Here is a 55,585-nt window from a genome sequence, read left to right as displayed (position 1 = left end):
GAACAGTTCGGTCGACAGATGGGAGCCCGAGCCGATGCCGGTGGAGCCGTAGTTCAGCTCACCGGGCTTGGACTTGGCGAGCGCGATCAGCTCCTGGATGTTCTTCACCGGCAGGTCCTTGCGCACGACGAAGACATGCTCGAAGGCGCCGGCGCCGGCCAGCGGTGCGAAGTCCTTCACCGCGTCGTAGCCCGGCTCCTTCAGCATGAACATGTTGTTGCCGTGTGTCTGGTTGTTGCCGAAGGTGATCGTCTGTCCGTCCGGCTTCGCTTTGGCGACGGCGCGCGTACCGATGGCGCCGGCGCCGCCCGAAATGTTCTCGACCACGACCTGCTGGCCGAGGGGGCCGGAAATGTCGGCGGCCACGATGCGCGCGATGACGTCGGTGGGGCCGCCGGCCGGATACGCCACGACCATCTTGATGGGGCCGGACGGTTGCCAGGCCGATTGTGCGTTCTGGGCGAAAGCGGTTTTCACGAAGGGCGCGGCCAGCAGGCCGGCGCTGAACAGACGGCGCTTGATCATGATGAGATTTGCTTCCTAGGCGTGTGAAATGACGATCTTGCCGAAATGCTTCTGGCTCTTGAGGTGCCGGTAGGCGGCCGGGGCTTCGGCGAACGGGAACACCTTGTCGATGACGGGCTTCAGGCCGTTCGCCTCGATGGCACGGTTCATCGCCTCGAACATCTGCGTGCTGCCGACGTAGAGGCCCTGGACCTTGAGGTTGCGGCGCAGGATCGGCATCGGATCGAGCGTCGCCATGCCCGACAGGAGGCCGATCACGGCGATCGAGCCGCCGAGCCGCGTCGCCATGAAGGAGCGCGGGAGGGTGCCGGCGCCGCCGACCTCGACCGTGATGTCCGCACCGCGGCCATTGGTGAGCTTCAGCGCTTCCTGGTCCCAGTCCGGTGTCGCCTTGTAGTCGATCACCGCCTCGGCTCCCATCTGCTTCAGGCGCTCGGCCTTGGCGGCGGAGCTCGAGGTGCCGATGACGCGCGCGCCGAACATCTTCGCGAACTGCAGCGCGAAGATGGAGACACCGCCCGTGCCCTGGATCTGCACGGTGTCGCCGGCCTTGAGGTGGCCGATCTCGACCAGAGCGTTCCAGGCCGTGACGGCGGCACAGGGGAGGGTGGCGCCCTCCTCGTAGCTGAGATGCGCCGGCAGCTTCACGACGCCTTCTTCTTCCAGCACCGCGAGTTCGGTCAGCATGCCGTCGATCGCGCCGCCCATGGCGGAGGGCATCGCGCTCTCGCTGATGGCGCCGCCGAACCAGCGCTGCATGAAGCAGCCCGCGACACGGTCGCCGACCTTCACGCGGCTGACCCCGGGACCGACCGCGACCACCTCGCCCGCACCGTCCGACAGCGGGATCAGGTCCGGCTTGGGGGCCGACCGTGCATACTGCGCCTCGATGGTGAGCAGGTCACGGTAGTTGAGAGACGTTGCCTTGACCCGCACGAGAACCTGCCGAGGCCCGGGTGTCGGTTCCGGCCGCTCGACCAGAGTGAGCGACTCGATGCCTTTGGGGGCGGGGATGACGTAGCATTTCATGGGTTGGCTCCTGTAAGCGCAGGCGCTTGAATGGCGCACACTACAACGCCCCGCACATTGTCATCCCGAGCGCAGCGAGAGACCTCTGGTTGGCGGCCGGAAAGGTCCCTCGCTGCGCTCGGGATGACAACGGTGGTGGTGCAGGCGGGGTGCGCCATCGTCACTTGGCGTCGCCCTTCAGTTCGACGATGGTCTTGGCCATGACGGCCTCCTGGTCCCAGGGGAAAAGGATCCAGGTATCCTGGCTGACTTCGGTGACGTAGCTGTCGACCACCGGCCGGCCGGCGGGCTTTGCATACACCGTGGCGAAATGGGCCTCCGGCAGCATCGCACGGACGGCGCGGGCAGTGACGCCTGTGTCAACCAGGTCGTCGATGATCAGCCAGCCCTTGCCCTTGTCCTGCTCGGCGGAGGTGCCCTTCAGCAGTTCCACCTTGGCGCCGCGCTCCATGCGGTCGTAGGTCGAGCAGCAGACGGTGTCGATCAGCCGGAGATTCAGCTCGCGCGCCACGATGGCCGCCGGGACCAGTCCGCCGCGGGTGATCGCGACCAGGCCCTTGAATGGCCCGAGGTCGGCCAGCCGCCAGGCGAGCGCCCGGGCGTCGCGATGCAATTCCGTCCATGAGACGGGGAACATCCTGTTGTAGCCAGCGCTTCCCGCCATGCGATTTCGTCCCTGGATCCTGTCCGGTTTGGCTTGCCCCTACGGGAGGGCTGCACTAACACCTTCGGCCGGAGCATAGAAGCGCGTGCTGCCCGAAAACAGGGCACGCTGGGAAAATGGTACGGGGACCGTTGCACAATGGGATTTGAGCTGACGCCCGCTTTCTGGAGCGGTCTGACCCAGATCATTCTGGTGAACATCATCCTGTCGGGCGACAACGCCCTCGTCATCGCGCTGGCATGCCGGAACCTGGAAAAGAAGCACCAGCGGCCCGCCATCATCATCGGCAGTGGCGGCGCCATCCTCCTGCGAATTCTGTTCGTCCTGATCGTCGACTACCTGTTGTCGATCCCGTTCCTGAAACTCTGCGGCGGCCTCCTGTTGTTGTGGATCGGCGTCAAGCTGGTGCAGGGAGAGGAAGAGGGCGAGGACGGCGTCAAGGCGGCCAGCTCGCTGATGTCGGCCATCCGCACCATCATCATTGCCGACGCCGTGATGAGCCTCGACAACGCGATCGCCATCGCCGCCGCCGCCAAGGGCGACACGACGCTGATGGTGCTGGGCCTCATCATCTCCATTCCGCTGATCGTATTCGGCGCCACGCTGATAATGGCGCTGCTCAACCGCTTCCCGGTCATCGTCATTGCCGGCGGTGCGCTGCTGGGCTGGATCGCGGGCGAGGTGCTGGCCACCGACCCGGGCTATGCCGCCAAGCTCAACGCCCTCACGCCGCACGCCAAGACGATCCTCGAGGTCGGCTGCGCGGTGCTGGTCGTCGCGGTCGGCTACTTCCTCCAGCAGCGGGCCAAGAAGAAGCACCAGGAGCACGATCCGGTGGATCTCGCGGCCGACAAGGGCAAGGAGTAGGGGAAATGCACAAGATCAATGCCATCCTCGTCGCCGTCGACGGTTCGGAGACCTCCGATCGCGCGGTCCAGCACGCGCTCGACATGGTCGCGACCGGCTGCGCGGCCGAGCTGCATCTGCTGAACGTGCAGCCGAGCGTCGGCGGCGCCGTGTCGACCTTCGTGTCGCGTGAACAGATCGATTCCTATCACCGGGAAGAGGGCGAGAAGGCCCTGGCCTCGGCGGTGGCGCTGGCCCAGAAGGCCTCGGTGGCGGCCAGGAAGCATGTCGGCGTCGGCCGCCAGGGCGAGATCGTCGCCGATTTCGTCCGGAAGCTGGGCGCGGGCCTGGTGGTCATGGGCACCCGCGGCCATACCGGTCTCACCGGCGTCCTGCTGGGCTCGGTTGCGCAGGACGTGATCGCGCACTCCAAGGTGCCCGTAACGCTGGTCAAGTAGCCATACCGCCCGGGACGGCGTAGAACGCGGGCCCTGCAGGAGGACCGCGTTTGGCCGAGGAGATGTGGCGACACGAGGCGCTGGCGCCTTATGCGACTCTGCCGTGGCAGAGCAAGGGGCGCTATCATCGCGAGGCCGAGTCGCCGAGCCGCAGCCCGTTCCAGCGCGACCGTGACCGCATCATCCATTCGACGGCCTTCCGGCGGCTGAAGCACAAGACGCAGGTCTTCGTGTTCCATGAAGGCGATCACTACCGCACGCGCCTCACCCATTCGCTGGAAGTCGCCCAGATCACGCGCACGATCTGCCGCGTGCTGCGCCTCGACGAGGATCTCGGCGAGGCCGTGGCGCTCGCACACGATCTCGGCCATACGCCGTTCGGCCATGCCGGCGAGGAGGCGCTGCACGGCGTCATGGCGCCCTATGCCGGCTTCGACCACAACGCCCAGACCCTGCGTATCCTCACCAAGCTCGAGGACCGCTATGCCGAGTTCAACGGCCTGAATCTCACCTGGGAGGCCCTCGAGGGCGCGGTGAAGCATAACGGCCCGCTGCTGAAGCCCGGGCGGGCGCTGGCGGATCTGCCGGCGGCCATCGTCGAATACTGCCAGGACCACGATCTCGAGCTCGACGGCCATGCCGGGCCGGAGGCGCAGGTCGCGGCGCTCAGCGACGACATCGCCTACAACAACCACGACATCGACGACGGCTTGCGCGCCGGACTGTTCGAGGTCGGGGACCTGCTCGACCTGCCGCTGGTCGGCGAGATGTTCTCGCTGGTGAGCGACACGTATCCCGGCATCGACCAGACCCGCCTGATCCACGAGGCGGTACGGCGTGTGATCAACGCCATGGTCGAGGACGTGGTGGCCGAGTCACGGCGCCGGCTCACGGAAGCCGCGCCGAAATCGGTGGCCGACATCCGCACCCTGGGACGGCCTGTTGTGGCCTTTTCGGAAAGGATGGCCGAGACCGAGAGGACCGTGAAGCGCTTCCTCTACACGCGCATGTACGAGCACTGGAAGCTCAACCGCTCGCATTCCAAGGCCCGCCGGGTCGTGGTCGACCTGTTCGACCTGCTGTTCGCCGAGCCCAACTGCCTGCCCTCGCCGTGGCGCGAGAAGGCCGAGCAGGCCGGAACCCACGCCCGCGCCCGCGTCGTGGCGGACTATATCGCCGGCATGACCGACCGCTTCGCCCTTGACGAGCACAGGCGGCTGTTCGACCTCTATTCCTGAGCCGGCTCCAGGCGCGCCCGGATGACAAAGGGCGCGGATTCGGCAATACCCGCCCCATGAATCCCTACCGTCATTTCATCGGCGAGATCGTCGCTTCGCTCCAGTCGATGCAGGCCGCGGGCGAACTGCCCGAAAAGCTCGATTTTTCCGCCATCACCGCCGAGCCGCCGCGCGATCCGGCGCATGGCGACATCGCGACCAATGCGGCGATGGTCCTGTCCAAGGCGGCGGGCAAGAAGCCGCGCGACATCGCCGAGCCGCTGCTCGCCCGCCTCAAGGCCAATCCCGACGTGGTCGACGGCGCGGTGGCGGGGCCGGGCTTCCTCAATCTCAAGATCGCCGACGGCTTCTGGCGTGCGCGCCTCGGCGACTGCCTGAAGGCCGGGGTCGCTTATGGCGATTCGACGATGGGTAAGGCCGAGAAGGTGAACGTCGAGTATGTCTCGGCCAACCCGACGGGCCCGCTGCACGTCGCGCATGCGCGCGGCGCCGTCGTGGGTGACGCGCTGGCCAACCTGCTGCACAAGGCGGGTTACGACGTCACCAAGGAATATTACATCAACGACGCGGGCGCTCAGGTCGACAAGCTCGGCCAGTCGACCTACCTGCGCTACCGCGAGGCACTCGGCGAGACGATCGACTCGATCCCCGAGGGACTCTATCCCGGCGAGTATCTGAAGGACGTCGGCGCCGCGATCGCCCGGCGCGACGGCGCGCGCTGGATCGGCAAACCGGAGGCCGACTGGCTGCCCGAGATGCGGGCCTTCGCCATCGCCACGCTGATGGCCGAGATCAAGGCCGACCTCGAGACGCTCGGCGTCCGTATCGACGTCTTCTCGTCGGAGCGCGCCCTTGTCGAGAGCGGGGCCGTCGACCGCGCCTTCGAGGAGCTGACGAAGCAGGGCCTCATCTACCAGGGCCGGCTCGAGCCGCCGAAGGGTCAGCTTCCGGACGACTGGGAAGACCGCGAGCAGACTTTGTTCCGGGCCACAAAGTTCGGCGACGAGGTCGACCGGCCGCTCAAGAAGTCGGACGGCAGCTGGACCTACTTCGCCAACGACATCGCCTATCATCACGACAAGTACCGGCGCGGCTTCGCCGACATGATCGACGTGTGGGGCGCCGACCATGGCGGCTACGTCAAGCGCATGAAGGCGGCGGTGAGCGCCATCACCGGCAAGCAGGGCGAGCTCGACGTGAAGCTCTGCCAGCTTGTGCGCGTCATGCGCAACGGCGAGCTGGTCCGCATGTCCAAGCGCGCCGGCACATTCGTGACCCTGCGCGATCTCCTCGACGAGGTCGGGCCCGATGTCGTGCGCTTCACCATGCTCACGCGCAAGAACGACGCGCCGTTCGACTTCGACCTCGTGAAGGCCACCGAACAGTCACGCGACAACCCCGTCTGGTATGTCCAGTATGGACATGCGCGGACGCGCTCCGTGATGCGCCAGGCCACGGCCGCGGGCATTGCGGTCGAGGGTCTCGCCGGCGCGCCGCTCGACCGCCTCTCCGACGCGGGCGAGCTCGCGCTGATCCGCATGATCGCCCAGTGGCCTCGCCAGGTCGAAGCGGCGGCGGTGGCGCACGAGCCCCATCGCATCGGCTTCTATCTGTACGACCTGGCGGCCGCCTTCCACTCGCACTGGAATCGGGGACGGGAGGAGCCGGGCCTGCGTTTCGTGATCGAAGGCGATTCCGATCTCACGCGGGCGCGACTGGCGTTGGTACAGGGAATCGGATTTGTGATAGGATCAGGTTTAAAGGTCTTCGGCGTAACACCCGTCGAGGAAATGAGATAAGAAATGCATGTTCGCCGGTCCCCCTCCGGCGACGGACCAACGATCTACCGGCCCAACGAGTCGGTAGCTGTGCGGCTCGATCCTCCGCCTCGGCCCGTCGCGCATGAACCCGATTCAATTCCGCCGCCGCCGCGGGACTCGCTGCTCATGCGGGTCAACAGACGTCGTGGCCAGATCCTCACGGTGATGGTCTCTGTCGCCGCCATCGCAAGTTTCGGTTCGGTGGTCTGGTGGGCGCACAACCAAGACGTCAAGGCGGGCGGCAAGGGACTGGAGCCCCTGGTCGTGCAGGCGCCGACCACCCCGGCCCGGATCAAGCCCGAGAATGCCGGCGGCCTGGTGGTGCCCAACCAGGACAAGGAAGTCTTCAACCGCATCGCTCCCGGCGCCGTCCCCGCCCAGCCCGAGAAGCTGCTGCCGGTCGCGGTGACGCCGAAGCTGCCGGCCAACGGCTTGCCGCTGCCGGCCTCGCTGCCCAAGGAAGCCGAAGTCGCCAAGACGCCGACGCCGCTGCAAACGGCGTCGACAACCGGCGGCCCGACGCCGGCGCCGGCCGTCAGTGAACCAAAGGTTCCGGCCAATCCGCCCAACATGCAGCCGGCGACCAACACGCCGACCACGACCGAGAGCGGGCCCAGTATCGCCAGCCTGATCGAGAACATGTCCGGTCCGACCGGCGGCTGGCGCATCCAGGTCGCTTCGGTGAAGAACGAGGACGTCGCCAAATCGACCTGGGCGCGGCTGCAGAGCGCGCACGGCGAGCAGCTGGCGAACCTGCGCATGCAGGCTGTCCGCGTCGATCTCGGAGAACGCGGCGTATGGTATCGCGTGCAGGCGGGCCCGCTCGACGAGAAGCAGGCCCATTCCGTCTGTGCTTCGCTGAAGGCCCGCAAGGCCGACTGCGTCTCGGTCCCGCCCGCCCGCTAGGGCCTTCCGATGTGGATCGAAACGTCGGAATTCGGAATCAATCTCTTCCCCATTCAGATGGGGAAGTGCCCCGTCAGACGGGGCGATGGGGGCATGCGCGTCCGTGCCAATTCTCTGACCCCTCCGTCGGCTTCACCGACACCTCCCCATTTGAATGGGGAGGGACGTGATTCTGCTTCACCCGGAGAGGCTCTAGGGAGGATTCCCGGATGAGCCGGCCGCGCGCCCTGATCCTGGGCTGCGCCGGAACCGAGCTGTCGGCGGAGGAGCGCGCCTTCTTTCGTGACGCCGATCCGCTGGGCTTCATCCTGTTCGCCCGCAATGTCGGCACGATCGAGGGCACGCGCCGGCTGGTCGACGATCTCCGATCCTGCGTCGCGCGCGGCGAGGCGCCGGTCCTGATCGACCAGGAAGGTGGCCGGGTCGCCCGGCTGCGTCCGCCGAACTGGCGCAAGGCGCCGCCGGCCCGGCTGCTGGGCGAACTCTATGCCCGCGATCCCGACGCCGGGCTCGAGGCGACCCGGCTCAATTCCCGGCTGCTCGCGGCGGACGTCGCGTCGATTGGCTGCGACGTGGACTGCCTGCCCGTGCTCGACATCGCATTTCCCGAGACCCACGCCGTGATCGGCGACCGCGCTTACGCCGACCGGCCCGAGCCGGTGGCAGCGCTGGGCCGGGCGGCGGCCGAGGGGTTGCTGGCCGAGGGCGTGATGCCGGTCATCAAGCATATCCCCGGGCACGGCCGCGCCACGGTGGACAGCCATGAGGCATTGCCCAGGGTCACGGCCACGCGCGACGAGCTGGAACGGACCGACTTCGTGCCGTTCAAGCTGCTCTCGGACCTGCCCTGGGCGATGACCGGCCACCTCCTGTTCGACGCCATCGATCCGACGGACTGCATCACGGTTTCGGCAGGTGCCGTGCAGGACGTGATCCGGACCCATATCGGCTTCGACGGGCTGCTGCTGTCGGACGATCTCTCGATGCAGGCGCTGGGCGGGTCGCTGGGCGAGCGGGCGGCGCGGGCGCTGGCCGCCGGCTGCGACATCGCCCTCCACTGCAACGGCCGGATGGCGGAAATGGTCGAGATCGCGGGCCGTACCGGTCCGATGACCGAGCGTGCCCATCGACGTTTTCAGGTCGGGCGCAGTTTCCTCGCCCGCCATCGCGATCCCGCCGGCGCCCGGGGACTCGCCGAGGCGGCCCGGCGGATTGCCGAACTCCTGCCGGAGTGGGGATAAGGCGGGGCCAAATCATGTGGCGGTAGGCGCTTCCGCTCACTAAACCGGAACTGCATGAACGAACCCGCAAGCCCGCCCCCCGAGGAGGCGCCGGTCGCCGATGGCGACGCCGCGCCGGCCGAGGCGACTCCGGCCACGGGCGCTGCTGCCGACGCCTTCGCCGCGACCGGACCTGACGTCATCGCGCCGGGCGAGGGTGAGCTGATCGTCAATCTCGAAGGCTTCGAGGGCCCGCTCGACCTGCTGCTGAGCCTGGCGCGGGACCAGAAGGTCGATCTGCGCAAGATCTCGATGGTGGCGCTGGTCGACCAGTACCTGGCCCACATCCACCAGGCCCGCCGCCTGCGGCTGGAACTGGCCGCGGACTATCTCGTGATGGCGGCCTGGCTCGCCTATCTGAAGTCGCGGCTGCTGCTGCCGGAGCCGCCGGCCGGCGAGGAACCGTCGGGCCAGGAGATGGCGGACGCGCTGCAGTGGCAGTTGCGCCGCCTCGAGGCGATGCAGGAGGCAGGTGCGCGGCTGATGGCGCGGCCGCAGCTCGGCCGGGACGTCTTCTCGCGCGGTCAACCCGAAGGCATCGTCGTCGTGCGCCGCGCCGTCTGGGACGTGAAGCTCTACGACCTTCTCAGCGCCTACGGCTCGCAGGTCCGGCCGAAGGATGCCGACACCTACCAGATCAAGCCGATGGAGTTCTTCTCGGTCGAGGAGGCTGCGGAGCGGCTGGGGCGCATGCTGGGCATCGCCATCGACTGGCAGTCACTCGAGGCTTTCCTGCCGGCCGGCCTCACGGATCCGGCCCGCCGCCGCTCGGCGATCGCCGCGACCTTCGTGGCCGGCCTGCAGCTCGCCAAGGACGGTCAGATCGAGCTGCGTCAGAGCGAGCGTTTCGGCCCCATCCATCTGCGTAAACGTACCGAGCAGCAGTGACGGTTCCCGCCATGTCAGACATCGAAAACCCCAACTCCGCCGTCGAGGAGCCCGACACGCTCGAGCCCGTCCGTGACCAGGCCGCCGACAAGGAGGAGGCCGCCGAGGAGAAAGCCGGACAGGAGAAGGCCGAAGAAGAAAAGGACGATGACGACGAGGAGTCGGACGACGACGAGTCCGGGTACGATGATGATTCGGACGACGATGACGACGACGATGATGCAGACGAGGTCGGCGGCGACGACACGCCAGCGAAGGCCGACGCCGTGGAAGAAGCGTCGGAGCCGGTCGAAACGTCTGCCGATGCCGTCATAGAGACTGTCGCCGCCGAGGCCGTCGTGGTCTCGGCCATTGCTGCGTCGGCCGCCGTCGCGCAGGCGACCGGCGAAAACGTCACCAACGTCGGTTCGCCGGATCATGCCCAGCATCTGCGCCTGCTCGAGGCGCTGATCTTCGCCGGCGCCCAGGCGCTGGACGAGAAGGAGCTGGTCGACCGCCTGCCCGACGATGCCGACGTGAAGCGCCTGCTGGCCGATCTGGCGGAACTCTATGCCGGCCGGGGCGTGAACCTCGTGCAGGTGGCGGGCGGCTATGCCTTCCGTACGGCGCCCGACCTCTCCGAGAAGCTCAAGATCGAGAAGCCAGTGACGCGCAAACTGTCGCGGGCCTCGGTCGAGACGCTGGCCATCATCGCCTATCATCAGCCGGTGACGCGCGCCGAAATCGAGCAGGTCCGTGGCGTGGGTTTGAGCAAGGGCACCCTCGACCTGCTGTTCGAGCAGAACTGGATCAAGCCGATGGGCCGCCGCCGGGCGCCCGGCAAGCCGGTGACCTGGGGCACGACGGATTTCTTCCTCGAACATTTCGGCCTGCCGAGCCTCGACGATCTGCCCGGCCATGAGGAATTGAAGGCCGCCGGGCTCTTGGATGCCCGCTCGCAGCCCCCCATATTCAGGCCTGACGAGCCCGATCTGCCGCTCGAACCGACGGAGGACGAGGCCGACGAGCCCCTCGCCGTCGAGGAAGGCCCCGCGGAAGCCGGGCGTTGACGCCCCAGAACCACCTTATTCGGCAGGTTGCCGGGGCTTCGGAACGGGTGCCATAATCGGCACACGTAATTCGACACGCCGATTGCAATCGATCTTGGGAGCATTGTGAAATGGGAAGCTTCAGCATTTGGCACTGGCTGATCGTGCTGGCCGTCGTGCTGCTGCTGTTCGGCGGTCGCGGCAAGGTCTCGCAGCTCATGGGCGACTTCGGCAAGGGCCTCTCGGCCTTCAAGAAGGGCGTCGGGGGCAGCCAGGAAGAGACACCGCCGCAGGCTCAGCCGGGTGCACAGCCGGGCGACAGCGCCAAGCCGATCTCGGCCCAGGCGACGACCACCCCGCCGGGCGGAACGGTCCACCACCAGGATAGCGCCGCCAAGGTCTAGAGCGGCGACGTGAGGGCCTGACCGGCCATGTTCGGCATCGATAGTCCTGAGCTACTGGTCATTGCGGTCGTGGCGCTCGTCGTCATCGGCCCCAAGGAACTGCCCGGCATGCTGCGCAGCTGGGGCAAGTGGATGGCCCAGATGCGTGGCATGGCCGCGGAATTCCGCGGCCATGTCGACGAGATGGTGCGCCAGGCCGACCTCGACGACGTGAAGAAGCAGCTCACTAACACGCCCGGCCTCGACCTGCAGGCGCTCGACCCAACGCGCGAGATCAAGAGCGCGATCCAGGAAGGCATGGCCGAGGGCGAGAAGGCCATGGCCGAGGCCAAGACCCAATTCGACAATCCTCTGGCCGACAATCCCCTGGTCGAGCCGGAATCGGCCCCCCAGATCGCCGCCGAACCGGCGCCGGATTTGGCCACGCCGGTCCTGGCTGCGACCGCTCCCGCGGAGCCGGCTGCCGTACCCGAGGCCGTGCCTGCAGTCGAAGAGAAGCCGGCCAAGGCCGTTGCGGCCGGCTGAGCGCCAACTTGCGCTTTGAATTGCGCGCCAAAGGGCGGCATAACGCGGCTCCCATGCTGCGACGTGATCCGTGACCCAGGCATACGACGGACCTGAAGACGACAAGCCGATGCCGCTGCTCGATCACCTGATCGAGCTGCGCAAGCGCCTGATCTATGCGCTGATCTGCTTCTTTGCCGTCTTCTTCGTCACTTTCTACTTCGCCAAGCCGATCTTCTCGTTCCTGATCCAGCCGGCGCTGGCCGACGGCTACAAGGTCATCGTCCTCGACATCTTCGAGTTCTTCTTCGTCACGGTGAAGCTGTCGGCCTTCGTGGCGCTGATCGTGGGCTTCCCGCTGATCGCGGTGCAGATCTGGCTGTTCGTCGCGCCGGGCCTCTATCGCCACGAGAAGCGCGCCTTCGTGCCGTTCCTGGTGGCCACGCCGTTCATGTTCTATGCCGGCTGCGCGCTGATGTATTACATCGTGCTGCCGTACGTGATCAATTTCATGCTGACGCAGTACGCGCCGCCCGACATCGAGAAGACGCTGAGATCGTCGGACTATCTCGAACGCATCCTGCAGCTCGTCTTCGCCTTCGGTTTCGCCTTCGAGGTCCCGGTCCTGCTGACCCTGCTGATCCAGGTCGGTATCGCCACCACCGAGGGGCTGAAGTCCAAGCGCCGCTATGCCATCGTGGTGGCCTTCGTCATCGCCGCCGTGCTGGCGCCGCCCGACGTGGTCAGCCAGATCGCGCTGGCGGTGCCGCTGATGGCCTTCTACGAGATCAGCATCCTGATCGGCGGCGTGATCGAGCGGAAGCGCGCGCGCGAGGACAAGGCGGCCGAGGAGGCCGAAAAGAAGGCCGAGGAAGCCGGCAAGAGCGGCGAGGCGTCCGGCAGCTAGCCATGCACGACATACGTTTCATCCGAGAGAACCCCGAGGCGTTCGACGCCGGCCTGAAGAAGCGCGGTCTGGCGCCGCTTTCGGCCGAGATCCTGGAGATCGACAGGCGGCGCCGCGCCGCGATCTCGGACAGCGAGGCCATCCAGGCGAAGCGCAAGGCGCTCAGCCAGCAGATCGGCATGGCCAAGCGCAAGGGCGAGAACGCCGACGCGCTGATGGCCGAGGTCGCCTCCCTCGAACAGAGCCTGAAGGAAGGCGAGAACGAGGCCAGCCGTCTCGACGAGGAGCTGCGGATCCGGCTTGAGGTCGTGCCCAACCTGCCGTTCGAGGACGTGCCCGAGGGGGCCGACGAGACCGGCAATGTCGAGATTCGCCGCGTCGGCAACCAGCGCAATTTCAGCTTCCCGCCGAAGGATCACGTGGCGCTGGGCGAGGCGACCGGCAACATGGATTTTGCCGCCGCCGTGAAGATCTCCGGCTCACGCTTCGTATTCCTGAAGTCGCATCTGGCGCGGCTGGAACGGGCGCTGGCGCAGTTCATGCTCGACCTGCATACGGTCGAGGGCGGCTACACAGAGGTCAATCCGCCGTTGCTGGTGAAGGACACTGCCGTCTATGGCGTCGGCCAGCTTCCGAAGTTCGCCGAGGATATGTTCCACACCGACAACGGCTTCTGGCTGATCCCCACCGCCGAGGTCTCGCTCACCAACCTGGTGAACGACATGGTGCTGGAGGAGAAGGAGCTGCCGCTGCGCTTCACCGCCTTCACGCCCTGCTTCCGTTCCGAGGCGGGATCGGCCGGCAAGGACACGCGCGGCATCATCCGCCAGCACCAGTTCCCCAAGGTCGAGCTGGTGAGCATCACCACGCCCGAGCAGTCGGCCGCCGAGCACGAGCGCATGACGGAGTGCGCGGAGCAGGTGCTGAAGCGCCTCGGCCTCGCCTATCGCACCGTGGTGCTGTGTGGTGGCGACATGGGCTTCGGGTCGCGCAAGACCTACGACATCGAGGTCTGGCTGCCCGGCCAGGATGCCTATCGCGAGATTTCAAGCTGCTCGAACATGGGCGACTTCCAGGCCCGGCGCATGAACGCGCGCTATCGGCCGAAGGAAGGGAAGGGCACGCGCTTCCTGTGCACGCTGAACGGATCGGCTCTCGCCGTCGGCCGCACCCTGGTCGCGGTGCTGGAGAACTACCAGAACGAGGACGGCTCGGTGACGGTGCCTGACGCGTTGCGTCCCTACATGGGCGGGCTCGAACTCGTTCCTGCGCCCGCCCGGAAATGAAGGTCGCCAACCTCTCCAGGGCGCGCATCCTCGTCACCAACGACGACGGAATCCATGCGCCGGGCCTCGAGGCGCTGGTCGAGATCGCGACGCAGCTTTCGAGCGACGTCTGGATCGTGGCGCCCGAGGTCAACCAGAGCGGCGCCGGCCATTCCCTTTCGCTGTCGCGGCCGATCCGCGCGCGCGAGGTGAGCGAGGGCAAGGTTGCGGTCGACGGCACGCCGACCGACTGCGTGCTGTTCGCCGTCAAGCACCTGATGAAGGACCGCAAGCCCGACCTCGTCCTGTCGGGCGTCAATCGCGGCACCAACATCGCCGACGACGTGACCTATTCCGGCACCATCGCGGCGGCCATGGAAGGCTGCCTGCTGGGTATCCCGTCGATCGCCTTCAGCCAGGCCCACATGTACGACCATCCGGTGAAATGGGGCACCGCGACAGCCCACGGCGCCGCCGTGGCACGCCGCGTGCTGGCACTCGACTGGCCGCGCAACGTGCTGGTCAATATCAATTTTCCCGATGTCGTCGCGGGCTCGGTCCGCGGCGTGCGGGTGACCCATACCGGCACGCGCGGCTTCGGCGGCCATATCGTCGAGCGCAAGGATCCGCGCGGCGGCACCTATTACTGGATCGGCTACGCTCCGCAGGAGAGCGAGATCGACGAGGCGAGCGACATCGCCGCCGTGCGGTCGGGCCACATCTCGGTGACCCCGCTGCACCTCGACCTGACCCACGAGAGCATGCGCCGCAAGCTCGTCGCTGAGTTCGAGGCGCAGCCCGTCGACCTCGACTAGAGGACGGCCCCGTGAACGTTCCCGCCATGCAGCGCCTGATCGCCGAGCTGCGCAACTCGGGCATCACGGACGAGAACGTGCTGGCGGCGATCGCCTCGGTCGACCGCGAGCGCTTCGTGACGCAGACCTTCGCCGAGCGGGCCTGGGAGAACACGGCGCTGCCCATCGCCTTCGGCCAGACGATCAGCCAGCCGCTGGTGGTCGCCGCCATGACCGAGGCGCTGCGGGTCGGCCCGCGCATGAAGGTGCTCGAGATCGGTACCGGTTCGGGCTACCAGGCGGCCGTGCTGGCCAAGCTCGCGCGCCGCGTCTACTCGGTCGAGCGCTTCAAGCCGCTCTCCAAGGCCGCCGAGCGGCTGCTGCTGGATCTCGGAATCTACAACGTCGTGGTCGACATCAACGACGGCAGCAAGGGCTGGCCGGGCCAGGCGCCGTTCGACCGCATCATCGTCACCGCCGCCGCCGAGGAACGTCCGCAGGCGCTGATCGACCAGCTCGCCGTCGGCGGTATCCTGATCGTTCCCGTGGGCCGCGACCCCACCTCCCAGGTCGTCGAGCGCATCGTGAAGAGCGAAAGCGGCCTGCAGCGTGACACGCTGATGCCGGTGCGCTTCGTGCCGCTGGTCGCGGGTCCGTTGCCGGTCCTGGGGCAGGGCTGAAAGCGGTCCTGTCTGCCTACCGGTCGAACGGCACGGTGAGGGCTCGGGGCGGCGATTGCGGGCCGACGAGGCCGGACACCGCGAGCAGCGCCAGAAGGTAGGGCAGCATGATCAGCAGCGCCGCAGGCAGGAAGTCGACGCCGAGCGCCGGCAGCTGGAACTGCAGCGACGAGGCGACCCCGAACACCAGGCAGGCGACGACCGTGCCGCCGACTCTCCAGCGCCCGAAGATCACCGCCGCGAGGGCGAGATAGCCGGCACCCGAGGTCATGTTCTCGGTGAAGGTGTGGATGTCCGCCAGCGAATAGACGGCGCCGCCGAGGCCCGCGGCCAGGCCGGTAACCATCACGGCGAGCCATCGGACGCCGATCACCGAGGCGCCACTCTTGTCGACGGCACGGGGTTCGTTGCCCGCTGCACGCAATGCCAGGCCCGCGGTCGTGCGATAAAGCAGGGTGGCGATCAGCAGCGCCACGACAGGGGCTGCATAGACGAATCCGGATTGCATGAAGAGCGCAGGTCCCATGACCGGCAGGTCGGCGAGGCCTGGTATCACCACCTTGCCGAAGCCAGGAATCGTGAAACCTGCGTTGCGACCGAAGATCGTGCGCGAGGCGATCGTTGTGAGCCCCAGGACCGCGATGTTCAGCCCGATGCCGGAGACGATCTGGTTGGCGCGCAGCAAAATGCTGAACACACCCTGGAGAGCGGCCACCGCGGCGGAGAAGAGGAGAGCCGTCACGAGCCCGAGGACGGGCGATCCGGTGAGATAGCAGCCCAGAGCGCCACCGAAGGCGCCAGCCAGCATCATGCCTTCGAGACTGAGATTGAGCAGGCCGGCCTTCTCGCTCACGAGTTCGCCCAGTGCCGCCAGCATCAAGGGGGCGGCGAGGCGGATCGCCGATGCGGCCAGTACGATCAGGAGAGCGTCGTTCATGCCGGCCGCCTTGCCTGCCGCAGGCGCAGGAATTCTGCCGCCGCGACGGCCAAGATCACCAGTCCCTGCATGGTGAGCACGACGGCGGAGGGAACTCCCGCCGCGATTTCCATGCCGATGCCGCCGGAGCGCAGGAAGCCGAACAGCAGGGCGAAGAGGAGAACCGCCGGGGCCGAACCGCGCGCCAACAGGCCGACCACGAGCCCGTCGAAGCCGTAGCCCGAGGTGAAGCCGGCCTTAAGGTTGTACTGCTCGCCCTGAATCATGAAGGCGCCGGCGAGGCCACCCAGGGCGCCGCTTGCCAGCATCACGCCGATCGTCAGGCCGCCGATCGAGAGGCCGGACCTGCGGGCGGCCGCGGCGTTGAGGCCGATCGCCTGCAGCCGCATGCCCCAGACCGTGTGCGCCATCACGATGTAGACGACGACGGCGAGCGCTAGCACGGCCAGCACGCCCTGATGCATGGGGGCGGACAGCATGCCGAGGATTGCGGAGGAAGGAATGTCCTCTGATTCCGGCAGGGACGTGGAGCTGGTGCGCGGCTGCCGGAGCAACGCGTCGCTGTGCACCGACCAGTAGACCAGCCACCATGCGACGAAGCTCAACAGCAGAGTGCTGATCACTTCGTTGGTGCCGCGCTTCACCTTCAGCCATCCGGCAAGTGCCGCCCACAGTCCGCCCGCCAGTCCCCCGGCCAGCGCTGGCAACACGATGCCCAGTCCAAGCGGCAGCGTGCCGGCATCGGTCCTGAGCGCAACGGCGGTGGCGATCAGGCCGCCCATCGCCATCTGGCCTTCGCCGCCGATGTTGGTGAGATTAGCGCGGAACGCCAGAATGAAGCCCAGCCCGACCAGCGCGAGAACCGCGGCGCGATTGACGGATGCGCCGATCGCGTAGGGTGTTCCGACCGCCCCTTGCGCGAAGGCGGACAGCGCGGCGGGCAGCGACGGTGCGAGCGCCGACATCAGGAGCAGACCGGCCGTCAGCGCCAGGACGACGGCGCCCGCGGAAGATGCTGCGAAGCGATGCAGGATATCGCCCATGGTCGTCATGCATGGCCCGACATGAGGGCGCCGAGAGCCTGCCGGTCATAGGTCCCGGCGGCCTGCTCGCCGATGATGCGACCGCGATACATCACCACGATGCGGTCGCAGATCGACAGGAGATCGTCTAGTTCGCTGGATATCAGCAGCACGCCCGCACCGTCGCGCGTGACCGATTGGATATGGCTGTAGGTGGCGCGCGTGGCACCGATGTCCAGGCCGCGTGTCGGTTGGGCCGCCACCAGCAGGCGGCGCGTATTCAGCGTGATCTCGCGCGCCAGCACGACCTTCTGCTGGTTGCCACCGGACAGGCTCGCGAACGGCGAGGCCGGCCCCTGGCAGCGGATGTCGAAGCGTTCGATCAGGGTCTGGGTGGCGCGGCGCATCGCCTTGCGATCGACGAACGGTCCCTGCCGGAAGGGATCGAGCGCACCGAGAAAGACGTTTTCGTCGATCGCCATGCCGAGGATGCCACCAAGCGCATGGCGGTCTTCCGGGATGATGCCGACGCCGGCCGCCGAGACGGCGCCGGGTGACGCTCCGGTGAGTTCGATATCCCCGCTGAAATAGCGGCCGGCGGCGAGGGGCAGCAGGCCTGCCAGGGCAAGGCCGAGTTCGGTCTGGCCGTTGCCCTCAACCCCGGCGACGCCGACGATTTCGCCGGCGGCGACCAGCAGGGTGAGGTTTTCGACCTTCTTCGTGCCAAGCCCGTCGACGATCTCCACGCCGTCCAGCATCAGCGCGGCTGCCGGCACCGGCATGCCCTTCTGGCCGAACACGATCCGGCGACCGAAAGGCGTTCCTGCCGCATCGAGGTCGGCGACCTGCTCGCCGACGATTGCCGTGGCCAGCGCCTGGCGGCTGACTTGGTGGCCGCTGGACTGCAGCGTCACGCGGCCGCGCCGGAGCACGGTGATGCGGTCGGCGACGCGTGCGATCTCCGCGAGCTTGTGCGTCACCAGCAGGATCGCCTTGCCGGTCGCGGCCATGCGTTCGATCAGGTCGAGCAGGGAATCGATCTCGCTGGGCGGCAGCACGGCGGTGGGCTCGTCGAGCACCACGATCTGCGGGTCGCGTGCCAGGCATTTCAGGATCTCGACCTTTTGCCGCTGGCCGACCGACAGTGTCGCGATCGGTGCATCGAAGGGCACGGTGATTCCGAACCGCTCGGCCGTCGCCGCGAGCCGGGTATGCTCGCGCCTGCGGTCGAACCGGCGCCACCCCGCGCCCAGACAGAGATTCTCCAGGACCGTGAGCTCCGGCACCAGGCTGAAATGCTGGTGCACCATGGCGATGCCGGCGGCCAGCGCATCGGCCGGGCCGCGCGGCCGGTAGGGTGCCTCGCCAAGCGCGAGACTGCCGCTGTCCGGCGTGTGCAAACCGAAGATCAGATTGCAGAGCGTCGACTTTCCCGCGCCGTTCTCGCCCAGCAGGCAATGGATCTCTCCCGGCCGCAGTGCGAGGTCGACATCGGCCAGTGCCTGGAGCGATCCGAAGCGCTTGCCGACGCCTGTCGCCGTCAGGGCTGGCGAGGGCACGGGCGACGTCGCGGTCGACACCATGCGCTCCCCATCCTGCTTCAGGACGGCGACTTCAGCCATCGAGAGTAACGATCTTGCCGTCGATGATCGCCTTCTTGATTTCGTCGACCTTGGCCTTGATCGCAGCGTCGGGTGTGCCGCACAGCACCATGTCGCTCGCCTCGGGACCGGCCTTCAGGCCGAACGAGGCGGGGCCCGGCTTCCAAGTGCCCTCGACGAACGACTTGACGGCATAGTCGACAAGATATCCGACGCCCGTGCGCGAATAGGCGATGTAAAGCGGGTCGGAGCCACAGGCGGGCAGCGGTCCGCCGATCATCTTGGTGCCCTTTTCGCGGGCGGCCTGTTCGATGCCGGGCAGTCCCTTGTTCATCACATGGACATGCACGTCGGCGCCCTGGGCGATGGTGGCGAGGGTCGCCTCCTTGGCCTTCGCCACGTCGTCGAAGCTGCCGGTGAAGACCACGATTGTCTTGATGTCGGGACGCGCATACTTGGCGCCCTTCTCGAATTCCTTGCTGGCGTTCACGACGCCGGGGATCTCGAGGCCCGCGACGAAGCTCACCGTGCCCGTCTTGCTCGACATCGCGGCCACGGCGCCCGATACGAAGTTGATCTCGGCCTGGCGCATGTCGTACTGCGCCATGTTGGTGGCCTCGGTGATCTTGGCACCGCCGACCAGGTTGAACTTCACGTCGGGGAAACGCTTGGAGACCTTGGTCATCGCCGCCTGCGAGGCGCCGCTGACGGCGACCACGAACTTGTTGTTCGTCGCGAGCTGCGTCAGGGCCTGTTCCATGTCAGCGTAGTTGATGTTCTCGATGACCTGCACCTTGCCCTTGGTCCCGTAGGTCTCCTCGACTTTCTTGGCGCCGCCATAGGCCGATTGCATGAAGCCCTTGTCGGTCTGCGACCCCGGCACGAGGATGCCGACCTTGACGTCCTGGGCGCCGACTGGTGTCGCCGCGGCAAGCAGTGCGCCCAGGGCGATGCCGGTCAGAAGTCTTCTCCGCATGTTGATCACGATGTTGCCTCCGTCGTTATGGGCTGGGATTGACCTTGCGATGAACCTGGGTGGCGGCGTGCGACCGGACGGCCGGTTCGAGCGTGACGGCAAGGGCCAGCAGGTCGAGGTCACGACCCGGTGGTGCGATCAGGGAGAGGCCGATGGGGGCGCCGTCCAACGTAGATGCCGGTATGGTGATCTGCGGCAGGCCACTCAGGCCGGCGATGCAGGTGAGTCGCTGTGCCCGCTGGCGGAAGGCTTCGACGGCTTCACCCGTCGCATTCTTGAAGGGGGCCGGACCGGGCGCGGTCGGCAGCACGATCAGGCCGTCTTCCCCTACGAGCTCCCGCAGGCGCCGTCCGATCGCCGCACGTGCCGCATGGAGGGCCGACATGTCCTGGGTGGAGGCCTCGCGTGCGAAGGCGAAGCGCTCGGCGATCGCGGGGCCGAAGACCGGCTTTTCCCTCTCTATCCATGCGCCATGTACCGACCAGGTCTCGGCTGCGGACATCAGGCGGAACGAGGTGCGCCAAGCTTCCAGCCCATCGGGGGCGATCCGTACCGTCTTGCTCTCGCCGAAATGGCCGGACACCGCGTCGAAAGCCGGTGCAAGCGCCGCGAGGGCTGCAACATCCGTCTCGCCTTCGGCATCGAGGCCGCGCAGCAACCGCTTCAGTTTCGGCCGTCCGGCGGGCGTTGGCGGCAGCAGGATTCGCCCGATCGCGGCGAACAGCGCGGCGTCGCGCGCGAACCAGCCGAGCGTGTCCAGGCTGGGCATGAAGGGCACGATGCCCTGCAGCGACAGGATGCCGTGCGTCGTGCGGATGCCGTAGACGCCGCAGTAGCTTGCGGGAATGCGCACCGACCCACCGGAATCGGTGCCCAGGGTGAAGTCGCAAAGGCCGGCGGCGACGGCGGAGGCGGAGCCGCTCGACGAGCCGCCCGGTACCCGGGCAGGCGCCGCGGCATTGAGCGGCGTGCCGTAGTGGAAGTTGTCGCCGTTCAGGCTGTAGGCCAGCTCGTCGCTGATCGTCTTGCCGATCATGGTGGCGCCGGCGGCGAGCAGGGCCGTGACACAGGGCGCCGTCGCGGCCGCCGGCGCATGCGTCTCGAGCCATCGCGGATTGCCTGCACCCGTGACGTGGCCTTCTACGTCGATGAAGTCCTTCACGCCGAAGGTGAGGCCGGCGAGCGGGCCCTCTGCGGCGCCCGGCATGGCAAATCGCCCGTGAGGACAGAAGGCACCGGCCGTGTCGGGAAAATCCGCGCCACTCATTCGGCGGCTTGGGCGGCACTGCGCATCGGATAGTTTCGGCGCCGCGCTTCGGCGCGGTAGCGTACGGCCAGCCAGCGGTTGAACTGGCTCAGCGTCTCTTCGAGATAACTGAAGCGGCCGCGCGGCGAGAAGCGAGAATATTTGGCGCGCTGCATGGAAACATTGATCGCCGTGTCCTGCTCGCCGAGCTGGCGCGAGCCTTCCATCATGCGGGCGGCGCGGTCGCGGAAGTCGGGCAGCGCGACCGTGCTTTTGGGCATGCACCAGCCGCCGGCGGTGAACAGCCCGCCGCCGACCTTCAGGCTGGTCGGGCCCTGCGGGAAGATCAGCCCGTAGCACAGCATGTCGGGCATGAAGATGATGTTCATGTTGGGCGGCACCATCCCGAAGCCGACCCTGTTCCGCTGCTTGTCGCTCAGGCTCTCGATGATCGGGAAGGAGGCCGGCGCCGCCCAGCCCTTCTCGGTCAGGCTGCCGTCGCGCTCCAGGAACGGCACGTAGCGCACGATCACGTTGTCGTCGGGGCCGCGCCACGGATCGAACTCGGTGCCCGTGTTCGGCGCGAAGTCGTGGATGACCGGATGGACGAACTGCGTGTGGTACGGCTCGATGTAGTTCTCGAGCAGCATCTTCCAGTTCCACGGCACCGGCTTGGACGTCACCTCGGGCTCGATCGTAACCATGTTGTCGAGGTCGTAGCCCGCCATGTAGGGTTCGAGCTTGGTCATGGTCGGCGCGAGCGGCTTCGCCGCGGGATCGAAGTTAACGAAGATGAAGCCGTACCAAAGCTCGACCTTGATCTGCGGCAGCGACTCGTCGCGCTTCAGCTCGGCGAGGGTCGCGGTCCTGCCCATGTGCGGCGCGCCAATGAATTCGCCGGCAAGGCCGTAGGTCCAGCGATGATAGGGACAGGTGAAGGTGCGGGTGTTGCCCATGCACTCTTCCTTCAGTGCATGGCCGCGATGGCGGCACAGCGCCGACATGGCGCGGATCTCGCCGTCCGCGCCGCGCACGACGAGGATCGGTTCGTCGGCGAGCGTCACCGCCATGTAGTCGCCGGGCGCGGGAATCTGCTGGGCGCGGCCCACGCACAGCCACGAGCGCATGTAGACGGCGGCCATCTCGAATTCGTGGAAGGCCGGCGACATGTAGGCTTCGGGCGGCAGAACGCGCGCGCTTTCCACCGGCCCGTCGGAGGCGTCGAGTCCGTCGAGGACGGCGGCGATGTCGGGATGCGGCTGGGTCATTGCGGCGTTCTCCTCACCGGGACAGCGCGGCGAACGCGTCGGTGACGGCGGGAGAGTCGCAGACGAAGCCGTAGCACTTCTTCACGTTCCACACCGTCGCCTCGGTGCAGAAGTCGGGCGAGGTCGTCGCGCAGCAATCCTCGAGCAGGATGCAGCCGTAACCCAGGAAGTTGGCGTCGGTCAGAGTGCAGGCCACGCACTGGTCGGTGTTCACGCCGGCGAACAGCAGGGTGCGCATGCCGAGGTTCTTCAGGATGCTGTCGAGCGGCGTGTCCCAGAAACCGCTGATCCGATACTTGTCGACCTTGATGTCCTCGGGCTTCTGCTCGAGTTCGTCGACCACGGCCGCAGCCCACGAATCCTTTTCCAGGACCTTGGCGCCGGAGCCCGGTAGCGGCTCGCCGAGCCCGATGCCGGTGCCCGTGGGCTTGTAGAGGTGGATCTGGTTGGGCGGCATGTTGGCCAGGTCGGGCCGATTGCCCCAGTTCACCCAGACGACGGGAACGCCTGCGGCGCGAACGGCGGGCAAAAGCTTCTGCAGCGGCGCAATGGGCTTGCGGTCGGGCGTGTAGTCGACACCCAGATGATCGACCCAGCCGCCCTTGGCGCAGAAATCGTTCTGCATGTCGATGACGACAAGCGCCGTGCGATTGAGATCGAGCGTCACCGCCTGCGGCTCGGTCGCGATCGTCAGCCGGCGGGGCGGCAACCCCTCGGCCGACATGTCGACCAGGCCGGGGCTGGCCAGCCATCGATTGTTGGGCGAACGGCCGAGCGGCTGGAGGGTCTCGGCGGACTGTCTGGCGGTGGCTGACATTGACGCGCTCCATGCATCCGACGGCTCCATGGCCGCTGGCTTCATAGATGCATCAATTATGCCACTTTGAAATCACCAGGCGCGGCGAGGTCCCAAGGGCGAGGCGGCGCCGCCGGGCGCCGGTTCGGTGAGCTGGAACAGCTCGGCCATCAGCGGCCGCGTTACGAGCAAGTCCGCCAGGGTGTAGTCGTCGAGCACACGGAAGAACGCGTCGAGCGCCTTGCGCAGCGAGGTGCGCAGCAGGCATGCCGTCTCGATGCGGCAGCCGGGGCCGCCGGCCTCGAAGCAACCGACCAGGTCGAAATCGTTCTCGGTGTGCCGTACAACCTCGCCGACCACGATGTTTTCTGGCTTTTGCGCCAGTCGCAGCCCTCCGCCGTTACCGCGTGTCGCGGCAACGTAGCCGCCGCCGACCAGATGGTTGGCGACCTTCATCAGATGATTCTTGGAGACACCATAAACGTCCGCGATCTCGCTGATCGTCACGGTCTGGTCCGGTCGCGTGCCGAGATAGAGCAGCATGCGTAGAGCATAGTCCGTATGGAAGGTGAGGCGCATCGAGACTCCGCAAGGGATCAACGGCTTCTCCTAGCAAAGTCCCTGCCTAAGAAACATCCCACATGCTCATTTGGCGGTCTCTCGCTTGCACGCAGCTAGGACCGAAAGGGGGAGCGCGCCCTGGCAGATAAAACGGCGTGCCGCGAGCGGCGCGGGCTATTCCCGCCCGAATCCCTATACGGTACACTTCACACATGAAGAACGCCCTTCGCTTCCCCTCGCGATGGGCCGGCCGGATGCATACGCTGGGTACAATGGCGGTGCTGTCGGTCGCGCTCGGCGCCTGCAACACCGTCATGGGCGCCCGCGAAGGCACCATGGAATATCCCGGTTCCGCCGCCGGCCCCAATGCCGTTCCGGTCTATGTCGTGAAGGACAAGGACACGGTCGATGCCCTGTCCCGCCGCTACGGTGTGCCCTCGCAGACCATCATCGACCGCAACAACCTAAAGGCGCCCTATACGCTGAAGCCCGGACAGACGCTCGCCATGCCGGGCGCCCGCTTCGTGCAGGACAGCTACGGCGAGGCCACCAGCCAGCAGACCGCCGCCGCCAATCCCAACGCGCCCTCCTCGGTGAAGCGCGAAGGCCTGCCGCCGCCGCCCGGCACCAGCCAGGGCGAGGCGCCGCGCTCCGCCGCGCCGGCCGGCGAACCCACACCGCTCAGCAAGGCCTCGCAGTCGGTCACGGTACCGGCGACTCCCCCGCGCATGATCTGGCCGGTCCACGGCAAGGTCGTCTCGGGCTACGGCACGTCGGGCGGCCAGAAGAACGACGGCATCGACATCGCCGCCGCCAAGGGTACGCCCGTGAAGGCCGCCGACGGTGGCAGGGTCGTCTATGCCGGCGGCGAGGTCGCGCGGATGGGCAACCTGCTGCTGATCGAGCATCCCGGCGGCTACATCACGGCCTATGGCAACAACGAGTCGCTGGCGGTGAAGAAGGGCGACGTCGTCAAGAAGGGCCAGACCATTGCCAAGGTCGGCAATTCCGGCGGCACCGCAGAGCCGCAACTCCACTTCGAGGTCCGCCGCGGCGGCAAGACGGTCGACCCGACGACGGTGCTCGGCCCGCAGTGACGGGCCACGTTCGCCGTCCCGTGCGCGACCCCCTCACCTAACCTCTCCCCCTATCGGGGGCGAGGAACATGACTTTGAAACTCCTCTCCCCCGATAGGGGGAGAGGATGGGTGAGGGGGTTGCTCGAAGCCCTCGCCCCTAAACGATCTTGCCTACCATCTTGTACTCGCCCTTGCGGTCCTCGATTTCGAGGACCCAGAGATCGGGGTCGCGGGCGACCTGGCGGGCGATGTAGGCGTCGGCTTCGGGCTCGGTGACGGGCGAGGGACCCGTGCCGCGGCTCCACGCCGGTTCGTCGCCGAGCGTGCTGGTCTGGGTGAAGACGGTCACGCCGGCCTCGAAGCGGTTGATCTTCAGCAGCACGGTTCCGACATCGGGATCGCCGCGCCGCACGACGGCTGCCGGAATGAAGGCGCGGTCGCACAGGCGTATCTGCGCACTGACCCAGAGTCCCGTGGTGAGCCCCATTACCATGAGGCTTTCATGCAGGGTGCCGCCCGGCCCGTCAAACGCGGGCTTCGCCCTTGCCCCAACCCGGGCTTCGCCCTTGCCGAGGGAGACGGGTTCGGCCAATACAGCCCGCTCCCATGGCCGATCCGCCCCTCCTCGCGCTGAGCGACATCCGTTTCCATCTCGGCGACCAGACGATCCTGGCCGGTGTCGATCTCGGCATCGCGCCGGGCGAGCGCCTGTCGCTGGTCGGCCGCAACGGCGCGGGCAAGTCGACCCTGTTGCGCATCCTGGCCGGCGCGCCGATCGCCGATTCCGGCGAGCGCTTCGCCCAGCCCGGCGCCACCGTCGCTACCCTGCCGCAGGAGCCGGACTTCACCGGCCATGCCACGGTCGCCGACTATATCGCCTCGGCGCTCACCGATTCATTGGGACCGGACGACTACCGCGTCGCCGCCATCCTCGACGACATGAAGCTGGCCGGCGATCGCGATCCGACCACCCTGTCGGGCGGCGAGGCGCGCCGCGCGGCGCTCGCGCGCGTGCTGATCGCCGAGCCCGACGTCATGCTGCTCGACGAGCCGACCAACCATCTCGACCTGCCGACCATCGAGTGGCTGGAGGACAAGCTCTCCAAGTGGCGCGGTGCCTATGTACTGGTGAGCCACGACCGGCGCTTCCTCACCAACCTGACGCGCGCCGTGCTGTGGCTCGATCGCGGCATCGTGCGCCGCCTCGACAAAGGCTACGGCGAGTTCGAGGCCTGGTCGAACGACATCCTGGAGCGCGAGGCGACGGAGCGGCACAAGCTCGACCGGCTGATCGAGCGCGAGACCGAGTGGGCCGGCAAGTCGATCCGCGCCCGGCGCACGCGCAACGAGGGCCGCCTGCGCGCGCTCGCAGCTTTGCGCCAGCAGCGCAGCCAGCAGATCGGTCCCGTGGGCCGCGCCACCATCGAGGCCGGCAGCGCCGAGGCCTCGGGCGCGCTTGTCGTCACGGCGCGCAACATCACCAAGCGCTGGGGCGACAAGGTCATCGTCCAGGATTTCTCCACGCGCATCTTCCGCAAGAACCGCATCGGCCTGATCGGCCCCAACGGCGCCGGCAAGACGACCTTGCTCAAGATGCTGATGGGCGAGCTGGAGCCCGACAGCGGCACGGTGAAGCTCGGCGCCAACCTGATGCCGGTGGTGATCGACCAGCGCCGCATCGGCCTCGATCCCGACAAGACGCCGTGGGACACGCTGGCCGACCGCAACGACCATGTGCTGGTGCGCGGCCATCTCACCCATGTGATGACGTATCTGCGCGAATATCTGTTCCGCGACGAGCAGGCGCGCCAGCCGGTGCGCACCCTGTCGGGCGGCGAGCGCAACCGCCTGCTGCTGGCCAAGGCGCTGGCCGCGCCCTCGAACATGATCGTGCTCGACGAGCCGACCAACGACCTCGACGCCGACACGCTCGACCTGCTGCAGGAAGCGCTCGACGATTACGACGGCACCGTCCTGCTGGTGAGCCACGACCGCGATTTCCTCGACCGGCTGGTCACCTCGACCATCGTGCTCGAAGGCGACGGCACGGCGGTCGAATATGCCGGCGGCTACAGCGACTACGTGGCCCAGTGCGGCCCCCGCCCCGAGCCTGCGTCCGCCGCGCCGTCCCGCGTGAAGGACAAGGCGCCCGCTGCGCCGAAGCCGGTCGGGCCGGCCAAGGCCCGCCTCGGCTACAAGCGCGAACGCGCCCTGGTCGAGCTGCCGAAGAAGATCGAGGCCCTGCAGGCCGAGGTCGCGACGCTCCAACAGGCGCTGGCCGATCCCGACCTCTACCGCCGCGATCCCAAGGGTTTCCAGGCCAGGACCACCCGAATCGGCGCCGCCCAGGCCGAAATCGAGGCCGCCGAGACGGAATGGCTGGAACTCGAGATGCTGCGCGAGGAATTGGGCGTCTAGAGCTGTGAAATAGCTCCCCGAAGCGCGGGAACTTTTTTTTCGATTCGTTGATTTCGCTTATTTCGTTTATTGCGGTTGTGCGCCCTGATTCTTCTTGCGCGCATAGTGCGCAGAGATCATCAGCGCGGTCGCGACCGTCACTTTCTTGCCCGTCGGGATGTGCAGGAATTCGTTCGGTCCGTGCGCATTGGAATGCGGGCCGAGCACGCCGGTGATCACGAACTGCGTCCGGGGGAACTTGTCGCCCAGCATGCCCATGAAGGGGATCGTGCCGCCTTCGCCCATGTAGGCGACGGGCTGGCCGAAGGCTTCCTGCGAGGCCTCGTTCACGGCCTTTTCCAGCCACGGCGCCAGCGGCGGCGCGTGCCAGCCGCTCTGGCCGCCTTCGCCGGCATCGAACTCGACGGTCGCGCCATAGGGCGGATCGGACTCCAGCGCCTTCTTCATGGCCTTCACGGCCTCCTTGGCGTCGAGCGTCGGCGGCGTGCGCACGCTGATCTTGGCCTCGGTGTAGGGCAGCAGCACGTTGCCGGCATCGACCGGCTCGGGATAGCCCGCCATGCCGACGGTCGCGAGCTGCGGCCGCCAGGTCCGGTTCAGCACCATCTGGCCGAGATCCTCGACCATCGGCTTGGTCGTGCCGGCAAAGGGGAACTTGCGATAGACCTCGTCGCCCAGCACGCGCGCCGCCTCCGAGGCCTGCGCGATTCGCTGCGGCGGGATCTGCACGAACAGCTCCGGCAGCTTCATCTCGCCGGTCGCCTCGTCCTCGAGCCGCGTCAGCAGCGCGCGCGTGATGCGGAAGGAGGAGGGCACGATCCCCGACGCGTCGCCCGAATGCACGCCCTCGTTCAGAACGCGCACCTTGAGCGTGCCGGCGGCGATGCCGCGCAGCGAGGTGGTGAGCCACATCCGGTCCCAGTCGCCGCAGCCCGAATCGAGGCAGACCACCAGCGACGGATCGCCGATCCGGTCGAGCAGGTGGTCGACGTAGAAGGGCAGGTCATAGCTGCCGGACTCCTCGCAGCCCTCGATCATGATGACGCAGCGGGCGCGCGGCACCTTCTGCGCCTGCAACGCCAGCAGCGCCGCGAAGCAGGCATAGATCGCATAGCCGTCGTCGGCGCCGCCGCGGCCGTAGAGCTTGTCGTCCTTGCGCACCGGGATCCACGGCCCCATGCCCTCGGCCCAGCCCTTCATCTCCGGCTGCTTGTCGAGATGGCCGTAGAGCAGGACGGTGTCGCCGTTGTCGTCACCCCCATCGGTACCGGGGATCTCGATGAAGATCAGCGGCGTGCGGCCGGGCAGCCGCACGACCTCCATGGTCGCGCCCGCGAAGGCCGCCACATGCGGCCGCGCCCAGTCGGTCATCAGCGTGACCGCCTGCTCCATGTAGCCGTTCTCCTTCCACTTCGGGTCGAACGACGGCGACTTGTTGGGGATGCGGATATATTCGGTGAGCGACGGCAGGATCTGGTCGTCCCAGAAGCTGCCGATGAAGGTCTTGAGCTGGTCGGGGTTCATAGGGGGAGTGTAGCGCTGACGAGCGGCAGCTGTAAGTACGTAGCAACGCCCATAGGATCGAATCCCTCCCGTACCGTCAGTGCAATAGGCAGATCACCTCAAGGTTGCAAAGGGTCCTTGAAGGTGTCCCGGCGGACCGTCATCATCGGCTTAGGGAGAGGTCTTCAGATGGAATTCACGCACTTTCGAGTGACGAACTATCGCAACATAATCGATTCCGGTGAAATCGAGGTCGGTAAGGTCACCTCCTTTGTGGGCCAAAATGAAGCTGGTAAGAGCAACTTGTTCGACGCTCTCTGCCGCATCAATCCTTTCGACGAGAGCGATTCATATAATATTGATGAGGACTGGCCTGTAGACGACTGGGGTGGAAAAAACGCAACCTCTCCGGTCTGTGAGGCTGTTTTTGTTCTTGCGGCGGCCGAGCGCGCGGAGCTTTACGCCTTTGCTGGAATTCCCCAGCCTGCGCCTACTGCGTCGGATCCAACTGAAGCTGCTGCCCAAGAAAGTGAAGCTTCACTTCCGCCGCCACCTCCGCCAATTGCACCTAAAGTACCAAACGCTATCAAAATTGTTGCAAAACGCACCTACACCGGCCCGACGACATTTGAGATCGGCGGGATCCAAGCTCGCGATCTAGATTTGACTAAAGCCGCGGAGTGGATCAGGGCCAAACTTCCCAAGTTTGTTTATGTTCACGACTACGAACTGAGCGGTGCGCAAATCGAATTACCGGCATTGGCCGAACGAGTGCAACAGGTTCAATGGCATCAGCTGACCAACGAAGAGCAGACCATCAAGATCATTCTCGATCTAGCCAATATCAAGCTCGATGATTTCATTGCAAAAGGGGCAACGCCTGAAGGAAGAACGGTTCGGGCTTTCGATAAGCGCCAAGCTTCGGCATACCTATCGAAACAATTCCGAGATCTGTGGCGTCAGAAGAAAGTCGAGTTCGATATCGACGTTGATGGTCCAACGCTGAACATCTTCGCTCGGGATGACGCCGTTGATATGCCAGTTCGCCTTATGCGGCGCTCCAGTGGATTCCGCTGGCATGTTTCTTTCGCGTGGAAATTTACGCACGCTAGCCGAGGGCACTACAAGAATTGCATTCTTCTACTGGAAGAGCCGGGAATCCACCTGCACTATTCTGGTCAGCGCGATCTTCTTGAGGTTTTTGATCGATTGTCTGCTGACAATGTTATTCTGTTTACGACGCATCTTGCGTCGATGGTCGATCTTGGAAATCCAGAGCGCGTTAGAATTGTTGAATCGAAAGACAACCACAGTGTTGTGAAGAAGGGCGTCGTTAGTAGTCAGCGTGCACCCGCTGCGGTGATCGAAATTGCTCTCGGTCTAACTGGAGAGTTGAGCGGCCTCTTGGGATCTCGGCAGACACTCATCGTCGAAGGAGGTGATGATGCGCTGGTGCTGCGCAAGCTATCCAGCCTGCTAGCAATAGCCAAAAAAACTCATCTTTCTGAGCGGATTTACTTGTGGCCAGCTCATGGTGCACCAAACACACCTATGTACGCTGCAGTCGCCGCCGGCAACGGCTGGGATGCCGGTGTTCTCTTGGATACAGATCCTGAAGGCGAACTGGCACGAAACAAAATCAGAGACATGGTGCTGAAGGAGCTAGCCGAAGAAAGTCGTGCCAAATTCCGTGTGTTGATGCTGGGAGAATCGGCTGGCATCGGCAAGGTGAATGCTGCAATCGAAGATTTGTTTGATGATGAGTTTTACATTGACTGTGTAAACGCGACGTTCGGCCTCGCCATGAAAGAAGTGGATTTGCCGGTAGACGGCTCCGATATGATCACCAAGCGTATTGAACGATTCCTAGTGAAGAACCACGGCCACAAGAAACTCGACAGGCGCCGGGTGATGCGTGAAGTTCTTCGCCGATTTGATACTTGGAAGAAAATTGGAGATTTGCCAGTTGGAACGGCGGACCGCGCTGAAAAGCTCTTCAATAGAATCAATACTGTATTTGCCGTGTCGGACGTGCCTGAGGTAGCGTGAACCTTAAAACTAGAAGGGCGTGCGGCGTGGGAGGTTGTAGCGGCTTCACTACGTGAACAGAGACTGAGCAACGGGCTTACGCGCACTATCTGAAAAGAAGCTACAATGCTCTCCTATTTGCCGTATTTTTTCCAGATGACGGTATCAAGTTCCGCAATATTCTTTGCGGGATGATCTGGATTCTCTCTCAACGAGAAACGAAGCTTCTTTGCCAAATCAATATATTTGACTCCTTCTGTCGCGCTTCTAGGAGCGCGAAACTTCATGGCTCTAAGATACTGTACGATGGGATAATTTAAGACCGGATATTCGCTCGGAAAGCGAAGGCAAAGCATCTCAGACAGAAACGCCTTGCGAGAGGGGACGCCCTTCTTACCGAGCCTATCGATTTCTCTGATCACGACATCGTCCCGATCAGAGGAAGTCGCTTCTACTATCCTCAGAAAGCTTTTCGAAAGCGTTCGGAAGTTACTATTGGCACCTTTCCGCTCCCAGCCGGCGCCCTGCAAACGGTCGCCTATTTCTGAACTCCAAAATGACGGCAGGCGTTGATAAAAATCGGCGTTGCTAATCTCTCCTTCAGCGCATTGCCGAAAGAGAGACAAAAGACCATTCCGCTGCTTCGCATATACTGTAAGTTGGCGGCGCCGTCGGTTGATTAGTTTGACCATGCCGGCTGGGCGCGGCAATGGGAACCCAATTGTGGGCTGTACCCTGGCTCTTGGTCCAGTCGACCTCCCAGGCGAGGGGCGCGCTTCATGATATCGTGCAAGCCAATCTTCTGAAACTGGCACACAGCTAGATTCAATGCGTGCAATCCATTGCTCGACAGCGTCAAACGCATTCGAGTTGATTTCGCAATAGCCGTTTGCTTCATGATTGGTCGAAAACGCTGCACGCGTAAGGTTGGATGAGCCAACAATCGCGAAAGCTCGGTTGCTGGCTTCTCGCCAAAATATTGCTTTGGGGTGAAAGCCGGCTATTCCGTCCGCAACGAGGAATTCCCCCTTTCTTGAATTCGGGAGCCACTTCAATACGTCCACACACGCGCTCTTCCGGGTAACGCCAAAGTCCTTACCGACGATAATGCGAAACTTGTCGCAGTTTGGGCCTAGCTTCAGAGATTTATTCCATTCTGTCAGGTAAGCACTCACGACGAATAGCGTGGTCGCCTGGGCGAATGCTCGCCTGTAGTTGGAAGAGAGTGCAGAATCGCTACCACTAGGATGCAAGACCAAATCCATGGCGTTCCCCGAGAATTTTCTCGCTGAGACACTACAAACTGAACGAGCCTGGCGCGACATCGATTGCTATGTTGCCACTCAGAAGCACTGGAGTAGGCGTTGCCGACTACTTCGCGTCAGTTGGGTATGACTCGATAAAGGGCGAGCAAATATAAAACTCAACTCTGAGCGGCGGCGGCCCTTTTCTCTTGTTCAGCGGGTGCCTTTGTTTCTTCGTAAGCCGCCTCTTCCTCTTTGGGCTTCCCGACCTCGTCTTCAGCACGCTTCCCTGTCTCGTCTTCTACAGGAGCCCTTGCTTCTTCCGCCGGCTCTTCTTTCTCCGCCTCCTCGGCCTCCTCGGCCTCGTCTGCAGAGGGTTTCTCCACGTCGTCCTCGGGTGGCCTCTCGGCCTCGGCCTTCGGAGGCTCCATCGGCTCGACATTGGCAGGATCGAACCACGACGCGGCGCGGTCGAACGCGGCCACGAGGGCGGCGGCTTCGGTCGGATCGACGAGGGTTTCGAAGCCGTGGAGTATGTTGTTGCGGACGCGGCGCAGCGTATCGAGCTGGCGCAGCCGGTCCTTCGACAGGTTGAAGCGCGGCTCCTCGAACAGGCTTTCGAGCGGGACGGTCCGGTCGTCGGCCATGTGGGCGTGACGCTTGACCTCGCGTTCGAAGTTCACCGCGGCGTTCAGCACCGCCTGGTAGGGCATCTTGAGGTCGAGCAGCTGCTTGGGCGCCAGCGCTTCGACGGGCGTCCGCTTGCTCGGTGAATGGGCGAGATTGCGGAAGAGCGGGCGCTGGCCGTCTTCCGGTTTCTCCGGTTCGAGCTCCGGCAGGGCGCCCTGCTCTTTCAGCTCCTCAATGCCGACGCGGATGCTGACGAAATCGTTGGCGGGTTTCGGAGGCGCAGGTGGAGGTGGTGGCGGGGCAGGTGCCGGGGCCGGCTCGGCGACGGTTTTGACGGCCGGCTCGACGATTGGCTCGACCGTTGGCGTGGCGATGAGCGCGGGCGCGGGCTCCGGTTCCTTGACCTTCTCCGGAACTTTCTCAGGCGCGGGCAGCTTGAGCGGCTCCGGCGCGGGAGCAGGCACGGCTTGCGGGGCGGGCTGCGGCTCGCCCCCGGCCGACCGCGCCGCGCGCAGCACCAGCCCCTGCGCGGCCAGGATGCAGAAGAACGCCACGCCGCCCGCCGTCACGCCGTCGAGCGGCATCTGCTTGGCCTGGGCCACGATCGTGCCGTAGGCCACGCCGCCGGCCAGCGGCAGCACCAGCTCTTTCAGCACGCGTAGCGCGATTGGCGTACTGCCAGCCTTCTTCTCGTCCATTGACCCCAATCCATTCGGTCCAGCCCCCGCGCGGCCGGACAAAGCCGGCGCCGTACTAACAAACCTCGCGAGTTGACGCCAACCGACCCGTCCGCTACCCCCACGCCACCCCGAAGGACCCCCAAAAAGTGCCCGATTCCGCCGCTCTTCCCGCTTCCGACGCCCGTCTGGCCGGCCATCCCGCCGGGCTGCGGCGCACGTTTGCGATCATCTCGCATCCCGACGCCGGCAAGACGACGCTGACGGAAAAGCTGCTGCTGTTCGGCGGCGCCATCCATGTCGCCGGTGCCGTGAAGGCGCGCGGCGAGGCGCGGCGGGCGCGCTCGGACTGGATGAAGATCGAGCAGCAGCGCGGCATCTCGGTCACCACCTCGGTGATGCACTTCGAATATGGCGGCGCCGTCTTCAACCTGCTCGACACGCCGGGCCACGAAGACTTCAGCGAAGACACCTACCGCACGCTGACCGCCGTCGATTCGGCGGTGATGGTGATCGACGCCGCCAAGGGCATCGAGGCGCGCACGCGCAAACTGTTCGAGATCTGCCGCCTGCGCGACGTGCCGATCATCACCTTCATCAACAAGATGGACCGCGAGTCCAAGGATCCGATCGAGCTGCTGGACGAGGTCGCCTCGACCCTGGCGCTCGACGTCTCGCCCATGACCTGGCCGACCGGCTCGGGCCAGAACTTCAAGGGCACCTACGATCTCGCCAACAACCGCATGCTGGTGTTCGACAACACCGACCGGAGCCGCATCGGCGAGGTGATCGAGAACTACCAGATCGCCGATTCCAACTTCGCGGAAGAGGTCGAACTGGTGCGCGCGGGCTATCCGGCGTTCGATCTCGAAAGCTATCGCGCCGGGCATCTCTCGCCGGTGTTCTTCGGCTCGGCCTACAACAATTTCGGCGTGAAGGAACTGCTGGACGCGATCGCCGCCTGGGCGCCGCCGCCGCGGCCGCAGCCCGCCGAGCCGCGGCCGATCGAGCCGACCGAGCCCAAGGTCTCGGGCTTCGTGTTCAAGGTCCAGGCCAACATGGACCCCAACCATCGCGACCGCATCGCCTTCCTGCGCCTGTGCAGCGGCAAGTTCCGCCGCGGCATGAAGCTGACGCAGATGGGCACGTCGAAGGTTCTGTCGGTCAACTCGCCGATCCTGTTCTTCGCCCGCGAGCGCGAGATCGTCGACGAAGCCTGGCCCGGCGACATCATCGGCATTCCCAATCACGGCGTGCTGCGGGTCGGCGACACGCTGACCGAGGGCGAGGCGCTGAAGATCACCGGCATCCCGAACTTCGCGCCGGAAATCCTGCGCCGCGTGCGGCTGGAGGATCCGATGAAGTCCAAGCAGCTCAGGCGCGCGCTGGAGGATCTGGCGGAGGAGGGCGTGACGCAGGTGTTCCGCCGGGTCATCGGCGGCGACCATATCGTGGGCGTGGTCGGCGAACTGCAGCTCGACGTGCTGAAGACCAGGGTCGAAGCCGAGTACAATGTCCATATCGATCTCGAGCCCGCGCCGTTCGAGACCGCACGCTGGATCTCGGCCGAGACCAAGGCCGACCTGGAGGAGTTCATGTCCGCCAACCGCGGCGGCATGTCCGAGGACCGCGACGGCTCGCCGGTGTTCCTCGCCCGCAACGCCTGGGAGCTGGGCTACATCGCCGAGAAGAGCCCGAAGGTGAAGTTCAGCGATATTCGGGAACGTTCTTAGCGTCTTATATCAGTCTTCCAAAAGGCACCTCACCCTGAGGAGCGCTCCGCAGGAGCGTGTCTCGAAGGGTGGGAACGAGCACCGCGTCTGTTGCCCATCCTTCGAGACGGCCGCTGGGCGGCCTCCTCAGGATGAGGTTGTGGGTGAAGCCGAAGCGGAAAGACTCTGCGCATTTCGCTGCCCTCAGAATAGCCGCACGCCCGTAACGCATGGCTCCGGGCTTTCCGGGCCCGGTCTTGTGTGGAAGTCTTACCGTCCCATTACAGAACAGCGGGACGGGCCATGCACGACATCGTCATCCGGGGCGGCACCATCGTCGACGGCACGGGCGCGCCGGCGTTCCAGGGCGACGTTGCGATCGACGGCGACAGGATCGTCCAGGTCGGCGGCAAGGCGGGTCCCGGAAGGCGCGAGGTCAAGGCCGAGGGCCGGCTGGTCACGCCGGGCTGGGTCGACGTCCATACCCATTACGACGGCCAGGCCACCTGGGATCCCGTGCTGGCGCCGTCCTCCTGGCATGGCGCCACGACCCTCGTGTTCGGCAATTGCGGCGTCGGCTTCGCGCCGGTGCGAGCTGAGCACCAGACGGCGCTGATCGAGATGATGGAAGGGGTCGAGGACATTCCCGGCATCACCCTGACCGAAGGCCTGAAGTGGGACTGGGAGAGCTTCCCGGAACATCTCGACGCGCTGGAGCGCCTGCCGCGCACCATCGATATCGGCGCCCAGGTCGCCCACCATCCGCTGCGCGTCTATGCGATGGGCGAGCGCGCCATCAAGCGCGAGATGGCGACCGCCGAGGACATCGAGCTGATGGCGCGACTCACCGAGGAGGCGCTGAAGGCTGGCGCCGTCGGCTTCACCACCAGCCGCACCGACCAGCACAAGACCCTGGCCGGCGACCTGGTGCCCGGCCGCTATGCCGAGCATGAGGAGCTGATCGCGATTGGCAAGGCGATGGGCCGGGCCGGCGTGGGCACCTTCGGCTTCCTGTCCGACTTCGACGACGAGAAGGCGGAATGGAACTGGGTCCGCCAGGTCGCCCGGGAGAGCGGCCGGCCGGTCTGGTTCCTGCTGACCGACCGCAGCTACGATCCGCAGCGCTACAAGCGCCTGATGGACGGCGTGCGCGCCGCGCGCGCCGACAACCTGCCGCTCTATGCCCAGGTCGCGGGACGTCCGGTCGGTCTTACACTTGGCCTCAACACGTCGCTCAATCCGTTCGGCCTGCGCGAGGGCTACGCGGAGCTCGCCCACCTGCCGCCAGCCGAGATGCTGGCGAAGCTGCGCACGCCGGAGGTGCGCCGCCTGATCCTGTCGCAGGAAGCCTCGCCGCGCCTGCTCGAAGTGCTGCCGCCGCTGTCGCGCCAGATCGCGACGCGCTGGGACCGCATGTATCCGCTGGGCGACAGACCGGACTACGAGCCCGCGCCGGAGCGCAGCATCGAGGCGCTGGCCAAGGAAGCCGGCGTGACGCCGCAGGAATATTGCTACGACTACCTGGTCGGGGCCGAGAACCGCATGGTCTATTTCCCCGTCACCAACTACGTGCATGGCGATCTCGAGGTCGTGCGCGAGCTGATCGAGGACCCGCACACCATCCTCGGCCTGTCCGACGGCGGCGCGCATTGCGGCGTGATCTGCGATGCCTCGCTCAACACCTCGATGCTGCAGCACTGGGTGCGTGATCGCACGCGCGGGCCCCGCCTCGGCCTCGAATTCGTGGTCAAGCGCATGACCAGCAGCACCGCCGACTTCTACGGCTTCGCGGATCGCGGCCGCCTGCAGGTGGGCAAGAAGGCGGACGTCAACGTCATCGACTTCGACGGCCTCAACCTGCACAGCCCGAAGATGATCTTCGACCTGCCGGCCGGCGGCCGCCGCCTGGTCCAGAGCGTCGACGGCTATGACATGACCATCTGCTCCGGCACGCCGATCTTCGAGAAGGGCGTCGAGACCGGCGCGCGTCCGGGCAAACTGGTCCGCTCGACGGCCTGAGTCGGAACCCCTCTGTCATCCCGAGCGAAGCGAAGGATCTATCGCTCGCCAGGGAGTGCTTTGGTCGATCCGCTAGGTCCTTCGCTGGCGCTCAGGACGACAGAGCTTTTCTTACCTCTTCGGCGACCAGCCGTAGGCCTTGGCGCAGGCGCCGCCCATCAGCATGGCGCGTTCGCTGTCGCTGAGCGTCTTGGTCTCCAGGAACGGCTTCACGGCGTTCTCGTAGTTCACGACGGCGAAGGCGCGCGTCCAGTCGGTGCCCCAGAGGCAGCGCTCGAAGCCCCAGGCGTCGAACACGCGCTTCAGCGGATCCCAGATGTCGGGGAACGGGTAGGGCTCCTTCGACAGCGTGCAGGCGCCGCTCACCTTGATCACGGCGTTCGGGCGTTTGGCGAGGTCGAGGATCTTCGGCAGGTCGGCCCACGGTTCGGCCGGCGCCGGCGGGACACGCGGCTGCAGGATGCCGAGATGGTCGACGATGAACCGCGTGTTGGGATGGCGGTCGATGATCTTGATGCCGTCGTCGACCCTGCCCCAGAAGAGGAAGTTGAGCGGCAGGTCGTAGTCCACGGCGGCCTTGCAGATGCGGTCGAAGCCGGGATGGTCGGGCGCGCGTTTCTCCTCCTCGCGAAGGAAGATGCGGATGCCGACGGCGCCCTTCGTCTCCTTCCACTTCGCGACCACGTCGGCGACGTTGGCGTCGTCCGGGTCGACCGGCTTCACGATGGCCATGCGGCCGGGATGCTGGCGCGCCACTTCTTCCGCGTAGCTGCCGTCGTAGCGATACATCGAGAAGGACGAGATGAAGATCGCGCCGTCGACGCCGACCTTGTCCATCGCTTCGACCATCTCGTCGCCCGTCACGTGAGGCGGCCAGTTCGGAACCGTCGCCCAAGGCCGCTTCGGCGTGTTGGCTTCGTACGCGTGGACCTGCGAATCGATGATCGGCATGGCGTCTCCTCTCTCTTTTCATGTTCCTCTCCCCCTAGCGGGGGGAGAGGTTAGGTGAGGGGGCGAGTAGAGGCGTTCGTGCGCAACCCCCTCACCCAGCCTCTCCCCCTATCGGGGGAGAGGAGCTTGAACGTTACTTCTTCTTCCGTTCCGTCACAGGCACGGTGACTTCATCGGTGCGCAGCTTCTCCAGCTCGCCGGCGCCGAGGCCCAGCAATTCGCCCAGCACCGCATCCGTATGCTGCCCCAGGGTCGGCGCCGGGCGCTTGATCTCGGACTTGCCGCCGGTGTGGAGGCGGATGGGCGAGATCGGCACGCGGGTCTTGCCGCGGCGCGGATGGTCGACATCGACCCAGAAGCCGCGGGCCTCGAGGTGCGGGTCGTAGGCGACCTCGCGCGCGGTCTTCACCGGGGCGCAGGGCACACGTGCCTCTGTGAGTGCGGCCAGCACTTCGTCCTTGGATTTGGGCAACGTCCAGGCGCCGACCATGTCGTCGATCGTTGCCATGTTCTTCGCGCGGCCCGGCGTCGTCATGAACTCGGGATTGGTCAGCAGGTCCTGGCGGCCCAGCATCTCGCACATCGATACCCAGTGCCGCTCGGCCGAGGTGAAGATCGCGACATAGCCGTCGCGGCAGCGATAGGTGTTGTAGGGCGCCATGGCCAGCGCCGGGTGCCGGTTGCCGGTGCGGTCCGGCACGTTCTTGTCGCCGTCCATCACCGCGCCCAGCGCCGAGGCGATCGAGATCGCGCCGGCCTCGTGCATGGCGACCTCGACGCGCTGGCCCTTGCCCGTGCGCTCGCGCTGGACGAGCGCGCCCAGGATGCCGGCGCAGAGATGGATGCCGGCCAGGAAGTCGCACACGGCGGCGCCGGCCTTGGTCGGCGGCCCGTCGGCATCGCCGGTGGCGTTGGTGATGCCGCTCATCGCCTGGATGGTGACGTCCATCGCGGCGAGGTCGCGATAGGGACCGTCGAGGCCGAAGCCCGAACTGCCGCCATAGACCAGCCGCGGGTTCAGCTTGCTCAGCACCTCGTAGCCGAGGCCGAGGCGCTCCATGACGCCCGCGGCGAAATTCTCGATCAGCACGTCGGCCTTCTCGACCAGCGCGAGGAACAGCTCCCGGCCGCGCGGCTGCTTGAAGTCGAGGACGACCGATTCCTTGTTGGAGTTCAGCATGACCAGCGGCCAGGGCTCGACCTCGCGCTTGCGGCGGCGCACCACGTCGCCCTCCGGCGGCTCGATCTTGAGCACGCGCGCGCCCATGAAGGCGAGCTGCAGGCCGCAATAGGGGCCGTTGTAGATCTGCCCGAGATCGAGGACGAGCATCCCGTCGAGTGGCCGTCGAATCGGGGTAGGGATGGTCATGGGGGCGTTTTCTCCGATGCGCTGGGGAGACTGTATCGCGATCCGGCGGCGCGGGGAGGGCGGAGTGCATTCCCGGTCCGTTGTGCGAGCGGAAAAGGCGCTTTAGGTTCCCGGCCATGAGCAGCATTAACCGAATCGACGTCGGTCCGCGCATGAGCGAGGCCGTCACTTTGGGCAACCGCATTTATTGCTCGGGCATGATCCCCGAGGATACGAGCCTCGACATCACCGGCCAGGTCCGGCAGGCGCTGGCCGAGATCGACTCCCTGCTGGCCAAGGGCGGCAGCGACAAGTCGAAGATCCTGACGGCCACGATCTGGCTGAGCGATATCTCCGATTTTGCCGCCATGAACAGAGTTTGGGACGCCTGGGTCGTGCCCGGCCACACGCCGGCCCGCGCCACCGTCGAGGCGCGGCTGAACGACCCGGACATGAAGGTCGAAATCATGGTCGTCGCGGCAATCTAGCCTCTGCTAAGGTCCCGCCCGTTTTTCAGTTTCCAGAGGAGAGAGAATATGAGCATCAAGCGCATCAACGTCGGCGCCCGCATGAGCAGCGCCGTGGTCCATGGCGACACGGTCTATCTCGCCGGCCTGACCGCCGACGACGCCAAGGCCGATGTGAAGGGCCAGACCAAGCAGATCCTCGACAAGGTCGACAAGTTCCTGGCCGAGGCCGGCACGGACAAGTCGAAGGTGCTCTCGGCCAACATCTGGCTGACCGACATCTCGACCTGGAGCCAGATGAACGAAGTCTGGGACGCTTGGGTCTCCCCCGGCAACACCCCGGCCCGCGCGACCGTCGAAGCCAAGCTCGCGGCTCCCGGCCTCTCGGTCGAGATCATGATCCAGGCCGCCAAGTAAGGCGCGTCTGTTTCGAGAAGAAGGGCCGGCATCCGCCGGCCCTTTGCTTTTTGGGGCGCCGGCCTTGACCCGGCGCGCGGGCGCGGGCTCCTATCCGTCCGAACTCTGGGGAGAGGGTAGATGGTGGTGAAGAGCGTGCTCGCGGGCCTGTGCCTCGCGGGATTGTCGTCGATGGCGATGGCGCAGGGCGACCCGCAGCCTTACGGCAAGGGCTTCGACAGCTGGAATTTCTCGCGCGTGAAGGAAGCGAGCGGCGTCACGAACTGCCGGGCCTTCCGCCGCGTCGGCGGCCGCGACGACATCATGGCGATGCGCACCGACGGCTATTCCTATCTCAGCGTCCGCGCCGAAGGCCGCAACGGTAAGTTCCCCAAGTCCATCGTCGTTCCCCTGCGCGAACCGGCGAACGGCATGCAATGGGACATCACGATCGCGGCCGATGGGAAGCGCATGTGGGTCGCCCTGCCACCGGCGGCGATCGAGATCATCGCCGCCAAGGGCGGCTACAGCATGCTGCTGGGCGGCAGCGAGGACCGCGACGACGTCAACCTCGGCAAGAGCGCCCCCGCCGCCTGGAAACGCGTCAAGGAATGCGTCGTCGCCTCGGGCGGGTGATCAGGGCGTCGCGGCTGCAATTCAAAGGTCCCTCGCTGCGCTCGGGATGACATCTCTTGCTGAATCGGCGCACTGCGCCACTGCGCGAAGATTGTCATCCCGAGCGCAGCGAGGGACCTTTCGCTTTTCTGCCTTAAGGCGGCGATCCGCAGCTAATTGATCGGTCCGATGATCTTGCCCGGGTTCATGATGTTGTCCGGGTCGATCGCCTTCTTGATCGCGCGCATCAGCGACATCGCCTCGCCGTGCTCCTTGTACAGATACTTGATCTTGCCGATGCCGACGCCGTGCTCGCCGGTGCAGGTGCCGCCGAGGTTCTGGGCCCGCGCCACCATGCGGTCGTTCAATGCCTCGGCCCTGGGCAGGTAAGTCGGGTCGTTCGGATCGACCATCATCGTGAGGTGGAAATTGCCGTCGCCGACATGGCCGACGATGGGCGCGTAGAGGCCGTTGGCCTGGATGTCCTTCTGCGTCTCGAGGATGCATTCGGCCAGGCGGCTGATCGGTACGCAGACGTCGGTCGCCCACATGCCCCAGCCCGGCTTGTAGGCCTTGGCGGCCCAGGCGGCATCATGGCGGGCCTGCCACATCTTGCTGCGCTCCTCGGCCTGGTTGGTCCAGGCGAAGTCGCCGCCGCCATGCTCCGCGGCGATGGCCTGCACCATCTCGGCCTGTTCCTTGGTGCCGGCCTCGGTGCCGTGGAATTCCAGCAGCAGCAGGTTCTTCTGCGGCAGCGAGAGCTTGGAATACTGGTTCACCGTGTCGACGGTGTAGGTGTCCATCAGCTCGATGCGCGCCACCGGAATGCCGGACTGGATGGTCTGGATCACGGTGTTGACCGCGCCCTCGAGGCTGTCGAAGGCGCAGGTCGCGGCGACCATCGATTCCGGCGTGCCGTAGAGGCGGAGCGTGATCTCGGTGATGACGCCCAGCGTCCCCTCGGAGCCCACGAACAGCTTCACGAGGTCGTAGCCCGCGCTCGACTTCCGCGAGCGGCGGCCGAGCTGCATGATCCGCCCGTCCGGAGTCACGACCTGCAGCGACAGCACGTTCTCGCGCATCGTGCCGTAGCGCACCGCGTTGGTGCCGGAGGCGCGGGTGCTGGTCATGCCGCCGATCGAGGCGTCGGCGCCGGGGTCGATGGGGAAGAAGAGACCGGTCGCGCGCAGGTACTCGTTCAGCTGCTTGCGGGTGACGCCAGGCTGCACGACCACGTCGAGGTCGGCCTCGTTGACCTGCAGCACCTTGTTCATGCGGCTGACGTCGAGCGAGATACCGCCGTTGGGCGCGCTGATATGGCCTTCCAGCGAGGTGCCGGTGCCGAACGGGATGATCGGCGTCTTGTGGCGGGCGCAGAGCTGGACGATCTGCTGCACTTCCTCGGTCGATTCGGCGAAGACCACCGCGTCGGGCAGGTGCGCTTCGTGATACGAAATGTCCTTGCCGTGCTGTTCGCGCACGGCATGCGCGGTGCTGACCCGGTCGCCGAAAAGCGCCTTCAGCTCGGCGATCGTGGCATCGACGTTGAGGGGTCTCGCCTGGGCCGCTACAGCCATGTTCGTTCTCCTAGCGTAAGCCGTTTGGATACGCTCAAATGCGGGCAAAGCCAACCTGAGGAAACCGCCCCATGCGCGACGTCTACGTGATCGGCGCCTACACCACCGTCTTCAAGAAGCACCCCGGCCTGAGCTTCGGCGACCTGGCCCGTGAGGCCTATCTCGGCACCCTGGCCGACGCCGGCATGGACAAGGGGACCGACATCGAGACCGGCTGGCTGGGCAATTGCGGCATGGGCTTCTGGGGCCAGAACTCGATCCGCGGCCAGGCGCTGTTCCAGCCGCTGGTCGAGGAGGGGCTGTTCCCGGCGCGGGTGCCGATGTTCAACGTCGAGAATGCCTGCGCCACCGCCTCCACCGCCTTCATGGGCGCCTGGAAGGACGTGCTGGCCGGCACCCACGAACTCACCTTCTGTCTGGGCGTCGAGAAGCTGTTCAGCCCGGAGGCGCCCGAGCGGACGGCCGGTCTGTTCAACCAGGGCTACATCACCAGCCAGCACGACCGGCTGGTCGAGGAGATGGACCGGGTCGGCAAGATGGTCGGCTCCGAGTTCAAGCCGGGCGATGACCGCACGATCTTCATGGATACCTACGCCATGCAGGCCAAGTGGCACATGTGGAAGTACGGCACCACCCAGGCCCAGATCGCGGCCGGCGCCGCCAAGAACCATAATTACGGCGCGCTGAACGAGAAGGCGCAGTACCGCTTCCAGATGACGCCGCAGTCGGTGCTGGAGGACCGTCCCGTGTCCTTCCCGCTGACCCGCGCCATGTGCGCGCCGATCGGCGACGGGGCGGCTGCGGCCTTGTTGTGCTCGGCGGAGTATCTTGCGAAGCAGCCGAAGGACGTGCAGGACCGTGCCGTGAAGATCGCAGGTGTCGGTTTCTCCGGCGGCATGTACCGCAACCTCGACGAGCCCGGCCTGACGCGCGCGGCCGCCGACAAGGCCTACAGGATGGCCGGGCTGGGGCCCGAGGATATCGACGTCGCCGAAGTCCACGACGCCACCAGCTTCTGCGAGATCTACCAGTGCGAGATGCTGCGCTTCTGCCCCGAGGGCGAGGGCGGCAGGTTCGTCGAGTCGGGTGCCACCGGCCCCGGCGGCAGGCTGCCGGTCAACACCTCGGGCGGCCTCGTCTCCAAGGGCCATCCGGTCGGCGCCACCGGCCTGTCGATGCTGGCCGAACTCGCCACGCAGCTGCGCGGCGAGGCCGGCGCGCGTCAGGTGGAAGGGGCGAAGGTCGCGCTGGCCGAAAATGGCGGCGGCGTGATCGGCATGGAAGAGGCCGTGGCCTCGGTCGTGATTCTCAGGAAAGAGTAGAGGAAAGACATGACAATCCGCTTCGACAATCGCGTCGCCATCGTCACCGGCGCGGGCAATGGGCTCGGCCGCGCGCACGCCCTGCTGCTGGCCAGCCGCGGCGCCAAGGTGGTGGTGAACGATCCGGGTGGCGCGGTCGACGGCAAGGGTGGTGGTCACGCCGCCGCCGACAAGGTGGTCGACGAGATCAAGGCGGCCGGCGGCATCGCCGTCGCCAACTACGATTCCGTCGCCGAGGCCGCGACGGCCGCCAACATCGTGAAGACCGCCGTCGATGCCTTCGGCACGGTCGACATCGTGGTGAACAATGCCGGTGTCCTGCGCGACAAGACCTTCCACAACATGACGACCGAGGATTTCGAGTTCGTCGTGAAGGTCCACTTCCTCGGCACCGCCTACGTGACACACGCCGCCTGGCCGATCATGCGCGCCAAGGCCTATGGCCGGGTTGTCGTGACCTCGTCGAATTCGGGCATCTACGGCACCTTCGGTCAGTCGAACTACGGCGGCGCCAAGCTCGCCGTCGTGGGCTTCATGAACGCGCTCAGGCTCGAGGGCCAGAAGTACAACATCATGATGAATGCCCTGGCGCCGATCGCCGCCACGCGCATGACCGAGAGCCTGATGACGCCCGAGGCACTGGCGAAGCTGAAGCCCGAGTTCGTCTCGCCGATGGTCGCCTATCTGTGCAGCGAGCAGTGCCAGCGCACCGGCGACATCTGGAGCGCCGGCGCCGGCACCTTCGCCCGCATCGAGTATCGCGAGGCCGCGGGGCTGCGCATCGATGGCCGCGCGCCGACCATCGAGGACGTGGCCGACAATATCGAGAAAATCGCCGATGTCTCGGCCAACCGCGTCTTCCGCACCTCCGGCGAGGAAGTCGCCGCCGTCGTGAGCGGCTCCTGAGCGGCGAGACGTCTCCCGTGACCGCACCGGCAGCGGATCGGCTGCTGCCGGTCGCGAAGTGGCTGTTGCGGGAGGGCCGGCTCGTCCGGAGGCCGGACGCCTTCATCGGGCAGTTGATGAACCGCGTGCTCGAAGCCGGCGTGCCGATCTGGCGCATGTATGTCGCCTTGCAGCTCGTTCATCCGCAGCTCCAGGCGATGGGCTACCTGTGGCGGCGCGGCGAGCGTGTGGAATCGATTGCACGCGCCTATGGCGTGCAGTTCACGCAGGCCTATATCGGCAGTCCGATCCAGGAAGTGCGCGAAGGCGGCGCGCCGGTGCGTTACCGACTCGACCGGCTGACCGAGAAGAATCACGAGGTACTGCACGAGGTGAGGAGCGGTGGCGGCACCGACTACTACTCGCTGCCGATGCATATCCGCCGCGACGGGCCGATGCCGGTCGTGGCCTTCGCGACTGATCGCAAGGGCGGCTTCAGCGACGCCGACATCGACGACCTGACGCGGCTGGTCGACATGATGGGCGCGGTGACCGAGATGCACATCGAGGAGAGCGTCGCCCAGACAGTCGCCCAGACCTATCTCGGGCGTCAGGTGGGCGAGCGCATCCTGCACGGCATGATCCGGCGCGGCGATGGCGAGGAGATCCGGGCGGTTCTGTGGTTCTCCGACCTGCGCGACTTCACCGGCCTCAACGAGCGCCTGCCGCCGGACCAGGTACTCGAGCTGCTGAACAACTACTTCCAGCTGGTGGGTGACGCGCTGGCCAAACATGGCGGCGAGATCCTGAAGTTCATCGGCGACGGCGTGATGGCCTATTTCCCGGCCGAGGACGCGCTGTTCATGCCCATGGTGACGGCGGCCGCGCTCGACGCCACGCGCCAGCTGATCGCCGATGCCGAGGCCGCCAACGAGGCCCGTGCCACGGGCGGCGCCGAGCCCATCAGGTTCGGCATCGGGCTGCATGTCGGCACGGTCACCTTCGGCAACATCGGCACCGAGGACCGGCTCGACTTCACCGTCATCGGCTCCGCCGTCAACCGCGCGTCGCGGCTCGAGGGCCTGACGAAGGCCCTCGGCGTCCGCGTCTGCGCCTCCGCCGAATTCAACGCCGATTGCCCGCGCCCGATGAAGTCGCTCGGCAAACACCGCCTGCGCGGCGTCCGCGAACCGGTCGAGATCTTCACGCTGCCGGATTGAATTGCTTCCCCATTCAGATGGGGAAGTGCCCCGTCTTTCGGGGCGATGGGGTCATGGGCGTTGCAGCGATATGACCCCTCCGACGGTGCAAGGCACCGCCGCCTCCCCATTTGAATGGGGAGGAAAGTGAAGAAAATCAGACCTTCGTCTTCCAGCCTTCGATCCAGGTGAGGGCCTCCTCGTCGGGCAAAGGCTGTTCGGAGGCGTCGATTTCGAGGCGGTCGCCGACCCGCCTGGCGCCGCAAAGCTCCAGGGCCTGGTCGACCTTCTTGCCGCCGCCGCAGAACGTGTCCTGGTAGGTCATGTCGCCCAGCGCGATGACGCCGTAGCGGTGGCCCGACAGGTCGGGCTTGTCGCGCTGCAGCGCCTCGACCAGCGGCAGGATGTTGGTCGGGATGTCGCCCGAGCCGTGGGTCGCGCAGACGACCAGGAGCACGTCGTGCGCCTGCAGGTCGGCGGCGGTCGCGGCCTTGTCGGTGACGTCGACGGCATGTCCGGCACTCGCCAGCACGGGCTGCAGCGCGTCGGCCACCATCTGGGCATTGCCCGACTCGGTGCCGACCAGGATCAGGATCGTGGCCATATCTCCCGGATAAGGCAGCGAATGCCGCGATGCGACGCGACCGGATGGCGCGGCCGATTCGGCCATGCCAGTCTTGCAGTCATGGAAGAAACGCCCGTTCTGTCCGCCCTCGAGGGCGGCGTCCTGACCCTGACGCTCAACCGCCCGCAGCGGCTGAACGCCATGAGCCATCAGCTGATCGACGCCATGAACGCCCAGCTGAAACGTGCCCGCGAGGATGATGCGGTGCGTGCCGTGCTGCTGACCGGCACCGGCCGCGGCTTCTGTGCCGGCGCCGATCTGGCCGGCGGCGGCCCCGGCGATGCCTCGTCCCAGGGTCCGCGCGACGTCGGCGCCGCGATGGATCGCATCTTCAACCCGATGATCCGGGCCATGCGCGACCTGCCCAAGCCGATCGTCGCCGCGGTGAACGGCGTGGCGGCGGGCGGCGGTGCCAACCTCGCTTTGGCCTGCGATATCGTGATCGCCGCGCGCTCGGCCCGCTTCGACCAGGCCTTCGTCCGCATCTCCCTGATCCCCGACCTCGGCGGCACCTGGTTCCTGCCGCACACGGTGGGCGACGCCCGCGCCCGCGCGCTCGCGATGCTGGGGACCTCGGTGCCGGCGGAGGAGGCGGCGCGCATGGGCATGGTCTGGCAGGTGGTCGACGACGCCGCCCTGATGGACGAGGCCGGCAAGATCGCCCGGAAGCTCGCCACCGGTCCGACCCGCTCCTATGCAGCGATCAAGGGCGCCATCAGTGCGGCCGCCACCAACACGCTCGACCAGCAGCTCGACCTCGAGCGCGACCATCAACGCGAGCTCGGCAAGAGCGAGGATTTCAAGGAGGGCGTCGCAGCCTTCCTCGCCAAGCGCGCTCCCAATTTCACCGGACGTTAGTTGAGAGACAGATGACCTACGAGAAGATCCAGATCGCCAGGGAAGACGGGCTCGCCACGCTGACACTGAATGCGCCGGACCGGCTGAACGCCGTGTCGCGCAAGATGATCGCCGAGCTGAAGCAGTGCTGGGAGGAGCTCGCCACCGACGATACGGTGCGCGCCGTGCTGCTGACGGGCGCGGGCCGCGGCTTCTGCGCCGGTGCCGACCTCGCCGATCCCGACCGGGGCAGCACGTCGGACTCCGGCGAGGCGCTCGACAAGTTCTTCAATCCCGTGATCCGTCTGATGCGCAGCGTGCCCAAGCCCATCGTGGCGGCGGTGAACGGCCCGGCGGCCGGTGTCGGCATGAGCTTCGCGCTCGCGTCCGACATCGCCATCGCGGGCAAGTCGGCCTCCTTCCTGCAGGCCTTCGCACGCATCGGCCTGCTACCCGACGGCGGCAGCACCTGGTTCCTGCCGCGCCTCGTGGGCGAGCAGCGGGCGCGCGCGCTGGCCATGCTGGCGCCGCAGATCACCGCGCAGCAGGCCAGGGACTGGGGCCTGATCTGGGACGTGGTAGAGGATGCCGATCTCATGAAGACGGCCGGCGACCTCGCGCGGCGCCTGGCGGACGGCCCGACCATGTCGCTCGCGCGCATCAAGGAGGCGATGAACCGCGCCAGCGGCAACACGCTTTCGCAGCAGCTCGACGTCGAGCGCGACTTCCAGCGCGAATTGGGCCGCAGCGAGGATTTCAAGGAAGGCGTTGCGGCCTTCCTCGCCAAGCGCAAGCCCGCCTTCAAGGGCAAGTAGGAACGACAAGAATCACACGGGAGAGACGACCATGACGACGCCGTTCACGGAGATCACCTCGGGCCTCAAATTCCCCGAGGGCCCGGTGGCCATGCCGGACGGCTCGGTCATCCTGGTCGAGATCGCGCGCGAGACGCTCACGAGGGTCACGCCGGACGGCAAGCAGCACGTCATTGCAAAGCTGGGTGGCGGCCCGAACGGCGCGGCGATGGGACCCGGTGGCAAGATCTACGTGACCAACAATGGCGGCTTCAACTGGATCGAACGGCCGGGCGGCCGGTTGTTTCCCGGCACGGCGCCCGCCTCGTACAAAGGCGGCTCGATCCAGGTGGTCGATCCCGAGACCGGCAAATTCGAGACGCTCTACGACAGGTGCGACGGCCGCAAGCTGAACGGCCCGAACGACCTCGTGTTCGACGATGCCGGCGGCTTCTGGTTCACCGATCTCGGCAAGACGCGCGAGTACGACAACGATCGCGGCGCCGTCTACTACGCCAGGGCCGACGGCTCGAAGATCGAGCAGAAGGTGTTCCCGCTGGAGCGTCCCAACGGCTGCGGCCTCTCGCCCGACGGCAAGACGCTCTATGTCGTCGAGACGCCGACCGCGCGCCTCTGGGCCTTCGACCTGTCCGCACCCGGCACCATCAAGGACGCCAACGGCGCCTATCGCGGCGAGAAGGGCCGCGTGATCGCCGGCCTCGGCGGCTACCAGATGTTCGATTCGCTGGCCGTCGATTCGGCCGGCCATGTCTGCGTCGCGACCCTGATCACCGGCGCCGTCTCCGACATCTCGCCCGACGGAAAGTCGGTCACGCAGTACAAGCTTCCCGACGCGATGGTGACCAACGTCTGCTTCGGCGGGAAAGATTTGCGCACCGCCTACGCCACCCTCTCGATGACCGGCAAGCTCGTCAGCTTCGAATGGCCGCGTCCGGGTTTGAAGCTCGAGTATCTGAACAAGTAGCGTAAAATTCAGGCGACGGATGGCTGTTCAGCATAGTCTGGTATCTTCGATTTTATGACTTTGGCGAGCTTCAGCCGTCGGATAGAGGCGTCCAGAGCCTGTATTACGCAACTGCGATCCCCGTAGTCTTCCGGTAGCAGAATCTTGCCGCTCCAGTCGACGAGGAGGATGTTCTCCTTGTCGTCGTTCTTGCCATTCTCGTAGGTGTCTTGGATTCGTTTCAGGACACGCAGCACATTCCGCGGTCGGTAGTGGCTGGTCCATCCTTTGCCGAGGCTCACCCATTCACCGAGCCGCTCGATGACGGATATATGAAGATGCTCTCCGATCCGAATGTCGCGACGATCGTGTGAAACGACCGTCTTCCAGAAGCCGGCACGGCCGATTGGAATGTTGAAGACCGTGCGGAAGGCGAATCGAAAAACCTTATAGAGCGGACCGCGCGAATCGTGCTGCTCCGCGGTTGCCCATTCCGATCCTACGACCCGACCCCAGGCCTCTTCGTAGAGCGGGAAGTCGGGATAGTGAGCCCGAACGCGTTTCATCATCCAGTCCAGCGGAATATCGTCGAGCGCCATGGTGCCTCTTCGATGTCTTGCCGAGACATATCCGCCGCCGATATCGGCATGCGCGCCGGCAAACCAGACCTGTTCCGTCTTCGAAGTGTACTTCTTGAAGCGTGGCTTGCGCCAAATCGTGGCGCCAAACGGCTTGCGATGCTCGTCGATCGCCATGGCATGGAGGTTGACGTGGGTTATCGACGACAGGTTGACGTCATGGAATGCGTACTTCTGGCGGTTCCTCGTTCTGAGGAGTTCCAATGGAACGCCAAGCGCTCCGACCGTATCGAACAAGCCGGCTAGCGCAATTCGGAGTTGCGCCCGGTCATGAACGAATGGCGTGAGCGTGGTCCAGGTGGCGGGGAGTCGATCCGCGGGCGCGGTTCGGTAGTATTTCCATGCCAACGCCTCGAGTTTCCGTGAGCAATGCTCTCGCTGCAGGAGTCCGGCAGCGGCGACGTAGCCTATAACCGATCGCGCGGTGTAGGCGCCCCGTGAGAAGCCGAAGATGAAGATCTCGTCGCCAGGGGTATAGTTGAAGGACAGGAATTTGTAGGCACGGCGGATGTTCTCGGTGAGGCCCTGTCCCCAGATGCCGCCGCTGATGCGATCGGCGTAGCCGGTGCCGACCCCGCGCTGATAGTAGACGAAGTTCTCTCGTTCATCCTTCGTCCTGAAAGCGCTGACCATGGGTTTGCCGCCCGCTTCCGAGGGGCTGGCAGGAGTGCTTTCCTGAGCATCGACGCCTTGCGGCAGGCCTTGATCTGTCGCGAGGGACGCTGCGATCAGATCTTCCAGGCGAACGATATTCGTGTCGTTGTCCCCCGACTCCCAGTTGTTCCAGGTTCCATCGAGCAAAAGGATCAGCCGTTTCGGCAAGGGCATGCCGTCACTGCCGGGCGACCGCTGCGTAGTCATGCCTGTATCTCCCCCGAGTTCACGAGAGAGTAACTAAACTACCAATTGCACCGCCAGGCCATATTGCTCGTTAACGCGTGGAGGCCGGTTCCTCCGCCTGCCAAACTCACCCTTTCGTCTGGGCCCGGACCTCGCGGCTGGCGACGACCTTGCCGGCGGCATAGGCCTCGTGGTTGGCGTCGACGTCGGAGAGCTTGTAGCGGTAGTTCACCATCATCCCGTAGGACTGCTTGAACCCGTTGGCGCTGGTGTCGCCCAGCCAGTTCAGCCGCTCGACGACGGCGCCGTTGCCGAGATGGAAGTGCGCCACCCGGTCGAGCGCGCGTCCCTTGTCGGTGGCGGTGAGGTAGACGGCGGCGAGCCGGGTCAGGATCGGGCGCAGCGCCTTGTCGATGGCCGGCACCTCCCACCAGTTCGGCCGCGCGAGCAGCTTGAGGACCGCCGCGGCGCCGTAGGCCTCGTCGGTCACCGGTCCCAGCGAGGCGATCTCGCTCTGGGTGAGGGCGCCATCCCCTTCGGTCTTGAACCGGTATTCGACGTGCTGGCGCAGGCCGGGAATTGGCGACAGGGTGGCGAAATCCTTGATGTTGGGCAGGTCGCGCGAGAGCTGGCCGGCCACGCGCTTGATCAGGAAGTTGCCGAAGCTGATGCCCGCCAGTCCCTGCTGGCAGTTGGAGATCGAGTAGAAGATCGCCGTGTTGGCGCGCTTGGGGTCGTGCGTCTCGTCGCGCGCATCGAGCAGGCGCTGCACGTTGCCCGCCATGCCGTCGACCAGCGCCACTTCGACGAAGATCAGCGGCTCGTCGGGCATGCGCGGATGGAAGAAGGCAAAGCAGCGCCGGTCCGAATCGAGCCGGTTCTTGAGGTCGCGCCACGACCGGATGGCGTGGACGGCCTCGTAGGTCACCAGCTTTTCCAGCAGCGAGGCCGGCGAGGCCCAGTCGATGCGTACAAGATCGAGGAAGGCCACGTCGAACCAGGCCCCCAGCAGCGAGCGCAGATCCTCGCTCAGCGCCTTGGCCGCGACATCGGTGCGGCCGAGGGTCAGCAGTTCGGCGCGCAGGTCGACCACGAACTTCACGCCCTGCGGGACGCCGACGAACTCCCGCAGCAGCCGTACCGCCGGCGGCTCCAGTTCGCGGCGCAACGCCCGGGCGGGATCCTTCCCGGTGCGCCACTTGTCGACGGTCTTCATCGCCGCTTCGCGCGGCAGGCCGTAGTCGCGCGCGAGCGTCAGCAGGAATTTCCTGCGGCCGGCGGCCGAAAGCGACAGGTAGGCCTGTCCCAGCTCCGCCGCGCGCCCGCGACGCGCCGTCTCGCCGCCCTTGCCTTCGAGGCAGGCGTCGATGCGGTTCTTCAAGCGCGGGATGTCGTCGTCGGGAAGATCGGGCCGGAGCGGCGCGCCCACCGCTTCGCGGGCGCCGCGGGCGGTATCGACGAAGGCAGTGCGAAGTCGTTCGAGGGTGCGGTCGACGGTATTGGAGAAAAGCAGGGCCATGCACCAATTATGTCACAGCAAACGTGTCACTCCAGTGGCGGCAGATGAACGCGGCTTTACCGCGCTACGCGGTCGGCTGATCCAGCACACGCCACAGGTACCAGCTCGCGACCGTGCGATAGGGACGCCACTTCTCGCCGGCTTTCTCCAGCGCCTTCGGCGACGGCAGCGCCCGCTTCCTGAACGCCTTCGCATAGGCCTTGCGCAGGCTGTAGTCGTCGAGCGGCAGGATGTCGGGACGACCGAGGCGGAACATCAGGAACATCTCGGCGCTCCAGCGGCCGATGCCGCGGACCTTGACGAGCCGTTCGATCAGTTCGGCGTCGGCTATTGCGTGCGCTTCTTCGAGCGTGGGCAGTTCGCCGCTATCGACGCGTCGGGCGAGGTCCTGCACCGCCAGCACCTTGGCGCGCGACAGGCCGCAGCCGCGCAAGTGCTCGTCCGGCGTCTTCAGGATGTGGCGCGGCGTGAAGCCGTCCGTGGCGCTTGGATAGAGCGCCTCGACCCGACCGTAGATCGTGGCCGCGGCCTTGTTGGAGAGCTGCTGGTAGACGATGGCCTCGGCCAGCGAGCCGAACAGGCTGCGCGAGACCTTGAGTTGCATGCGGAAGGGGCCGACCGCGTCGATGATTGCGGCCAGTGCCGGATCGGCGGCCCTGAGATGCGCGACGGCCTTCGCCGGCCTGAACGGGAAGCCGCTCATCGTGCCGCGAAGAGAGGACCCGCGCCGACCTCGGGCGCGCCCTCGATCTCCAGCATGCGCCGCTTGGTCGAGACGCCGCCATTGGCCGAGAAGCCGCCCATCCTGCCGTCGGCGCCCAGCACGCGGTGGCAGGGCACGATGATGGCGACCGGGTTCCTGCCCAGCGCCTGGCCGACCTCGCGCGATTCATGCGGCACGCCGAGACGCCTGGCGATCTCGCCATAGGTCATGGTGCGGCCGGGCGGGATGGTGCGCGCCACCTCGTAGACCCTGCGATGGAATTCGGGCGCCGCCTCGAGGTCGAGCGGGATGTCGGCGAGATCGATGGCCTCGCCCGTGAGGAGGGCCTGTACGCGATCGACTGCGCGCTGGACGCCGGCCGGCACGGACGCCGCCTCGACCGCGTCCGGCCAGCGCCGCTTCACGCGCGCGCGTGTGGCGGCCGGGCTCGGCTCGGGAAGCTGCAGGCCCGCGATGCCGCGGACACTCCAGGCGATGGCGCAGGTCCCGATCGGCGTATCGAACAGGGCAAAGCCTTGGGCACTCATGGGCGATCTTTCTACCTAACCGGTCATCCCGTCAAGTCGGGACGGCCCACAGTTAGCTGTCATCAAACTGGCACCGACAACGTCTAGCGTCGGCCAGTCTGTGTAGAGCCGGAGTCGTTGGTTGATCCATCCGCGGGCCGAGAGCAATTCGCTCCTGAAGCAGGCGGTGCGCCGCCATAAGTTCATGTCCCGGGAAGGGATGCTGGAGAAGCTGTTCGAACGGCTGTTCCGTGGCCTCGTCTACGCCCAGATCTGGGAAGATCCCGAGGTCGACCTCGAGGCGATGGCGCTGACACCGGAATCCCACGTCGTGGCGATCGCGTCGGGCGGCTGCAACGTCCTGTCCTATCTCACCGCCGATCCGGCGCGCATCACCGCCGTCGATCTCAGCCAGGCGCATGTCGCTCTCAATCGCCTGAAGCTGACGGCGGCGCAACGCCTGCCGTCCTGGTCGGAGTACTATCGCTTCTTCGGCGCGGCCAATTCCAGCGCCAATCCGCGCGCCTACGACCTGCACATCGCGCCGCATCTCGACCACGCGAGCCGCGCCTACTGGGAGGGCCGCAGCCTGCACCGGGGCGGGCGGCGGCGCATCTCGATCTTCGCGCAGAACGCCTATCGTCACGGCGTGCTCGGCCGCTTCATCGGCGCGGCGCATGTTGCTGCGCGCGTCTACGGCGTGGATTTCGGCACGTTACTCGCCGCGCGGACGATCGAGGAGCAGCAGCGCTTCTTCGACACCGTGCTGGCGCCGCTGTTCGACAAGCCGGCCGTGCGCTGGGCCACGTCGAACCGCCTGTCGCTCTACGGTCTCGGCATTCCGCCGGCGCAGTACGAAGCGCTGGCCGGCGGCCGCGACATGGGCTCGGTGCTGCGCGACCGGGTCGAGCGGCTGGCCTGCGGCTTCAGCCTCGACGAGAACTACTTCGCCTGGCAGGCCTTCGGACGCGGCTATGCGCGCGACGCCAACGGACCGTTGCCGCCCTACCTCCGGCAGGAGAATTTCGCCGCGGTGAAGCGTGGCGCCGAACGGGTCGAGGTGATGAACCGGTCGGTGACGGACTATCTCGCGGCCTGTCCTGCCGGCTCGCGCGACCGCTACGTGCTGCTGGATGCCCAGGACTGGATGACCGACGCCCAGCTCAATGCGCTGTGGACCGAGATCACCCGCACGGCGCGGCCGGGCGCCCGCGTGATCTTCCGTACCGCCGCCGAGCCCTCGCTGCTGCCCGGCCGCGTGGCGCCGGCGCTGCTCGACCAGTGGCACTACGAGGCCGACGCGTCGCGCGCCTTCACCGCGCGCGACCGGTCGGCGATCTACGGCGGCTTTCATCTGTATGTGCTGAAGCCGTGAGCACGACCCTCGCGAACGCCGGTCTCATGGACCGGATCTACCGTCGCCAGCGCCATGTCTACGATCTCAGCCGCAAATACTACCTGCTGGGCCGCGACCGGCTGATCGACGGGCTGGCGCCGCCGCCCGGCGGCCGCGTGCTGGAGATCGGTTGCGGCACCGCCCGCAACCTGATCGCGGTGGCGCATCGCCATCCCGCCGCGGCGCTGTTCGGGATCGACCTCTCTCTGGAGATGCTCGACACGGCGCGTCGCCGCGTCGGCCGGGAAGGGCTCGGCATGCGCATCCGCCTGGCCCATGCCGACGCCACCCGCTTCGACCCGGCGCCGCTGTTCGGCGTGCCGGGTTTCTCCCGCATCTTCTTCTCCTACACGCTGTCGATGATCCCGGAATGGGAGAAGGCGCTCGCCCAGTCGGTCGTCTGGCTGCAGCCAGGCGGCGAGCTGCATCTCGTCGACTTCGGCGGACAGGAGCGGCTGCCGCGCTGGTTCCGCGGCGGCCTGCGCCAGTGGCTGGCGCTGTTCCATGTGATCCCGCGCGATGCGCTGGAGGCCGCCCTGGCGCGCTTGCCCGGCAGTATCGAGGTCCAGCGCTTCGAACGACCGCATCTCGGCTACGCCCAGTACGCCGTCTGCCGTCGCGCGACCTAGTCCGCCATACCCTCAAAGACATGGCGCCCCTGTCCCAGGGGCATCGCGCAGGCCATTGGCAACCGCCCGTGGCGGGTGCTAACCCCAGACCAACGATTGCCTGAGTCGGGAGTACCCAAGATGACCGAAGCCTTCATTTGCGACGCGATCCGCACCCCTGTCGGCCGCTACAATGGCGGCCTGGGCGCCATGAGGGTCGACGACCTCGCCGCCCATCCCATCAAGGCGCTGATGCAGCGCAACGCCAATGTCGACTGGGGCTCGGTCGACGACGTCATCTATGGCTGCGTGAACCAGGCCGGCGAGGACAACCGCAACGTCGCCCGCATGGCGGGCCTGCTCGCGGGCCTGCCGGTCGAGGTGGCCGGCGCCACGGTCAACCGCCTCTGCGGCTCCGGCCT

At 66.1% G+C, this 55,585-nt stretch carries 54 protein-coding genes (2 of these 54 running past the window's edge); 31 read left to right on the top strand and 23 right to left on the bottom strand.

The genetic code is table 11. The features are described from left to right. From EPO41_RS01360 to gpt, 3 genes are all read right to left on the bottom strand, one after another. Positions 1-525 carry the 5' portion of a tripartite tricarboxylate transporter substrate binding protein gene (locus EPO41_RS01360; protein ID WP_296319424.1) on the bottom strand. The gene continues 462 nt to the left of window position 1, outside the view, so the window shows 525 of its 987 coding nt (coding positions 1-525); its start codon is at positions 523-525; its stop codon lies off the left edge, out of view. A 15-nt stretch (positions 526-540) separates the two neighbouring features. Continuing rightward, positions 541-1,554, bottom strand: coding sequence for an NAD(P)-dependent alcohol dehydrogenase (locus tag EPO41_RS01355; RefSeq protein WP_296319422.1), 1,014 nt, complete (start codon positions 1,552-1,554; stop codon positions 541-543). 160 nt (positions 1,555-1,714) lie between these two features. After that, positions 1,715-2,218, bottom strand: a complete 504-nt coding sequence (gene gpt / locus EPO41_RS01350; RefSeq protein WP_296319420.1) for a xanthine phosphoribosyltransferase — start codon at positions 2,216-2,218, stop codon at positions 1,715-1,717. Positions 2,219-2,356: 138 nt separating this feature from the next. On the opposite strand from gpt, the gene EPO41_RS01345 reads away from it, so the two are divergent. From EPO41_RS01345 to EPO41_RS01280, 14 genes are all read left to right on the top strand, one after another. Further along, entirely contained in the window at positions 2,357-3,085 is a 729-nt protein-coding gene (locus tag EPO41_RS01345; protein ID WP_296319418.1) for a TerC family protein, read from the top strand. Between the two features lie 5 nt (positions 3,086-3,090). Next, positions 3,091-3,522: a universal stress protein gene (locus EPO41_RS01340; protein ID WP_296319416.1), complete on the top strand. Its 432-nt coding sequence runs from the start codon at positions 3,091-3,093 to the stop codon at positions 3,520-3,522. Between the two features lie 62 nt (positions 3,523-3,584). After that, the gene (locus tag EPO41_RS01335) at positions 3,585-4,760 is read left to right on the top strand and encodes a deoxyguanosinetriphosphate triphosphohydrolase (protein WP_296319555.1); all 1,176 of its coding nucleotides are present in this window, start codon (positions 3,585-3,587) and stop codon (positions 4,758-4,760) included. A 56-nt stretch (positions 4,761-4,816) separates the two neighbouring features. Further along, entirely contained in the window at positions 4,817-6,559 is a 1,743-nt protein-coding gene (gene argS, locus EPO41_RS01330; RefSeq protein ID WP_296319415.1) for an arginine--tRNA ligase, read from the top strand. A 147-nt stretch (positions 6,560-6,706) separates the two neighbouring features. Further along, complete coding sequence (locus tag EPO41_RS01325; protein WP_296319414.1) at positions 6,707-7,486, top strand: SPOR domain-containing protein; 780 nt, start codon at positions 6,707-6,709, stop codon at positions 7,484-7,486. 209 nt (positions 7,487-7,695) lie between these two features. Next, positions 7,696-8,727 carry a beta-N-acetylhexosaminidase gene (gene nagZ / locus EPO41_RS01320; RefSeq protein ID WP_296319412.1) on the top strand — a complete coding sequence of 344 codons (1,032 nt, stop codon included), beginning with the start codon at positions 7,696-7,698 and terminating at the stop codon, positions 8,725-8,727. 54 nt (positions 8,728-8,781) lie between these two features. Then, entirely contained in the window at positions 8,782-9,654 is an 873-nt protein-coding gene (locus tag EPO41_RS01315) for a ScpA family protein (RefSeq protein ID WP_296319410.1), read from the top strand. An 11-nt stretch (positions 9,655-9,665) separates the two neighbouring features. Next, a complete protein-coding gene (scpB, locus tag EPO41_RS29715; protein ID WP_363246938.1) occupies positions 9,666-10,703 on the top strand; it encodes an SMC-Scp complex subunit ScpB in 1,038 nt (345 codons plus the stop codon). Positions 10,704-10,813: 110 nt separating this feature from the next. Further along, positions 10,814-11,086 (top strand): twin-arginine translocase TatA/TatE family subunit, encoded by a 273-nt coding sequence (locus EPO41_RS01305; RefSeq protein ID WP_296319408.1) that lies wholly within the window; start codon positions 10,814-10,816, stop codon positions 11,084-11,086. 27 nt (positions 11,087-11,113) lie between these two features. Next, entirely contained in the window at positions 11,114-11,611 is a 498-nt protein-coding gene (gene tatB / locus EPO41_RS01300) for a Sec-independent protein translocase protein TatB (RefSeq protein ID WP_296319406.1), read from the top strand. Between the two features lie 70 nt (positions 11,612-11,681). Next, positions 11,682-12,497 (top strand): twin-arginine translocase subunit TatC, encoded by an 816-nt coding sequence (tatC, locus tag EPO41_RS01295; protein ID WP_296319404.1) that lies wholly within the window; start codon positions 11,682-11,684, stop codon positions 12,495-12,497. A gap of 2 nt (positions 12,498-12,499) precedes the next feature. Next, the gene (serS, locus tag EPO41_RS01290) at positions 12,500-13,783 is read left to right on the top strand and encodes a serine--tRNA ligase (protein WP_296319402.1); all 1,284 of its coding nucleotides are present in this window, start codon (positions 12,500-12,502) and stop codon (positions 13,781-13,783) included. Continuing rightward, the gene (surE, locus tag EPO41_RS01285) at positions 13,780-14,577 is read left to right on the top strand and encodes a 5'/3'-nucleotidase SurE (RefSeq protein ID WP_296319400.1); all 798 of its coding nucleotides are present in this window, start codon (positions 13,780-13,782) and stop codon (positions 14,575-14,577) included. Before serS ends, surE begins: the two co-directional genes overlap by 4 nt. Before the next feature lie 26 nt (positions 14,578-14,603). After that, a complete protein-coding gene (locus EPO41_RS01280) occupies positions 14,604-15,236 on the top strand; it encodes a protein-L-isoaspartate(D-aspartate) O-methyltransferase (RefSeq protein WP_296319552.1) in 633 nt (210 codons plus the stop codon). 16 nt (positions 15,237-15,252) lie between these two features. Here the strand turns inward: EPO41_RS01280 and EPO41_RS01275 are convergent, their stop codons facing one another. From EPO41_RS01275 to EPO41_RS01240, 8 genes are all read right to left on the bottom strand, one after another. Next, positions 15,253-16,173 carry an ABC transporter permease gene (locus tag EPO41_RS01275; protein WP_296319397.1) on the bottom strand — a complete coding sequence of 307 codons (921 nt, stop codon included), beginning with the start codon at positions 16,171-16,173 and terminating at the stop codon, positions 15,253-15,255. Beyond that, positions 16,170-17,225, bottom strand: coding sequence for an ABC transporter permease (locus EPO41_RS01270; protein WP_296319395.1), 1,056 nt, complete (start codon positions 17,223-17,225; stop codon positions 16,170-16,172). Before EPO41_RS01270 ends, EPO41_RS01275 begins: the two co-directional genes overlap by 4 nt. After that, complete coding sequence (locus EPO41_RS01265) at positions 17,222-18,817, bottom strand: ABC transporter ATP-binding protein (protein WP_296319394.1); 1,596 nt, start codon at positions 18,815-18,817, stop codon at positions 17,222-17,224. Before EPO41_RS01265 ends, EPO41_RS01270 begins: the two co-directional genes overlap by 4 nt. Further along, positions 18,810-19,772, bottom strand: a complete 963-nt coding sequence (locus EPO41_RS01260) for a BMP family protein (RefSeq protein ID WP_296319392.1) — start codon at positions 19,770-19,772, stop codon at positions 18,810-18,812. Before EPO41_RS01260 ends, EPO41_RS01265 begins: the two co-directional genes overlap by 8 nt. A 25-nt stretch (positions 19,773-19,797) precedes the next feature. Then, positions 19,798-21,039 carry an amidase gene (locus tag EPO41_RS01255; protein ID WP_296319390.1) on the bottom strand — a complete coding sequence of 414 codons (1,242 nt, stop codon included), beginning with the start codon at positions 21,037-21,039 and terminating at the stop codon, positions 19,798-19,800. After that, the gene (locus EPO41_RS01250) at positions 21,036-22,286 is read right to left on the bottom strand and encodes an SRPBCC family protein (RefSeq protein WP_296319387.1); all 1,251 of its coding nucleotides are present in this window, start codon (positions 22,284-22,286) and stop codon (positions 21,036-21,038) included. Before EPO41_RS01250 ends, EPO41_RS01255 begins: the two co-directional genes overlap by 4 nt. Before the next feature lie 13 nt (positions 22,287-22,299). Beyond that, positions 22,300-23,103, bottom strand: a complete 804-nt coding sequence (locus tag EPO41_RS01245) for a cysteine hydrolase family protein (protein ID WP_296319385.1) — start codon at positions 23,101-23,103, stop codon at positions 22,300-22,302. 72 nt (positions 23,104-23,175) lie between these two features. Continuing rightward, positions 23,176-23,661 (bottom strand): Rrf2 family transcriptional regulator, encoded by a 486-nt coding sequence (locus EPO41_RS01240; protein ID WP_296319383.1) that lies wholly within the window; start codon positions 23,659-23,661, stop codon positions 23,176-23,178. Between the two features lie 194 nt (positions 23,662-23,855). Here EPO41_RS01240 and EPO41_RS01235 point away from each other — a divergent pair, with 194 nt between their 5' ends. Further along, the gene (locus EPO41_RS01235; RefSeq protein WP_296319381.1) at positions 23,856-24,740 is read left to right on the top strand and encodes a M23 family metallopeptidase; all 885 of its coding nucleotides are present in this window, start codon (positions 23,856-23,858) and stop codon (positions 24,738-24,740) included. A 138-nt stretch (positions 24,741-24,878) separates the two neighbouring features. Here the strand turns inward: EPO41_RS01235 and EPO41_RS01230 are convergent, their stop codons facing one another. Then, entirely contained in the window at positions 24,879-25,313 is a 435-nt protein-coding gene (locus tag EPO41_RS01230) for a DUF1491 family protein (protein ID WP_296319378.1), read from the bottom strand. 14 nt (positions 25,314-25,327) lie between these two features. Between EPO41_RS01230 and EPO41_RS01225 the strand changes: the two genes are divergently transcribed. Continuing rightward, positions 25,328-27,139, top strand: coding sequence for an ATP-binding cassette domain-containing protein (locus EPO41_RS01225; protein ID WP_296319376.1), 1,812 nt, complete (start codon positions 25,328-25,330; stop codon positions 27,137-27,139). 66 nt (positions 27,140-27,205) lie between these two features. Here the strand turns inward: EPO41_RS01225 and EPO41_RS01220 are convergent, their stop codons facing one another. Next, entirely contained in the window at positions 27,206-28,663 is a 1,458-nt protein-coding gene (locus EPO41_RS01220) for a M20 family metallopeptidase (RefSeq protein WP_296319374.1), read from the bottom strand. 168 nt (positions 28,664-28,831) lie between these two features. Between EPO41_RS01220 and EPO41_RS01215 the strand changes: the two genes are divergently transcribed. Next, positions 28,832-30,691 (top strand): AAA family ATPase, encoded by a 1,860-nt coding sequence (locus tag EPO41_RS01215; RefSeq protein ID WP_296319372.1) that lies wholly within the window; start codon positions 28,832-28,834, stop codon positions 30,689-30,691. A 113-nt stretch (positions 30,692-30,804) separates the two neighbouring features. On the opposite strand, the gene EPO41_RS01210 is transcribed toward EPO41_RS01215, so the two are convergent. Together EPO41_RS01210 and EPO41_RS01205 are read right to left on the bottom strand one after the other, a co-directional pair. Further along, the gene (locus tag EPO41_RS01210) at positions 30,805-31,935 is read right to left on the bottom strand and encodes a phospholipase D family protein (protein ID WP_296319370.1); all 1,131 of its coding nucleotides are present in this window, start codon (positions 31,933-31,935) and stop codon (positions 30,805-30,807) included. Between the two features lie 158 nt (positions 31,936-32,093). Then, on the bottom strand, positions 32,094-33,242 hold the full coding sequence (locus tag EPO41_RS01205) for a hypothetical protein (protein WP_296319368.1): 1,149 nt from the start codon (positions 33,240-33,242) through the stop codon (positions 32,094-32,096). 167 nt (positions 33,243-33,409) lie between these two features. On the opposite strand from EPO41_RS01205, the gene EPO41_RS01200 reads away from it, so the two are divergent. Together EPO41_RS01200 and EPO41_RS01195 are read left to right on the top strand one after the other, a co-directional pair. Continuing rightward, entirely contained in the window at positions 33,410-34,954 is a 1,545-nt protein-coding gene (locus EPO41_RS01200; protein WP_296319551.1) for a peptide chain release factor 3, read from the top strand. Between the two features lie 282 nt (positions 34,955-35,236). Further along, the gene (locus EPO41_RS01195) at positions 35,237-36,952 is read left to right on the top strand and encodes an amidohydrolase family protein (protein WP_296319367.1); all 1,716 of its coding nucleotides are present in this window, start codon (positions 35,237-35,239) and stop codon (positions 36,950-36,952) included. Positions 36,953-37,063: 111 nt separating this feature from the next. On the opposite strand, the gene EPO41_RS01190 is transcribed toward EPO41_RS01195, so the two are convergent. Further along, positions 37,064-37,903: an amidohydrolase family protein gene (locus EPO41_RS01190; RefSeq protein ID WP_296319365.1), complete on the bottom strand. Its 840-nt coding sequence runs from the start codon at positions 37,901-37,903 to the stop codon at positions 37,064-37,066. Positions 37,904-38,036: 133 nt separating this feature from the next. Continuing rightward, the gene (locus EPO41_RS01185) at positions 38,037-39,272 is read right to left on the bottom strand and encodes a CoA transferase (protein ID WP_296319363.1); all 1,236 of its coding nucleotides are present in this window, start codon (positions 39,270-39,272) and stop codon (positions 38,037-38,039) included. A 116-nt stretch (positions 39,273-39,388) separates the two neighbouring features. On the opposite strand from EPO41_RS01185, the gene EPO41_RS01180 reads away from it, so the two are divergent. The 3 genes from EPO41_RS01180 (at position 39,389) to EPO41_RS01170 (ending at position 40,750) form a co-directional block, all read left to right on the top strand. Next, a complete protein-coding gene (locus tag EPO41_RS01180) occupies positions 39,389-39,739 on the top strand; it encodes a RidA family protein (RefSeq protein WP_296319362.1) in 351 nt (116 codons plus the stop codon). A gap of 48 nt (positions 39,740-39,787) precedes the next feature. Beyond that, on the top strand, positions 39,788-40,135 hold the full coding sequence (locus tag EPO41_RS01175) for a RidA family protein (RefSeq protein ID WP_296319360.1): 348 nt from the start codon (positions 39,788-39,790) through the stop codon (positions 40,133-40,135). Between the two features lie 120 nt (positions 40,136-40,255). After that, positions 40,256-40,750 carry a hypothetical protein gene (locus tag EPO41_RS01170; RefSeq protein WP_296319358.1) on the top strand — a complete coding sequence of 165 codons (495 nt, stop codon included), beginning with the start codon at positions 40,256-40,258 and terminating at the stop codon, positions 40,748-40,750. 152 nt (positions 40,751-40,902) lie between these two features. Here the strand turns inward: EPO41_RS01170 and EPO41_RS01165 are convergent, their stop codons facing one another. Beyond that, positions 40,903-42,306 carry an FAD-linked oxidase C-terminal domain-containing protein gene (locus tag EPO41_RS01165; protein WP_296319357.1) on the bottom strand — a complete coding sequence of 468 codons (1,404 nt, stop codon included), beginning with the start codon at positions 42,304-42,306 and terminating at the stop codon, positions 40,903-40,905. Between the two features lie 71 nt (positions 42,307-42,377). Here EPO41_RS01165 and EPO41_RS01160 point away from each other — a divergent pair, with 71 nt between their 5' ends. The 3 genes from EPO41_RS01160 to EPO41_RS01150 are packed head-to-tail and all read left to right on the top strand — an operon-like array spanning position 42,378 to position 45,733. Next, positions 42,378-43,628 carry a thiolase family protein gene (locus tag EPO41_RS01160; RefSeq protein WP_296319354.1) on the top strand — a complete coding sequence of 417 codons (1,251 nt, stop codon included), beginning with the start codon at positions 42,378-42,380 and terminating at the stop codon, positions 43,626-43,628. Positions 43,629-43,637: 9 nt separating this feature from the next. Beyond that, complete coding sequence (locus EPO41_RS01155) at positions 43,638-44,534, top strand: SDR family NAD(P)-dependent oxidoreductase (protein WP_296319352.1); 897 nt, start codon at positions 43,638-43,640, stop codon at positions 44,532-44,534. A gap of 17 nt (positions 44,535-44,551) precedes the next feature. After that, a complete protein-coding gene (locus EPO41_RS01150; RefSeq protein ID WP_296319350.1) occupies positions 44,552-45,733 on the top strand; it encodes an adenylate/guanylate cyclase domain-containing protein in 1,182 nt (393 codons plus the stop codon). 136 nt (positions 45,734-45,869) lie between these two features. Here the strand turns inward: EPO41_RS01150 and EPO41_RS01145 are convergent, their stop codons facing one another. After that, positions 45,870-46,316 carry a flavodoxin domain-containing protein gene (locus EPO41_RS01145; RefSeq protein ID WP_296319348.1) on the bottom strand — a complete coding sequence of 149 codons (447 nt, stop codon included), beginning with the start codon at positions 46,314-46,316 and terminating at the stop codon, positions 45,870-45,872. Between the two features lie 81 nt (positions 46,317-46,397). Between EPO41_RS01145 and paaG the strand changes: the two genes are divergently transcribed. The 3 genes from paaG to EPO41_RS01130 are packed head-to-tail and all read left to right on the top strand — an operon-like array spanning position 46,398 to position 48,953. Next, entirely contained in the window at positions 46,398-47,195 is a 798-nt protein-coding gene (paaG, locus tag EPO41_RS01140) for a 2-(1,2-epoxy-1,2-dihydrophenyl)acetyl-CoA isomerase PaaG (protein ID WP_296319347.1), read from the top strand. A gap of 11 nt (positions 47,196-47,206) precedes the next feature. After that, a complete protein-coding gene (locus tag EPO41_RS01135; RefSeq protein ID WP_296319345.1) occupies positions 47,207-47,989 on the top strand; it encodes an enoyl-CoA hydratase-related protein in 783 nt (260 codons plus the stop codon). Positions 47,990-48,020: 31 nt separating this feature from the next. Then, the gene (locus EPO41_RS01130) at positions 48,021-48,953 is read left to right on the top strand and encodes an SMP-30/gluconolactonase/LRE family protein (RefSeq protein ID WP_296319343.1); all 933 of its coding nucleotides are present in this window, start codon (positions 48,021-48,023) and stop codon (positions 48,951-48,953) included. A gap of 8 nt (positions 48,954-48,961) precedes the next feature. On the opposite strand, the gene EPO41_RS01125 is transcribed toward EPO41_RS01130, so the two are convergent. From EPO41_RS01125 to EPO41_RS01110, 4 genes are all read right to left on the bottom strand, one after another. Continuing rightward, a complete protein-coding gene (locus tag EPO41_RS01125) occupies positions 48,962-50,431 on the bottom strand; it encodes a DUF2235 domain-containing protein (protein ID WP_296319341.1) in 1,470 nt (489 codons plus the stop codon). A gap of 106 nt (positions 50,432-50,537) precedes the next feature. Next, positions 50,538-51,929 carry a malonyl-CoA decarboxylase family protein gene (locus EPO41_RS01120; protein WP_296319339.1) on the bottom strand — a complete coding sequence of 464 codons (1,392 nt, stop codon included), beginning with the start codon at positions 51,927-51,929 and terminating at the stop codon, positions 50,538-50,540. Between the two features lie 64 nt (positions 51,930-51,993). Then, the gene (locus EPO41_RS01115) at positions 51,994-52,632 is read right to left on the bottom strand and encodes a DNA-3-methyladenine glycosylase (protein WP_296319337.1); all 639 of its coding nucleotides are present in this window, start codon (positions 52,630-52,632) and stop codon (positions 51,994-51,996) included. Continuing rightward, positions 52,629-53,180, bottom strand: a complete 552-nt coding sequence (locus EPO41_RS01110) for a methylated-DNA--[protein]-cysteine S-methyltransferase (RefSeq protein ID WP_296319336.1) — start codon at positions 53,178-53,180, stop codon at positions 52,629-52,631. The genes EPO41_RS01115 and EPO41_RS01110 overlap by 4 nt, the downstream gene beginning before the upstream one ends. Before the next feature lie 124 nt (positions 53,181-53,304). Here EPO41_RS01110 and EPO41_RS01105 point away from each other — a divergent pair, with 124 nt between their 5' ends. The 3 genes from EPO41_RS01105 to pcaF all read left to right on the top strand — a co-directional run. After that, a complete protein-coding gene (locus tag EPO41_RS01105) occupies positions 53,305-54,534 on the top strand; it encodes a DUF3419 family protein (RefSeq protein ID WP_296319549.1) in 1,230 nt (409 codons plus the stop codon). A 26-nt stretch (positions 54,535-54,560) separates the two neighbouring features. Continuing rightward, positions 54,561-55,184, top strand: a complete 624-nt coding sequence (locus tag EPO41_RS01100) for a class I SAM-dependent methyltransferase (RefSeq protein WP_296319546.1) — start codon at positions 54,561-54,563, stop codon at positions 55,182-55,184. A gap of 120 nt (positions 55,185-55,304) precedes the next feature. Continuing rightward, on the top strand, positions 55,305-55,585 hold the start of the coding sequence (gene pcaF / locus EPO41_RS01095) for a 3-oxoadipyl-CoA thiolase (RefSeq protein ID WP_296319334.1). Its footprint extends 922 nt past the window's final position; 281 of the gene's 1,203 nt are visible here — the first part of the coding sequence; the start codon lies at positions 55,305-55,307; the stop codon falls past the right edge of the window.

This window comes from Reyranella sp. (genome assembly GCF_004297265.1).
Classification (GTDB): Bacteria; Pseudomonadota; Alphaproteobacteria; order Reyranellales; family Reyranellaceae; genus Reyranella.
The sequence above is the reverse complement of the archived record's forward strand: the minus strand, read 5'-3'. Positions and strand labels throughout refer to the sequence as shown.

What these genes read in the sequence shown, in the direction of transcription:
- EPO41_RS01355 (WP_296319422.1), bottom strand. Translation starts at nt 1,554, where the DNA reads ATGAAATGCTACGTCATCCCCGCCCCCAAAGGCATCGAGTCGCTCACT.
- gpt (WP_296319420.1), bottom strand. Translation starts at nt 2,218, where the DNA reads ATGGCGGGAAGCGCTGGCTACAACAGGATGTTCCCCGTCTCATGGACG.
- EPO41_RS01345 (WP_296319418.1), top strand. Translation starts at nt 2,357, where the DNA reads ATGGGATTTGAGCTGACGCCCGCTTTCTGGAGCGGTCTGACCCAGATC.
- EPO41_RS01340 (WP_296319416.1), top strand. Translation starts at nt 3,091, where the DNA reads ATGCACAAGATCAATGCCATCCTCGTCGCCGTCGACGGTTCGGAGACC.
- EPO41_RS01335 (WP_296319555.1), top strand. Translation starts at nt 3,585, where the DNA reads ATGTGGCGACACGAGGCGCTGGCGCCTTATGCGACTCTGCCGTGGCAG.
- argS (WP_296319415.1), top strand. Translation starts at nt 4,817, where the DNA reads ATGAATCCCTACCGTCATTTCATCGGCGAGATCGTCGCTTCGCTCCAG.
- EPO41_RS01325 (WP_296319414.1), top strand. Translation starts at nt 6,707, where the DNA reads ATGCGGGTCAACAGACGTCGTGGCCAGATCCTCACGGTGATGGTCTCT.
- nagZ (WP_296319412.1), top strand. Translation starts at nt 7,696, where the DNA reads ATGAGCCGGCCGCGCGCCCTGATCCTGGGCTGCGCCGGAACCGAGCTG.
- EPO41_RS01315 (WP_296319410.1), top strand. Translation starts at nt 8,782, where the DNA reads ATGAACGAACCCGCAAGCCCGCCCCCCGAGGAGGCGCCGGTCGCCGAT.
- scpB (WP_363246938.1), top strand. Translation starts at nt 9,666, where the DNA reads ATGTCAGACATCGAAAACCCCAACTCCGCCGTCGAGGAGCCCGACACG.
- EPO41_RS01305 (WP_296319408.1), top strand. Translation starts at nt 10,814, where the DNA reads ATGGGAAGCTTCAGCATTTGGCACTGGCTGATCGTGCTGGCCGTCGTG.
- tatB (WP_296319406.1), top strand. Translation starts at nt 11,114, where the DNA reads ATGTTCGGCATCGATAGTCCTGAGCTACTGGTCATTGCGGTCGTGGCG.
- serS (WP_296319402.1), top strand. Translation starts at nt 12,500, where the DNA reads ATGCACGACATACGTTTCATCCGAGAGAACCCCGAGGCGTTCGACGCC.
- surE (WP_296319400.1), top strand. Translation starts at nt 13,780, where the DNA reads ATGAAGGTCGCCAACCTCTCCAGGGCGCGCATCCTCGTCACCAACGAC.
- EPO41_RS01280 (WP_296319552.1), top strand. Translation starts at nt 14,604, where the DNA reads ATGCAGCGCCTGATCGCCGAGCTGCGCAACTCGGGCATCACGGACGAG.
- EPO41_RS01275 (WP_296319397.1), bottom strand. Translation starts at nt 16,173, where the DNA reads ATGAACGACGCTCTCCTGATCGTACTGGCCGCATCGGCGATCCGCCTC.
- EPO41_RS01270 (WP_296319395.1), bottom strand. Translation starts at nt 17,225, where the DNA reads ATGACGACCATGGGCGATATCCTGCATCGCTTCGCAGCATCTTCCGCG.
- EPO41_RS01265 (WP_296319394.1), bottom strand. Translation starts at nt 18,817, where the DNA reads ATGGCTGAAGTCGCCGTCCTGAAGCAGGATGGGGAGCGCATGGTGTCG.
- EPO41_RS01260 (WP_296319392.1), bottom strand. Translation starts at nt 19,772, where the DNA reads ATGCGGAGAAGACTTCTGACCGGCATCGCCCTGGGCGCACTGCTTGCC.
- EPO41_RS01255 (WP_296319390.1), bottom strand. Translation starts at nt 21,039, where the DNA reads ATGAGTGGCGCGGATTTTCCCGACACGGCCGGTGCCTTCTGTCCTCAC.
- EPO41_RS01250 (WP_296319387.1), bottom strand. Translation starts at nt 22,286, where the DNA reads ATGACCCAGCCGCATCCCGACATCGCCGCCGTCCTCGACGGACTCGAC.
- EPO41_RS01245 (WP_296319385.1), bottom strand. Translation starts at nt 23,103, where the DNA reads ATGTCAGCCACCGCCAGACAGTCCGCCGAGACCCTCCAGCCGCTCGGC.
- EPO41_RS01240 (WP_296319383.1), bottom strand. Translation starts at nt 23,661, where the DNA reads ATGCGCCTCACCTTCCATACGGACTATGCTCTACGCATGCTGCTCTAT.
- EPO41_RS01235 (WP_296319381.1), top strand. Translation starts at nt 23,856, where the DNA reads ATGAAGAACGCCCTTCGCTTCCCCTCGCGATGGGCCGGCCGGATGCAT.
- EPO41_RS01225 (WP_296319376.1), top strand. Translation starts at nt 25,328, where the DNA reads ATGGCCGATCCGCCCCTCCTCGCGCTGAGCGACATCCGTTTCCATCTC.
- EPO41_RS01220 (WP_296319374.1), bottom strand. Translation starts at nt 28,663, where the DNA reads ATGAACCCCGACCAGCTCAAGACCTTCATCGGCAGCTTCTGGGACGAC.
- EPO41_RS01215 (WP_296319372.1), top strand. Translation starts at nt 28,832, where the DNA reads ATGGAATTCACGCACTTTCGAGTGACGAACTATCGCAACATAATCGAT.
- EPO41_RS01210 (WP_296319370.1), bottom strand. Translation starts at nt 31,935, where the DNA reads ATGGATTTGGTCTTGCATCCTAGTGGTAGCGATTCTGCACTCTCTTCC.
- EPO41_RS01205 (WP_296319368.1), bottom strand. Translation starts at nt 33,242, where the DNA reads ATGGACGAGAAGAAGGCTGGCAGTACGCCAATCGCGCTACGCGTGCTG.
- EPO41_RS01195 (WP_296319367.1), top strand. Translation starts at nt 35,237, where the DNA reads ATGCACGACATCGTCATCCGGGGCGGCACCATCGTCGACGGCACGGGC.
- EPO41_RS01190 (WP_296319365.1), bottom strand. Translation starts at nt 37,903, where the DNA reads ATGCCGATCATCGATTCGCAGGTCCACGCGTACGAAGCCAACACGCCG.
- EPO41_RS01185 (WP_296319363.1), bottom strand. Translation starts at nt 39,272, where the DNA reads ATGACCATCCCTACCCCGATTCGACGGCCACTCGACGGGATGCTCGTC.
- EPO41_RS01180 (WP_296319362.1), top strand. Translation starts at nt 39,389, where the DNA reads ATGAGCAGCATTAACCGAATCGACGTCGGTCCGCGCATGAGCGAGGCC.
- EPO41_RS01175 (WP_296319360.1), top strand. Translation starts at nt 39,788, where the DNA reads ATGAGCATCAAGCGCATCAACGTCGGCGCCCGCATGAGCAGCGCCGTG.
- EPO41_RS01170 (WP_296319358.1), top strand. Translation starts at nt 40,256, where the DNA reads ATGGTGGTGAAGAGCGTGCTCGCGGGCCTGTGCCTCGCGGGATTGTCG.
- EPO41_RS01165 (WP_296319357.1), bottom strand. Translation starts at nt 42,306, where the DNA reads ATGGCTGTAGCGGCCCAGGCGAGACCCCTCAACGTCGATGCCACGATC.
- EPO41_RS01160 (WP_296319354.1), top strand. Translation starts at nt 42,378, where the DNA reads ATGCGCGACGTCTACGTGATCGGCGCCTACACCACCGTCTTCAAGAAG.
- EPO41_RS01155 (WP_296319352.1), top strand. Translation starts at nt 43,638, where the DNA reads ATGACAATCCGCTTCGACAATCGCGTCGCCATCGTCACCGGCGCGGGC.
- EPO41_RS01145 (WP_296319348.1), bottom strand. Translation starts at nt 46,316, where the DNA reads ATGGCCACGATCCTGATCCTGGTCGGCACCGAGTCGGGCAATGCCCAG.
- paaG (WP_296319347.1), top strand. Translation starts at nt 46,398, where the DNA reads ATGGAAGAAACGCCCGTTCTGTCCGCCCTCGAGGGCGGCGTCCTGACC.
- EPO41_RS01135 (WP_296319345.1), top strand. Translation starts at nt 47,207, where the DNA reads ATGACCTACGAGAAGATCCAGATCGCCAGGGAAGACGGGCTCGCCACG.
- EPO41_RS01130 (WP_296319343.1), top strand. Translation starts at nt 48,021, where the DNA reads ATGACGACGCCGTTCACGGAGATCACCTCGGGCCTCAAATTCCCCGAG.
- EPO41_RS01125 (WP_296319341.1), bottom strand. Translation starts at nt 50,431, where the DNA reads ATGACTACGCAGCGGTCGCCCGGCAGTGACGGCATGCCCTTGCCGAAA.
- EPO41_RS01120 (WP_296319339.1), bottom strand. Translation starts at nt 51,929, where the DNA reads ATGGCCCTGCTTTTCTCCAATACCGTCGACCGCACCCTCGAACGACTT.
- EPO41_RS01115 (WP_296319337.1), bottom strand. Translation starts at nt 52,632, where the DNA reads ATGAGCGGCTTCCCGTTCAGGCCGGCGAAGGCCGTCGCGCATCTCAGG.
- EPO41_RS01110 (WP_296319336.1), bottom strand. Translation starts at nt 53,180, where the DNA reads ATGAGTGCCCAAGGCTTTGCCCTGTTCGATACGCCGATCGGGACCTGC.
- EPO41_RS01100 (WP_296319546.1), top strand. Translation starts at nt 54,561, where the DNA reads ATGGACCGGATCTACCGTCGCCAGCGCCATGTCTACGATCTCAGCCGC.